The 44,397-nt window shown below is 71.6% G+C and carries 36 protein-coding genes and 1 tRNA gene (1 of these 37 only partly in view); 19 read left to right on the forward strand and 18 right to left on the reverse strand.

Features of this window, described 5'->3' with window-relative positions:
- The 3 genes from J2S22_RS09870 to J2S22_RS09880 all read right to left on the reverse strand — a co-directional run.
- A protein-coding gene (locus tag J2S22_RS09870; protein WP_307155820.1) for a carboxylesterase/lipase family protein crosses the window boundary here: on the reverse strand, positions 1-242 show its beginning. 1,417 nt of this gene lie to the left of the window's left edge; the window shows 242 of its 1,659 coding nt (coding positions 1-242); its start codon is at positions 240-242; the stop codon falls past the left edge of the window.
- Entirely contained in the window at positions 239-1,546 is a 1,308-nt protein-coding gene (locus J2S22_RS09875; protein WP_272777113.1) for an alpha/beta hydrolase family protein, read from the reverse strand. The genes J2S22_RS09870 and J2S22_RS09875 overlap by 4 nt, the downstream gene beginning before the upstream one ends.
- A 708-nt stretch (positions 1,547-2,254) precedes the next feature.
- Positions 2,255-2,331 (reverse strand) — tRNA-Met (locus tag J2S22_RS09880).
- Positions 2,332-2,520: 189 nt separating this feature from the next.
- On the opposite strand from J2S22_RS09880, the gene J2S22_RS09885 reads away from it, so the two are divergent.
- From J2S22_RS09885 to J2S22_RS09900, 4 genes are all read left to right on the forward strand, one after another.
- On the forward strand, positions 2,521-3,375 hold the full coding sequence (locus J2S22_RS09885) for a CHAD domain-containing protein (RefSeq protein WP_272777151.1): 855 nt from the start codon (positions 2,521-2,523) through the stop codon (positions 3,373-3,375).
- 59 nt (positions 3,376-3,434) lie between these two features.
- Positions 3,435-3,959, forward strand: a complete 525-nt coding sequence (locus J2S22_RS09890) for an MgtC/SapB family protein (RefSeq protein WP_272777114.1) — start codon at positions 3,435-3,437, stop codon at positions 3,957-3,959.
- Positions 3,960-4,047: 88 nt separating this feature from the next.
- Positions 4,048-5,655 carry a C1 family peptidase gene (locus tag J2S22_RS09895; RefSeq protein ID WP_272777115.1) on the forward strand — a complete coding sequence of 536 codons (1,608 nt, stop codon included), beginning with the start codon at positions 4,048-4,050 and terminating at the stop codon, positions 5,653-5,655.
- A 111-nt stretch (positions 5,656-5,766) separates the two neighbouring features.
- Positions 5,767-8,709 carry an autotransporter family protein gene (locus tag J2S22_RS09900; RefSeq protein ID WP_272777116.1) on the forward strand — a complete coding sequence of 981 codons (2,943 nt, stop codon included), beginning with the start codon at positions 5,767-5,769 and terminating at the stop codon, positions 8,707-8,709.
- Positions 8,710-8,751: 42 nt separating this feature from the next.
- Here J2S22_RS09900 and J2S22_RS09905 read toward each other — a convergent pair whose 3' ends face one another.
- From J2S22_RS09905 to kce, 3 genes are all read right to left on the reverse strand, one after another.
- A complete protein-coding gene (locus tag J2S22_RS09905; RefSeq protein ID WP_272777117.1) occupies positions 8,752-9,168 on the reverse strand; it encodes a GlsB/YeaQ/YmgE family stress response membrane protein in 417 nt (138 codons plus the stop codon).
- 250 nt (positions 9,169-9,418) lie between these two features.
- Positions 9,419-11,215 (reverse strand): potassium/proton antiporter, encoded by a 1,797-nt coding sequence (locus J2S22_RS09910; RefSeq protein WP_272777152.1) that lies wholly within the window; start codon positions 11,213-11,215, stop codon positions 9,419-9,421.
- A 261-nt stretch (positions 11,216-11,476) separates the two neighbouring features.
- Complete coding sequence (gene kce, locus J2S22_RS09915; protein ID WP_272777118.1) at positions 11,477-12,463, reverse strand: 3,5-dioxohexanoate:acetyl-CoA acetone transferase; 987 nt, start codon at positions 12,461-12,463, stop codon at positions 11,477-11,479.
- A gap of 257 nt (positions 12,464-12,720) precedes the next feature.
- Here kce and J2S22_RS09920 point away from each other — a divergent pair, with 257 nt between their 5' ends.
- Positions 12,721-13,002 (forward strand): hypothetical protein, encoded by a 282-nt coding sequence (locus J2S22_RS09920; protein ID WP_272777119.1) that lies wholly within the window; start codon positions 12,721-12,723, stop codon positions 13,000-13,002.
- Between the two features lie 155 nt (positions 13,003-13,157).
- Here the strand turns inward: J2S22_RS09920 and J2S22_RS09925 are convergent, their stop codons facing one another.
- Positions 13,158-13,481: a hypothetical protein gene (locus J2S22_RS09925; RefSeq protein ID WP_272777120.1), complete on the reverse strand. Its 324-nt coding sequence runs from the start codon at positions 13,479-13,481 to the stop codon at positions 13,158-13,160.
- 324 nt (positions 13,482-13,805) lie between these two features.
- Here J2S22_RS09925 and J2S22_RS09930 point away from each other — a divergent pair, with 324 nt between their 5' ends.
- Positions 13,806-15,467: a bifunctional diguanylate cyclase/phosphodiesterase gene (locus J2S22_RS09930; protein WP_284700999.1), complete on the forward strand. Its 1,662-nt coding sequence runs from the start codon at positions 13,806-13,808 to the stop codon at positions 15,465-15,467.
- A 102-nt stretch (positions 15,468-15,569) separates the two neighbouring features.
- On the opposite strand, the gene phaR is transcribed toward J2S22_RS09930, so the two are convergent.
- The gene (gene phaR, locus J2S22_RS09935) at positions 15,570-16,181 is read right to left on the reverse strand and encodes a polyhydroxyalkanoate synthesis repressor PhaR (protein WP_272777122.1); all 612 of its coding nucleotides are present in this window, start codon (positions 16,179-16,181) and stop codon (positions 15,570-15,572) included.
- Positions 16,182-16,692: 511 nt separating this feature from the next.
- On the opposite strand from phaR, the gene J2S22_RS09940 reads away from it, so the two are divergent.
- Positions 16,693-17,868: an acetyl-CoA C-acetyltransferase gene (locus J2S22_RS09940; RefSeq protein ID WP_272777123.1), complete on the forward strand. Its 1,176-nt coding sequence runs from the start codon at positions 16,693-16,695 to the stop codon at positions 17,866-17,868.
- A 321-nt stretch (positions 17,869-18,189) separates the two neighbouring features.
- A complete protein-coding gene (locus J2S22_RS09945; RefSeq protein WP_272777124.1) occupies positions 18,190-18,975 on the forward strand; it encodes a class I SAM-dependent methyltransferase in 786 nt (261 codons plus the stop codon).
- Positions 18,976-19,038: 63 nt separating this feature from the next.
- Here the strand turns inward: J2S22_RS09945 and J2S22_RS09950 are convergent, their stop codons facing one another.
- Positions 19,039-19,758, reverse strand: coding sequence for a glutathione S-transferase (locus J2S22_RS09950; RefSeq protein WP_272777125.1), 720 nt, complete (start codon positions 19,756-19,758; stop codon positions 19,039-19,041).
- A 349-nt stretch (positions 19,759-20,107) separates the two neighbouring features.
- Here J2S22_RS09950 and J2S22_RS09955 point away from each other — a divergent pair, with 349 nt between their 5' ends.
- Genes J2S22_RS09955 through J2S22_RS09970 form a run of 4 tightly spaced genes read left to right on the forward strand, consistent with a single transcriptional unit; the run spans position 20,108 to position 24,260 of the window.
- Positions 20,108-21,193, forward strand: a complete 1,086-nt coding sequence (locus J2S22_RS09955; RefSeq protein ID WP_272777126.1) for an efflux RND transporter periplasmic adaptor subunit — start codon at positions 20,108-20,110, stop codon at positions 21,191-21,193.
- Positions 21,194-21,227: 34 nt separating this feature from the next.
- Complete coding sequence (locus J2S22_RS09960) at positions 21,228-21,923, forward strand: ABC transporter ATP-binding protein (protein WP_272777127.1); 696 nt, start codon at positions 21,228-21,230, stop codon at positions 21,921-21,923.
- Entirely contained in the window at positions 21,920-23,080 is a 1,161-nt protein-coding gene (locus J2S22_RS09965; RefSeq protein WP_272777128.1) for an ABC transporter permease, read from the forward strand. Before J2S22_RS09960 ends, J2S22_RS09965 begins: the two co-directional genes overlap by 4 nt.
- A gap of 1 nt (position 23,081) precedes the next feature.
- Positions 23,082-24,260: an ABC transporter permease gene (locus J2S22_RS09970; protein WP_272777129.1), complete on the forward strand. Its 1,179-nt coding sequence runs from the start codon at positions 23,082-23,084 to the stop codon at positions 24,258-24,260.
- A gap of 128 nt (positions 24,261-24,388) precedes the next feature.
- Here J2S22_RS09970 and J2S22_RS09975 read toward each other — a convergent pair whose 3' ends face one another.
- The 4 genes from J2S22_RS09975 to J2S22_RS09990 all read right to left on the reverse strand — a co-directional run bounded on the left by J2S22_RS09975 (position 24,389) and on the right by J2S22_RS09990 (position 28,659).
- On the reverse strand, positions 24,389-25,819 hold the full coding sequence (locus J2S22_RS09975) for a homospermidine synthase (RefSeq protein ID WP_272777130.1): 1,431 nt from the start codon (positions 25,817-25,819) through the stop codon (positions 24,389-24,391).
- 128 nt (positions 25,820-25,947) lie between these two features.
- Positions 25,948-26,520 (reverse strand): GNAT family N-acetyltransferase, encoded by a 573-nt coding sequence (locus J2S22_RS09980; protein ID WP_272777131.1) that lies wholly within the window; start codon positions 26,518-26,520, stop codon positions 25,948-25,950.
- A 172-nt stretch (positions 26,521-26,692) separates the two neighbouring features.
- Positions 26,693-27,823, reverse strand: a complete 1,131-nt coding sequence (locus J2S22_RS09985) for a type III PLP-dependent enzyme (protein ID WP_272777132.1) — start codon at positions 27,821-27,823, stop codon at positions 26,693-26,695.
- A gap of 575 nt (positions 27,824-28,398) precedes the next feature.
- The gene (locus J2S22_RS09990) at positions 28,399-28,659 is read right to left on the reverse strand and encodes a hypothetical protein (RefSeq protein ID WP_272777133.1); all 261 of its coding nucleotides are present in this window, start codon (positions 28,657-28,659) and stop codon (positions 28,399-28,401) included.
- A gap of 168 nt (positions 28,660-28,827) precedes the next feature.
- Between J2S22_RS09990 and J2S22_RS09995 the strand changes: the two genes are divergently transcribed.
- The 5 genes from J2S22_RS09995 (at position 28,828) to J2S22_RS10015 (ending at position 36,464) form a co-directional block, all read left to right on the forward strand.
- On the forward strand, positions 28,828-30,915 hold the full coding sequence (locus J2S22_RS09995) for a M3 family metallopeptidase (RefSeq protein WP_272777134.1): 2,088 nt from the start codon (positions 28,828-28,830) through the stop codon (positions 30,913-30,915).
- A gap of 248 nt (positions 30,916-31,163) precedes the next feature.
- Positions 31,164-32,753 (forward strand): gamma-glutamyltransferase family protein, encoded by a 1,590-nt coding sequence (locus tag J2S22_RS10000; protein WP_272777135.1) that lies wholly within the window; start codon positions 31,164-31,166, stop codon positions 32,751-32,753.
- 310 nt (positions 32,754-33,063) lie between these two features.
- Positions 33,064-33,726, forward strand: a complete 663-nt coding sequence (locus J2S22_RS10005; RefSeq protein WP_272777136.1) for a DUF1007 family protein — start codon at positions 33,064-33,066, stop codon at positions 33,724-33,726.
- A gap of 17 nt (positions 33,727-33,743) precedes the next feature.
- Positions 33,744-35,135, forward strand: a complete 1,392-nt coding sequence (locus J2S22_RS10010; RefSeq protein WP_272777137.1) for a nickel/cobalt transporter — start codon at positions 33,744-33,746, stop codon at positions 35,133-35,135.
- Between the two features lie 75 nt (positions 35,136-35,210).
- On the forward strand, positions 35,211-36,464 hold the full coding sequence (locus J2S22_RS10015; protein ID WP_272777138.1) for an FAD-dependent oxidoreductase: 1,254 nt from the start codon (positions 35,211-35,213) through the stop codon (positions 36,462-36,464).
- Positions 36,465-36,676: 212 nt separating this feature from the next.
- Here the strand turns inward: J2S22_RS10015 and J2S22_RS30905 are convergent, their stop codons facing one another.
- From J2S22_RS30905 to J2S22_RS10040, 5 genes are all read right to left on the reverse strand, one after another.
- The gene (locus tag J2S22_RS30905) at positions 36,677-37,240 is read right to left on the reverse strand and encodes a nitrile hydratase accessory protein (RefSeq protein WP_370878194.1); all 564 of its coding nucleotides are present in this window, start codon (positions 37,238-37,240) and stop codon (positions 36,677-36,679) included.
- Positions 37,241-37,336: 96 nt separating this feature from the next.
- Positions 37,337-38,203 carry a metal ABC transporter permease gene (locus J2S22_RS10025; RefSeq protein WP_272777139.1) on the reverse strand — a complete coding sequence of 289 codons (867 nt, stop codon included), beginning with the start codon at positions 38,201-38,203 and terminating at the stop codon, positions 37,337-37,339.
- Between the two features lie 154 nt (positions 38,204-38,357).
- Positions 38,358-39,101: a zinc ABC transporter ATP-binding protein AztA gene (gene aztA, locus J2S22_RS10030; protein ID WP_272777140.1), complete on the reverse strand. Its 744-nt coding sequence runs from the start codon at positions 39,099-39,101 to the stop codon at positions 38,358-38,360.
- A gap of 18 nt (positions 39,102-39,119) precedes the next feature.
- Positions 39,120-39,269 carry a hypothetical protein gene (locus tag J2S22_RS10035; RefSeq protein WP_272777141.1) on the reverse strand — a complete coding sequence of 50 codons (150 nt, stop codon included), beginning with the start codon at positions 39,267-39,269 and terminating at the stop codon, positions 39,120-39,122.
- 82 nt (positions 39,270-39,351) lie between these two features.
- On the reverse strand, positions 39,352-41,679 hold the full coding sequence (locus J2S22_RS10040) for a heavy metal translocating P-type ATPase (protein ID WP_272777142.1): 2,328 nt from the start codon (positions 41,677-41,679) through the stop codon (positions 39,352-39,354).
- Between the two features lie 277 nt (positions 41,680-41,956).
- Here J2S22_RS10040 and J2S22_RS10045 point away from each other — a divergent pair, with 277 nt between their 5' ends.
- Both J2S22_RS10045 and J2S22_RS10050 read left to right on the forward strand, forming a co-directional pair.
- On the forward strand, positions 41,957-42,397 hold the full coding sequence (locus J2S22_RS10045; protein WP_272777143.1) for a GNAT family N-acetyltransferase: 441 nt from the start codon (positions 41,957-41,959) through the stop codon (positions 42,395-42,397).
- A gap of 219 nt (positions 42,398-42,616) precedes the next feature.
- Positions 42,617-44,080 carry a RimK family ATP-grasp domain-containing protein gene (locus tag J2S22_RS10050; RefSeq protein ID WP_272777144.1) on the forward strand — a complete coding sequence of 488 codons (1,464 nt, stop codon included), beginning with the start codon at positions 42,617-42,619 and terminating at the stop codon, positions 44,078-44,080.
- Positions 44,081-44,397 lie beyond the last annotated feature (317 nt).

A 44,397-nucleotide genomic window follows, 5' to 3' on the forward strand; every position in this document is an offset into this window, starting at 1 on the left:
GCATAGGGGATACCGAGAAACACACCGATGCCGTCCGCGATCCGGCCGGACACGCTGCCGCTGTCGAGCGCAACGACCCTGGCCGGCTCCGACGCCGCGGCTGCCGGCCCGGCGGGGGCGAACCCGGCGACGGTGAGCCCGACGACGAGGCAGGCCGCCATGAGGCAGCGCCGCGCCGTCGCCGCGCGGTCCGCCATCCGCCCTTGCATTGTCACGGCGCGCACCGGTCGGTCCGCGGTCATTTCTTGAAGATGTCGTCGAGCCAATCGAACACCACCTGGGCCATCAGGGCGCGGTTTTCCATGATGACGTGGTTGGAGGCGCCTTCGTCGAGCGGCGTGACCACCAGCTTCTTGTTGGGATGAGCCAGCTTCTCGAGGCACACCGCCTGTTGCCGCTTCGTCTCGGCGTTCTGGTACTCGCCCTCCCCCACCAGCGACAGGGCCGGCACCGTCACCTTGGCGGGATCGAAGGTGAACCCCTTGTTGGCCGCCACCAGGCCCGGCACGTTGTCCATCGGCACGCCCCAGCGCCAGGCGACGAGCTTGGCCGTGTTGCCGTGGAAGGACGAGAAGGTCGCGATCTTCTCCGGAGTCGCGGTGACCACCGGGGTCATGCTGGCGAAGAGCGGCTCGGCGTCGACGACGCACGAGCTCATCACCACCGCCTTGATGCGCCGATCGTGCTCCGCCGCCTGGGGAGCGAAGCCGCCGCCGCCGGAGATGCCGAACACCGCGAGCTTCGCCTTGTCGACGTCCTCGCGGGCCGCGAGGAAATCGACCGCCTTGCGGATCGAATGCTGCATCTGCGGCCGGAACACCTTGCCTTCCAGCGGCAACAAGCCCTGGCCAGGCAGGTCGAGCGTCATGAAGTTGTAACCGCGCGCGATCGCCTGCGGCATGATGTAGAAGACGAGATCCTCGGCGAAGGTCTCGCCGCCGCCCAGCATCAGCAGCGTCTTGCGCGGCTCGCCGTCCGCTGCCGCCTTGCGGAAATAGCCGGGCAGCATCGTGCCTTCGAAGGGAAGCTCGACGTATTCGAGCGGTGGATCGAAGAGCTTGCCGGCGTCCTTCATGGCGTCGCGCGATTTCGCCGCGGTGGGACGCAGCCGCGGATCGTCCGTCATCATCGCCAGCAGACCGAACCGATAATAGTTGGAGGCCCGCAGAAGCTGCTGGCGGGCGCTGACGGCATGGCCCTCGGCCAGCGACTTGCGGCCTCGCGCCTCGGCCCGCTCCGCCGTCCGAATCCACTGCTCCTGCCAGCTGGCGGCGCAGCCGTCCTTGATCTTGGAGACCGTGTAGAAGACTTCGCCGGTCTCGGCGCCTCCGTTGCCGATCGCGCCGAGGACCATCGACCCGAGTGTGAAATCCATGTCGGTGTCGTCGAAGTGATAACGCACATAGGGCGCGTGCATGTCGAACTCTTCGGCGACGCTCTGCGCCGGGGGCCTCGCGTCCTCGGCCAGAGCCGCGCCGGCGAGACAGGAGGCGAGCGCGCAGACCGACAGGACAGCGCGCCCTGCCGACGAGCCACGGATTTTCATGATGTCGATCCTTCGGGAGGGGCGGAGTGGATCGAAGCTCCGAGGACGGACGTGATTCGAGCCCGCAATCGGAACGGTGGGTGATGTCTCATGCTCAAATGCTTCGTATCTGAAATATCGATACACGGCCGAAGGATGTCGCACGGAAGTTCTAATCTTTCGTGTCGGCGTGGCATGGCGATATCGGCGACATAAAGGAAAAGGCCCAGGATCCGGGATCCGATCGTGTCCCGTTAAGTACTGTTTCCGATCCGATCGACAGCAGAAACAATGAATGGCGTGACGTGACCTGCTCCGGATCCTTCCCCGCGCACGATCGGCCAGCAACAACCTGTCACATGCGTCGTCATGAGCGGTCGTTCGGTCACTCCGGGAGCTCGGGTCGGCGGCGGGACGCAGGGGCACGATCCGCCGGTCGGCCGATCGGGGAGAGGAGCGTGCCGGATCGACCGGAATTCGGGGCTCGCCGGCTTCCCGTTCGTGCACGGTCCATTACGGCAAGTCGAAATGGCGCGGGCCGTCACCGGCCGGCGGCCCCCGGTCGCTCGCGCCCCGGAAAACTGTCGCAAAACCCGATTAGGCTGCAACCGTCGGCGCCGCCGGCCGCGCGCCGCAGGCTTGGCATGGCGCCGCAGGCCGTGCATGGCGCGGCCAATAAAAAAACCCGCCGACTCTCGCGAGGGGCGGGGGTAAGATCGATTCGGTGATTGGTTGCGGGGGTAGGATTTGAACCTACGACCTTCAGGTTATGAGCCTGACGAGCTACCGGGCTGCTCCACCCCGCGCCAATCTCTGTCCGGCGGGCGACTAGTCGGTCGCTGCCGGCGCGCGGCTTATGTAGCACAGCTTCGGCGAATGGGAAGCCCATCGTGGGACAGAATTTGACGGTTTCGGGCATGGCTCGGCTGCCGGCCGGAACCGACGGAAAAGTAAAGGAAAATCCGGGCGTTCATGTTCCGGATGTGTTGCGTGAGGTGGCCCGCGCGGCGTTGACCGAGGCGCGCGGCGCGATCACGTCGCCGGATATCGCCGAAGCCGAGGCGATCCACGACTTCCGCAAGGGGATGAAGCGCTGGCGGGCGCATCTGCGCCTGGTCGAGCCGTTCCTGGGCGACGAGGGCCGGCGGCTGCGAATCGAGGCGCGCGATCTCGCCCGCCTGCTCGCCGGCGCCCGCGACGCCCGCACGGCCCGCGACGCCCTCGAGGACCTCGGCAAGCTCGACGAGGAGGTCGACGGCGGGCCGCCGCTCTCGGCGCGCAGCATCGCCACCGTGACGGCGCGGCTCGACGCGATCCGGGCGGAGGCTGAGGGCGTCTCGCTGACCCCGGAGACCCGCCAGCAGATCGACGAGACCCTCCTGGCCGCCACCGAAGGCGTGAAGTACTGGCCGATCGGCCACGTCTCGTTCCGCGACATGGCGAGCGAGCTCGCCCGCCACTACGCGCGGGCCCGCCGGGCGATCCCGGAGGACTGGCACACCGCCGATCCCGAGACCCTGCACGGGCTCCGCCAGCGGGTGGTGATTCATCGCTACCAGATGGAGATCGTCGCGCCGCTGTGGCCGCGCTTCGGCGAGTTCTGGGTGGGCGAGGCGCAGCGCCTGCGCGACCGGCTGGGCCATCACCAGGACCTGATCATCCTGGCCGGCTTCACCGACCCGCACGGGCCGCTGGCGCCGTGGCGCTCGCGCCTGGCGCCGCTGATCGCGGCGCGCCGGGCCGAGCACGTCACGGTCGCGGCCCGGCTGGCCGGCCGGCTGTTCGCCGATTCGCCGAAGAGCTTCCGGCGCCGCCTGCTCGCCCTGTGGGAGCACCGGGTGCCGAACTGAGGCGGGCCGGGCCGGCGGAACGGCCGCCCGGCGCCCTCGTTACCTCCGAAAGAGCCGCCGTGACCGCGGCCGCACCGGAGGACCGTTCCCTGCACGACATGCTCGACATCGCCGAGGTGCTGCTGCGGCTCGGCGCCGCCACGCTGGCCGGGCTGGTGCTCGGGCTCAACCGCGGCATCCGCAACAAGCCGGTGGGCATGCGGACCCTGGCGCTGGTCTCGCTCGGAGCCGCGACGGTCGCGGTCGGCGCCATGCAGGTCGAGGGCATGACGGGCCACCCGGACGCGACCAGCCGTGTCGTCCAGGGGGTGATCCAGGGCATCATGACCGGCATCAGCTTCATCGGGGCCGGCGTCATCCTGCACGACTCCGACGCCGGCAAGGTGCAGGGCCTCACCACCGCCGCCACGGTGTGGATGAGCGCGGCGCTCGGCATCGCCTGCGGCCTCGGCGGCTGGCAGACCGCCGTCGTGGCCATCGCCATCGCCCTGTTCGTCCTGGTGGTGATCCACTGGATCGAGCGGCTGACCGGTCGCGAGGAGGCCGATCCCGACGCCCGCGTCGACGCGCCGGACGGCGGCTGAACCGCCGGGCGCTTCCGCCACACCTTACCGTCGGGATACACTGGGCCGGCCGGGACCCCTCCGGCGGCGCAGAGCCTGGGCTGTCCGCATGCACGACCCACATCGCCGGCGTCTTGCCGCCATCAGGGCGGCCGCGATCGCGGCCGCCGCCCTCGCGCCGGCGGTCGCCGCCGCGCAGCCGGTGCCGCCGCCCGATCCGCCCGACACCGTCTACGCCACCGGCGACGCGCCGATCGACGAGGCGACGAAGCGCAGCCTCGCGAGCACCGAGGCGTTCCGCGCCTTCCTGCCGGTCTCGGTCGACCTCTCCGCCGGCATGCCGCCGCCCGGCCGCCAGGGCAAGCTGCCGTCCTGCACGGCCTGGGCCGTCGCCTATGCGGCGCGCAGCTACTACGTCGCCACCGGAGAAGGCCGCGACGTGCGCCAGGCGACCAACATCGCGAGCCCGGCCTATGTCTACCATCTGGCCCGCGCCACCCCGGACTGCGGCGGCACCAACTTCGTCCGCAACATCGAGGTGCTGAAGCGCGGCGCCCCGTCCATGGCGTCCTACCCTTACGCCGACCAGTGCACGCCGCCGCCGGGCCCCGACGTGGCGGCCCGGGCCGGCGACTTCCGGGTGCGCGGCTATCGCCGCATCGACCTCGCCCGGCTCGACGACATCAAGGGCCAGCTCGCCCTGTCGAACCCGGTGCTGATCTCGTTCGCCGACAGCCTGGCGTTCCAGAAGCACCGCGGCGACGGCGTGTTCACCGAGCCGGGCTTCGCCGGCCCGCGCGGCTGGCACGCCATGACGCTGACCGGCTACGACGACCGCCGCCAGGCGTTCCGGCTGATCAACTCCTGGGGCCAGGGCTGGGGCGACCGCGGCTATGCCTGGGTGAGCTACGACACCATCCGCCAGCGGGTGCGCGAGGCCGGCATCCTGGACGTGCTGCGGACCCAGCGCCCGCCGCCTCCGCCGCCGGTCGGGCCGGCATCGATCCCGGCGCCGCCGGTCGAGCCGCGGCCGCCCTCGCCCCTCGTCGCCGGCGTCGACCTGCCCGAGCTGAAGCGGCTGCCCTGCGCCAAGGTGACGGCGCGGGCCGAGGCCGGCCGGTCCGTGCTGAGCGGCTTCGTCGCATCGGCCGAGGATCTCGACGCCGTGCGGCGCGCCGCCGCGGCGCGCCCCGGCACCGTGGTCGGCGACGTGCTGGTGGCACCGTGGCCGCAATGCGAGGCGATGCAGACGCTCGACGACGCCCTGGCGGCCGGCGACCGGCCGACCGTGGCGATCGGCGGCAGCGGCGTGCTGCGGGACGGCGACCCTGTGCGCATCGCCGTGCGCACGCCGAGACGGCCGCGTTATCTCTACGTGTCCTATGTGCAGGTGGACGGCTCGCTGGTGCACCTCGTGCAGCCGCGCGGCGACAGTCCGGAGCCGGCCGCGGCGGGCCGCACGCTGGTCTTCGGCGACGGCTCGGACGGCCGCCCCCGGGCGACGGTGAGCGCTCCGTTCGGCCGCGAGATGATCATCGCGATCGCGTCGACGACGCCGCTGTTTCCGCGCGCGCTGCCGACCCGGCAGACCGAGCGCGAGTATCTGTCGGCGCTGCGCCGCGCGCTGCTGTCGCAGCCCTCCGCCTCAGCGGCAGGCGCCACGCCCGGCCGCGACGTCGCCGCCACGGTGCTGAGCCTGGAGACGCGCGGCCGCTGACGACTTCCGCGCGAACACGGCGCGCGGCTCGCGCGAGCGCGCCATGTCATCTCTCTGTCATTTCCCCGACGCTACTTGATTAACCAGGGGTTAATCGGAACGGGGGTTGTGATGGCGCGTCTTCTCGCCGGGGTGAGTCGTCTGTCGTTGATGGCCGCGATCGCGGCCCTGGCGACTCCCGCACCGGCCCTCGCCGCCGACGTCGTCGTCCCGGCCGGCACCACCGACACCACGGCCAAGACACTGGCGGACGGGACCCGCCTGATCGTCGAGGAGACCGGTGCTCTGTCGGTGAGCGGCAGCACCGCGGTGACGTGGACGGTCGCCACCCCGACCGGCATCACCATCGAGAACGCCGGCACGATCGAGTCGACCAACAGCAGCGGCCGCGCCATCCGGTTCAATGCCGCCAGCGGCAGCCTGCTGATCGTGTCCATCACCAACACCACGACCGGCATCATCAGGTCGACGAGCGACGCCATCCAGGCCAACAGAGACGTGGCGAGCGGGAGCGTCATCACGATCGACAATGCCGGCCTGATCACGTCGACGAGCAGCGGCCAGGCGATCGACCTCGACGCGGTCTCCGCGGCGACCGTCACAATCGTCAACCAGTCGACCGGCACCATCTACGCCGCCGACAACGACGCCATCCGCCCGGGCAACAACTTCGTCATCACCAATTACGGCCAGATCATCGCCGAAGCGGTGGCGGTGCCAACCGACCGGCCGAGCGCCGACGGCATCGACCTGCAGGACGACCACACCGGCACGATCTACAATTACGGCCTGATCTCCGGCGCGAAGAGCGGCGTCAACGCCGGCGAGAACAGCAGCCCCACCGTTTACAACTATGCGGGCGGGGTCATCGTCGGCCAGGACGGCTCCGGCATCGGCTCCGACTACACCGCGACCGTGTACAACTGGGGCACGATCACCGGAACCATCGACACCACCTCGGCCCGGGGCGACGGCGACGGCATCGACGTCGACTACACGGCGACGATCGTCAATTACGGCCTGATCCAGGGCCTCGGCGCGAAAGGCTACGACGAGGACGGCCGCCTCAACCGCAGCGAGGGCATCACGATCGGCGGCGGCACGATCGACAACTACGGCACCATCTCGGGCGCCGACTACGGCATCACGGTCGGCAACGACCACAACACCGACGGTTCCCGCAGCGGCTACACCTCGACCACGATCGTCAACTACGCCGGCGCCACCATCGTCGGGCTGAGCGGCTACGCGATCCGCCTCGAGAACAAGACCGGCACCACGGCCGACAACGACTCCATCGTCAACTACGGCACCATCATCGGCAACGGCACCATCCCGGACGCCAGCGGGACCGTCTATCTCCAGGACGGCTCGGTCGACACCAGCTCGGTCGGGACGCTCGACGGCGTCACCTATACGGGCACGGGCTCGGCGCGCTTCATCCTCGGCGACGGCTCGGCGATCCAGATGGGCGAGGGCGCCGACGTGCTGGCCAATTACGGGACCATCATCGGCAACACCGGGCGCGCCATCAACATGGAGGGCGGCGCCGACACGGTGACGATCGGGGCGGGCTCGAAGATCGTCGGCCTGGTGAACGGCGGCGCCGGCACCGACACGCTCGACTACCTGAAGGTCGGCCTCAGCGACGCCAAGAAGGCCGCGCTGCTGGCCGGCGAGACCGTCAATATCGGCGGCACGCTGTACACGAGCTTCGAGGCGTTCACCGGGATCTCGCGATCCTTCTCGTCCTACGCGACCAGCGGCCTGACGAGCGGCATCGCCTGGGCGCTCGACAACGGCTCCACCACGACGGGCGCGAGTCTCGCCACGCAGACCGTCGTCGACCGGGTGGCGAGCGCGACCGACGTCGCCGGGGCGATGGCGCAGCTGACGCCGCGCGCCTTCCAGACTTTCACGACGATCGGCATCGACACCGCGCTGCAGACCACCGAGACGATCGGCCGGCGCCTCACCCAGGCGCGGCAGGGCGGGGCGGCGTTCGAGATGCGTGGCGTCGACGCGATCGCCGCGCTGGTCGATCGCCACCGCACCGTCGCCGGCATCGCCGGCGGGCCGGACGACGGGCTCGATCCGCGCCTCGCCGCCGTCTCGACGGCGTTCGCCTCGGCCGCGCCGGCGACGCGGTCCCATCCGGCCTTCGGAGCGCTCGATCCCGCCGCGGCCGCGGCGGCCGGCATGCCCCTGAAGGCCGCCCCGATCGTCCCTGACTCGCCCTGGGGCGGCTTCCTGCAGGGCAGCGCCTCCACGGCACGGCAGAGCGCCGGCGCCACCAGCCCGGCCATGCGCTACCGGACCGCGGGCGTGACGGCCGGCCTGGACTACCGTCTCGCTCCCGATCTGCTGCTCGGTGTCTTCGGCGGCTACGGCCGCACCGACACGGATCTCGACGACGTCGGGAGCACCGGCACGGTGACGACGTGGCTCGGCGGCCTCTACGGCGGCTGGCGCGCCGGCAGCTGGTTCGTCCAGGGCGCGGCCCTGTACGGCCGCAGCGACTACGACAGCGTCCGGGCGGTCCTAGGGACGGCGAACACCGGCAGCACGACCGGCGACCAGGTCGCCGTCCAGGGCGCGGTCGGCACCGATCTGCGCTTCGGGCGGGTGATGCTCACCCCCGAGCTCGGGCTGCAATACACGAAGGTGACGATCGACGCCTTCACGGAGACCGGCGATGCCGCCCTGGCGGTGGGCGACAACACGGCGGATTCGCTGCGCAGCAATCTGGGCGTCCGCGGCCGGACCGAGTGGCGGACCGGCTTCGGGCTGGTGACGCCGGAGTGGCGAGCGTTCTGGCAGCACGAGTACCTGGACCAGGAGCGGGCCCTGACGGCGACGTTCGTCGACCAGGCGTTCCCGCTGCCCTTCGCCACCACGGTCGGTGGCACCGGACGCGACTTCGGCGTCCTCGGCATCGGCCTGACCGCCTTCGCGGCCGACCGCATCCAGGCCTCGATCGGCTACGACTTCAAGTTCGGCGCCGACGACTACCAGGCGCATGTCGTCGGCGGCCGGCTGCGGGCGGCGTTCTGAGCGGGCGCCCACCGCGCGGCGGGGCCCACTTCATCCGGTCGATCAGGACTCGCGCATCCACAGGCGGGAGCGTTCCGCCTCGCTGACCCGCACCGGACGCGCCGGACGCGGCCGAGGCGCGCGCGGGGCACCGGCCTCGTCCCCGTCGGCCGGGAGCGGCCGGCCGTCGGGGACGGCCCGCGGGCTCATCTGCGACGCCCAGGTGTCGGCGAGATAGCGGGCGCCGGCGACCACGATCGCGGCGCCGACCAGCGCCGTGGCGACGACCGCGAAGGTCGAGGCGTCGGGGCCGACGCCCAGCTTCGGCGCGGCGAAGGCCCCTGCGAAGGCGCCGACCAGCCCGGCGACGATGTCGCCGATCAGGCCGAAGCCCTCCTCCTGCGAGACGAACCGGGCGCACCATCCGGTCGCGGCGCCGACCAGGGCCACCAGCACCAGGGTTTCGAAGGGCAACTCCATCGGGGGTCTCCGTGACTTGCGACTGAACCGACTGCGACCGAGCGGCCGTGACTGTCCCACACGGGCGGCGCGGCCGCCACGGCCGTGGCCGGGAGAAGCGGCGGCGGCTCGCGCGGGGCGACGACCGGGCTCCGGGGCACCCCGGCTCCGGGGCACCCCGGCTCCGGGGCACCAACGTCGCGGCGAAACCGCCGTTCCGCAACATGCCGCCCGGTCCCGCGACGGCATGACGCGCCGCGCGCAGCCTGCGTCAGGCCTCCAGAAACGCCCGGACCAACCCGCGGACGCGGGCCACCAGTCGAACGAGCTTCCGGTTGCGGTCGCGCGGCTCCGGGTCGGGATCGGCGAGGCGCAGACCCACCCGGGTGACGCGCCCGCCCGTCTCGGCGCTGACGACCAGCGCGATGGCGCCGAGCGGCACGACGTCGCCCGGATGCGGCGGATGGCCGAGCCGGCTGGCGAAATGATCGGCGAGCGTGATGTCGCGATCGTCCGGCGCGATCTCCAGGCCGTAGATCTCGGCCAGTGCCCCGAGCGGCACGTCGGCGCCGACGAAGAAATCGCCGAGCAGGCGCGGATCCGGCGCCGGCGGCGGCGGCATGTCGACGAAGAAGCGGTCGAGCGCCTGCGCCTTTTCGGGCGGCGCCAGGAGATAGACATGGTCGCCGGGCCGGATGGCGCCGGCCTCTGCGGCCGACAGGACGCGCTGCTCGCGCACCACCAGCACGGGCTTGGCCCAGGACGGCACGATCCGGCGCCGCAGATAGGGATTGCTGGCACCGACGTGATAGCCGACCAGCTCCTGCTCGAGCTGGCCCGGGAGATCGAGCTCGACCCGGCGCGGCGCCGGCTCGGCGCGCGGCAGCGCGATGCGCAGCAGCTTCGCGGCGGGGGCGAGCGTCCAGCCCTGCACCAGCAGCGAGACCAGCACCACCACGAAGCCGATGTTGAAGTAGAGCTCGGCCCGCGGCAGCCCGACCAGCAGCGGGATCGACGCGAGGAAGATGCCGACCGCGCCGCGCAGCCCGACCCAGGAGATGAAGGCGCGCTCGCGCCACGAGAAGCGGAACGGCGCGAGGCACAGGAACACGGCGACGGGCCGCGCCACGAACATCAGCGTGGCGGCGATCGCCAGGGCCTGCAGGCCGTGGGACATCAGCCGTTCCGGCCAGGCGAGCAGGCCGAGCAGGACGAACATGGCGATCTGGGCGAGCCACGTCGCCGCGTCCAGGAAGGCGATGACGGTGTTGTGGGCGCGGGTCGGCCGGTTGCCGACGATCAGGCCGGCCAGATAGACGGCGAGGAAGCCGGAGGCGTGCACGGACTGGGCGACGCCGAACACCGTGAGGGCCGCCGTCGCCACGAAGGGCGCGTGCAGGCCCTGCGGCAGGGCGAGGCGGTTGAGCGCCAGCACGGTGGCGCGTCCGCCGATCAGGCCGATCGCGGTGCCGCCGATCCCCTGGGCCAGCAGGCTCCCGACCACGGCAGGCCACGGCCGGTCGCCCATCACCAGGAGCTCGACCAGCAGCACGGTGAGGAAGATCGCCAGCGGATCGTTGGTGCCCGACTCGATCTCGATGGTGGCGGCGACGCGCGGGCGCAGGCGAAGCCCGCGTCCGTGCAGCAGGAAGAACACGGCGGCCGCGTCCGTCGAGGCGACCACCGCGCCGACCAGCAGCGCCTCCAGCCAGTTCAGCCCGAGCACCCAGACCACCACGGGCGCGGTCAGCGCGGCGGTGAGGAACACGCCGATCGAGGCGAGCGTGATCGACGGCGCCAGCACGCTGCGGAAGGTGGAGAAGCGGGTACGCAGGCCGCCGTCGAACAGGATCAGGGCGAGCGCCACCGAGCCGACCGTGTAGGCGAGCTGCACGTCGTCGAAGCGCATGCCGCCCGGGCCGGCCTCGCCGGCCAGCATGCCGACCACGAGGAACACGAGCAGCAGCGGCGCGCCGAAACGGAGGGCGACGAGGCTCGACAGGATGCCGGCGAGAACCAGGAGCGCGCCGAGCAGGATGGAGAGACTGACCGTGTCGAGCGAATCCATCTTGCGTGCGGGCACGTCCTGGGTGGTGGGAGACCTGCGCACGATACGGGGGATCCCGCCGGGGGGCCAGCGGGAGATGGCCGCGCTCCGGTCGTCCCGCCCGGTCATTCGGGGGCGGCGCACTCGGGTCGGCGCTTCGCACCACCGCCCGAGCACAGGCTCCGCGCCTAACCCGGACTCCAACCGCGCGCTCCGAACCCATCGCTGGAGTCCGGATTCGAGCGCCTTTCGGCGCACCGCCCGCGGACCGACCAGGGGCTGTCAGAACCCGACCTTGTCGGCCCCCTTGAGCGCGAGAATCTGCCGCGCCTCGTCCGGCGTCGCGACCGCGAGGCCGAGGCCCTCGATGATCTGGCGCACCTTGGTCACCTGCTGGGCGTTGCTCTCGGCGAGCTGCCCGGGACCGATCCACAGCGAGTCCTCGAGCCCGACCCGGACATTTCCGCCGATCGCCGCGGCCGTCGCGGCGATCGGCATCTGGGCGCGGCCGGCCCCCAGAACGGACCACCGGTAGGTGTCGGGGCCGAGCAGCCGGTCGGCGGTCCGCCGCATCATCATGACGTCCTCGGGATGGGTGCCGATGCCGCCCAGGATGCCGAACACCGACTGCACGAACAGCGGCGGCTCGACAAGGCCGCGGTCGAGGCAGTGGGCCAGATTGTAGAGATGGCCGATGTCGTAGCACTCGAACTCGAACCGTGTGCCGGCGTCGCGGCAGGTCGCCAGCACGAACTCGATGTCCTTGAAGGTGTTGCGGAAGATCAGGTCGCGCGTGCCCTCCAGATAGGCCGCCTCCCAGTCGTGCCTGAAGGTCTTGAAGCGGTTCAGCATGGGGAACAGCGCGAAGTTGATCGAGCCCATGTTGAGGCTGGCGAGCTCCGGCTTGTGCACGGCCGCCGGCCGCACCCGCTCGGCCACCAGCATGGTGGGCGAGCCGCCCGTGGTGATGTTCACGATCGCGCCGCAGCCCGCCTTGATGGCGGGGAGGAACCGGGCGAACGCCTCCGGCGACTGATCCGGCCGGCCGGTCTCGGGATTGCGCGCGTGGAGATGGACGATGGCGGCGCCTGCCTGCGCCGCGCCGATCGCCGACTGCGCGATCTCCTCCGGCGTCACCGGCAGGTGGGGCGACATCGACGGCGTGTGGATGGCGCCCGTGATGGCGCAGGAGATGATGACCTTGCCCTTCGGTGCGGAGGTCTTCGGTGCGGTCCTGGTCGTGTCGCTGGCCGCGGTGCTGGCCGACATGCTGCGTGCCCCGTTTCCTTGGTTGCCGATGCGGGACCTCGAGATCCCGCCTCCCCGGTGTCGCGCGGCATCGTGCTGGTGGTCTTGTCGTGTGGGCCGCACGTCCAGGCTGCGAGCTTACATGGTTCGGCCGACCTGACCAGAGGCTGTGTGAGACGCGTCACACAAGCCCTCCCGCGACCTGAACCCGGCTTTTCGGGGTCGCGACACATGGACAATCGCGGCGGCCGCCGCGCCACCTCCGAAGGAGAGACACCATGTCGATCAAGACCAAGCTCGCCGCCGTCGCGCTCGCCGCCGTCACCGTCGCGGGCGGCATCGCCGCCGGCACCGGCGAAGCCGCCGCCAAGCCGAAGTTCGGCCCGGCGGTCGGGTTCGGCCTCGTCGCCGGCACCGCCATCGGCCTCGCCGCCGCCTCGTCCGCCTACGGCCATCCCTACGGCTACTACGGCTACGGCCCCGGCCCGGGCTGCCGCTGGGTGCCCGTCCACAACGCCTTCGGCCAGTACATCGGCTCCAAGAAGTATTGCGGCTGGTGATCCGCCGCGCCGCCTAGTGGGATCGGTCCGGCCGCTTCCCCATGGCCCCCTGACGCCGGCCCGATCCCCGAGGCCCGCCCGGCTCCCCGCCGGGCGGGCCGTTCGGGAGGCCGCATCCGGACGCACGGCCGCCGCGCGGAGAGGTGGGACGACGATCAGGCGGAGACGACCAGGCGACGCTGCGGCGGGGTGGCGCCGGCGGTCCGCTGGGTGGCGCCGTAGGCGGCCTGCGCCTCGTCGGGCGCGGCGCGGCGGAGCTCGCGGGTCTGCGGCAGGCCGCGATTGGTGGCGATGAGCTGGGCGACGAAGCCGGCGATGCCGCGGCCGGCCGGCCGCGGCGGCTCGGTGCGGGTCACCGGGACGAGGGCGCGCCCCGGCAGATCGGGCGCCGTCGCCGGACGGTCGGCCTCGACGTCGCCGCGGTCGCGGGCGTCCCGCAGCGCGGACTGGAAACGGGAGACGCTGTCGATCGGCCTCATCGTCGTGGTCCTGTTCCGAAACGAGACAGGGGTCTGTCACTCCCTTCGCCACGGCAACGCGCGTGCCGCCGCCCCGTGTCCTCGTCCCGGCGGCGGTCCGGCCAGGACGCCCGATCCGCCGCTCGCCGCGCATGTTAGCACTTGTTTAACCATTTCCCGATAGGCTGTCGCCCCACGCCGATCGTCCGTCCATCACCGAGAATCGATCCCGACGTGACCCGAATCGAGACGAACGCCTGCCCGCCGTCGGGATCCCGGGGTGCGGCCGCCGGTCCGGCGGCGTCCGAAATCTGTCCGCGCGCCCTCAACGCCTGCGACATCCTGATGTCGATCGGCGACGTCCCCTATGTGTGGGACATCGGCTCCGACCGGCTGAGCTGGGGCGCCAACGCCGCGGACGTGCTGGGCGTGACCAACCTCGCGGCGATCGCCACCGGTCGCGGCTTCGCCGGCCTGCTCGCTCCCGACAACGCCGAGACGCGGTTCGACGCGGTGATGCGGTCGGGCGCCAGCGACGGCGGCGCCGGCGTGCCGTTCTCGGTGCAGTACGCGCTCGCGACGCCCGGCCGGCCCGACGAGCCCCTGTGGATCGAGGACGTCGGCCGCTGGTTCGCCGGCAGCCGCGGCGAGCCGTCGCGGGTGCACGGCATCGTCCGCGTCATCACCGAGCGGCGCGCCCGCGAGGAGCGGCTCGCCTATCTGTCCCGCTTCGACGACCTCACCGGCGAGATGAACCGCTGGCACATGACCGAGGTGCTCGCCACGACCGTCGAGGAGACGGTGCGGTACCGCAGCTCCTGCGGCTTCCTGCTGCTCGCCATCGACAATGTCGGCCGCATCAACGAGGCCTACGGCTACGAGGTCGCCGACGACGTGATCGCGGCGGTGGCGCGGCGCATCCGCGCCCGCCTGCGGGCCGGCGACCACCTGGGCCGCTTCTCCGGCAACAAGTTCGGCATCATCCTCAAGCAGTGCACGCCCGACGACATCAAGGTGGCGGCCGAGCGGCTGCTCGCCGGCGTGCGCGACGGCGTGGTGGAGACCAACGCCGGCCCGGTCGCCGTGACGGCGTCGGTCGGCGGCGTCACGGTGCCGCGTCACGCCCGCTCGGTGCACGACGTTCTGGCGCGCTCCAAGGAGGCGCTGGACATCGCCCAGTCGAAGCGCAGCGGCTCGTTCCACGGCTACCAGCCGAACGTCGAGCGCGACGCGCTGCGCCGCGCCAGCGTGCGCACCTCGGACGAGATCATCACGGCGCTCAACGACCGCCGCATCCGCATCGCCTTCGAGCCGGTGGTGCGAACCGGCACGCGCGCGCCCGCCTTTCACGAGTGCCTGATGCGCATCCACCGGGCCGACGGCGGCACTGTCGCGGCCGGCGAGGTGGTGCCGATCGCCGAGCGGCTCGGCCTGATCCGGCTCCTCGACCATCGCATGCTCGAGCTGGTGCTCGACGCGCTGCGGCGAACCCCGCAGCTCGTCGCCAGCGTCAACGTTTCGCCCGCCTCGACCAGCGATCCGGACTGGTGGGAGGCGCTCGCCGCCGGCCTGCGCGGCCGGCCGGAGCTCGCCCGGCGCCTCGTCGTCGAAATCACCGAGACGGCGGCGATCCAGGACATCGACGAGACGCGCGGCTTCGTGGCCCGCGCCAAGGATCTCGGCTGCCGCGTCGCCATCGACGACTTCGGCGCCGGCTACACGTCGTTCCGCAACCTGCGCAAGCTCGGCGTCGACATCGTCAAGATCGACGGCGCCTTCGTGCAGAACATCACCCGCTCGGAGGACGACCGCGCCTTCGTGCAGACCTTCCTGGATCTGGCGCACCGCCTGCGTCTGGAGACGGTCGCCGAATGGGTGCAGGACGAGGAGGGCGCGGCGCTGCTCGCCGCCTGGGGCTGCGACTACCTGCAGGGCCGCCTGATCGGCCTCGCCCGCCCCGAGCCGCCGTGGCCGCAGACGGCGCCGTGCGGCGCGGCGGCGGGGTGACGCGGCGACGGTTCAGTCACCACGTCTCTGATCGGGAGTTCCGCAGACGCGTTCGGTGGCGCGGAGCGGCGTGACAGCGCCGCTCACGGACCACGGTCGGGATCAGCTCCCGCTGCCGCCGGCGGCCTTGTCCTTGTCGGCCTCGCTGAGCCGCTCGAGGCGCTTCTGCATGTCTTCGAGCTGACGCCGCAGCGCGTCGATCTCGCCCGGCTGCGCCTCGGTCTTCTCGGCGGGCTTCTCGCCCTCGCCGTTCTCGTCGCGACGGGCGAACGGCGTGAACATGGTGAAGGCGCGCTGGAACATCTCCATGTTCCGTCGCACCTGATCCTCCATGGTGCCGAAGCCGCCGACGCCCCACGCCTGGGTCATCTGCTCGCGGAACTTCGACTGCTCGCGCGAGAACAGGTCGAGCGAGCTCTCCAGATAACGCGGCACCAGCATCTGCATGCTGTCGCCGTAGAACCGGATGAGCTGACGCAGGAACGTGATCGGCAGGAGGTTCTGGCCCTGCTTGCCTTCCTGCTCGAAGATGATCTGGGTGAGCACCGAGCGCGTGATGTCCTCGCCCGTCTTGGCGTCGTAGACGACGAAGTCTTCGCCGGACTTGAGCATGCCGGCGAGGTCCTCGAGCGTGACGTACGTGCTCGTACCGGTGTTGTAGAGGCGCCGATTGGCGTATTTTTTGATGATAACCGGGGCTTCGGGCTTTGCCATGACGCTTTCGCTCTGCAACTGGGATGTCCGATGAGGATCTCGGTGCGAACGTGTTCGTGCGCGGACGCTGTTTGCGCTTGCCCCAAAATGAACTCGGGGTCCAAAAAATAGGCGAAATCTTCGGCGTCGGCTACCGTTTTGTGTGAGCACCCGCAAAATCGGCGGAGGCCGGCTTCGCCCGTCTGCACGGCGTGCGCCGTCTGGTCGGGTCGGCGGCCGAGGCCGGCTGCCGGCAACGGGCGCCGCGGGATCACGCCGCGGAACCATGCCGGGCCGGTGCCGCGGGCTCCTGCGTCCGGATCGACCCGAGGCGGTCGGTCGTCTTGAACGATTGTCGAGGTGAGAGCCGCTGTGCCAAGCTCGTCGCCGACCGGTCGCCGGAGTGGTCCGGAGACCGTCGCAGATAACCGATAATCGAGGTCACGAGAGAACGGGGCCCGCGACACCACGCGGCGCGCAGGGCGAGGTCGTCCCCGCGGCCGTCCAAACGGAAACCAGGGAGCTTTCGAACATGGCAGAGGACATCGTCATCGTCGGCGCGGCGCGCACGGCGGTCGGCAACTTCAACGGTGCGTTCAGCACGCTCTCGGCGCACGATCTGGGCAAGATCGCCATCCAGGCGGCGCTGGAGCGCGCCAAGGTCGATCCGAAGGACGTGTCCGAGGTCATCATCGGCCAGATCCTGGTCGCCGGGCAGGGCCAGAACCCGGCCCGCCAGGCCTCGATCAACGCCGGCATTCCGGTCGAGGCGCCGGCCTGGGGCATCAACCAGCTGTGCGGCTCGGGCCTTCGCTCGGTCGCGCTCGGCGCCCAGCAGCTGCTCGACGGCAGCGCCGGGATCGTCGTGGCGGGCGGCCAGGAGTCGATGACGCAGGCCCCGCATTTCGCCTATCTGCGCAACGGCGTGAAGATGGGCAGCCTCGAGCTCGTCGACACCATGCTGCGCGACGGGCTCACCGACGCCTTCCACGGCTACCACATGGGCGTCACGGCCGAGAACGTCGCCAAGCGGTGGCAGATCACCAAGCAGGAGCAGGACGAGTTCGCGGTCGGCTCGCAGAACAAGGCCGAGGCGGCCCAGAAGGCCGGCCGCTTCAAGGACGAGATCGTGCCGGTCACGATCAAGTCCCGGAAGGGCGACACCGTCGTCGACACCGACGAGTTCCCGCGCCACGGTGCCACCATCGAGCAGATGGCCAAGGTGCGGCCGGCCTTCGACAAGGAGGGCAGCGTCACCGCGGCCAACGCCTCGGGCATCAACGACGGCGCCGCCATGGTGGTGCTGATGCGCCGCAGCGACGCCGAGAAGGGCGGCCACCCGATCCTCGCCCGCATCGTCTCCTGGGCGCATGCCGGCGTCGACCCGGCCGTGATGGGCACGGGCCCGATCCCGGCCACCCGCAAGGCGCTGGAGAAGGCCGGCTGGCGGCACGAGGACCTCGACCTCGTCGAGGCCAACGAGGCGTTCGCGGCGCAGGCGCTGGCGGTCAACAAGGACCTCGGCTGGGACACCTCCAAGGTCAACGTCAACGGCGGCGCCATCGCGCTCGGCCATCCGATCGGCGCCTCGGGCACGCGCGTCCTGGTGACGCTGCTGCACGAGATGGCCAAGCGCGACGCCAAGAAGGGCCTCGCCACGCTGTGCATCGGCGGCGGCATGGGCATCGCCATGTGCGTCGAGCGCTGAGGCGCGACGCCCGACCTCTGCGCGGGGGCGGCGAACCCGCCCCCGCCCACCCGACACCGGCCGCCCGGGGACGACACCGGCCGGCCCGGCAAAGAACGACCGGGCGGGCCCGAACGCGACCGGGCGGGCCCGAACGCAAATCGTCACCGTCCGGGTGATCTCGATTTGCGTTCGGGCCCGCTCTGACGTTTGATCGCCGCGTCGCCTCGGCGGCCGGCGACCGGCCGGACGCCGGACGGCGTCCGCGGACGGGGCGCGCGCCGTCGCCCCGACGGCCGACCCGCCGGCCTGCCGGTCCGCACGCCTCGGCCGGGTCGCCCGATGCACGAAGTCCAAGTCGCCAAGTCCATGTCGCTCGACGTCGTCGATCTGCGCAATTTCTACGGCCAGCACCTCGGGACGGTGGCGCGACGCTTCATCAGCCGGGGCATCCGGGTCCGCTGGGCCGACACCCACGGGCAGCGGGTGCTCGGCATCGGCTATCCGACCCCGTATCTCGGCCTGTTCCGCGAGCACGCGGAACGCTGCCTCGCCTTCATGCCGGCCCAGCAGGGCGTGATCCGCTGGCCGACCGCCCGGCCCACGCTCGCCGCGCTGGTGGACGAGTACGACCTGCCGCTCACCGACGCCGCCGTCGACCGCGTGCTGCTCGTCCACGCCCTGGAGATGGCCGAGGACGGGCTGTCGCTGCTGCGCGAGGTGTGGCGCGTGCTGGCGCCGAGCGGCCGCATCCTGGTCGTGATCCCCAACCGGCGCGGCCTGTGGGCCCGCATGGACACGACGCCGTTCGGCTACGGCCGGCCCTACTCGCGCTCCCAGATCGTCCATTTGTTGCGTGAATCCTCGTTCACCCCGACCTCCTGGGGCGAGGCGCTGTACATGCCGCCGATCGGCCGGCGCTGGTTCATGCGCTCGGCGGTCGCCTGGGAGCGCACCGGCGCGACGCTCTCGGCGCCGTTCGCCGGCGTCCACATCGTCGAGGCGACCAAGCAGGTCTACCGGGCCGCCCCGGCGCGGCGCGAGAAGCGCCGCCTGGTGCCGAGCCTCGAGCCGGCGCTCGAGCCGGTCCCGGGCGCGGTGGCGCGCTGGGCCGTAGGACGCCGGTGAACGCCGCGAATTGCGCCGCTCCGACCGTGAGATGGCGGCGCAATTCGTTTCACCCGTTGCGCCCTAAGGGTCGAGCTCCGGGTAGCGCCGGAAGATGCCCATCTGGTTGAACGGGATCCGACGCTCCGAGGCGAGATAGGCCGCGATCGCGGGGCGGTCGGCGACGCGGTCCCGCAGGGCGACGACGCGCGGCACCTTGCGCTCCAGCCGCTTCGTCGCCTTCGGGAAGGCGAAGCGCAGGCCTTCCAGCACCTGGAACAGCGACAGGTCCGCATAGGTGAGGCTGCGGCCGGCGAGCCACGGCCCGCCGCCGCGCTCCAGGATCGTCTCGAACCAGCCCAGATACTTCTGCATCCGTTCGGCGCGGAAGCTCTCGGCGCGGCGCGCCGCCGCCTCCCTCTGGTCCTCGTAATAGAGGCTCGACGCGATCGGGTGATGGGTGTCGTGCGCCTCGGTCACCAGATCCGCGATGGTGAGCTGGATCTGATGCACCCACAGGCGGCCCGACTCGGTCTTCGGCGACAGGCCGTGGCGCTCCCCCAGGAAGACCAGGATCGCCGCCGTCTGGCCGATCAGCAGCCGGCCGCTCTTCAGGAAGGGCGGGGCGAAGGGCGGGTGCGGCACGCTGTCGCCGTCGAGGAGCGCCATCATGGCCGGCACTCCGCCGTCCGGCTCCGGAGCGCGGGCGACGTCGACATAGGGCACGCCCGCCTCCTCGAGCGCCAGGCGGACGAACTCGCCGCGCCCCTGGATCGTCGGCCAGTAATACAGCTCGTAGCTCATCGATCCTCCCGCGGCCCGAACAGGGCTGCCGCTCCGCGTCAACGCCGCCGCGACGCGAGCGTTCGGCGGCGGCCGCCGGCCCCGAACCGGCCGGGCAGCGCCGTTCAGGATGTCGCCGAAAAGTCGACCATCCGCCGGTCACGATGTTGCGCTACTGCGGTTGCGGCCGTATCTCAGGGCCATCAGGGCCAATCGTCCCGATCGGACAGGTCCGGCGCCGCGTTCCGGCCGTATCCCGACGACGAGACGCCAGACGACGAAACGCGAGACTTGCAGGGTGGCGCGAGACGCGACGTCATCCGCGGCGCGCATGCCGCGGGTCGCGGAGCGAACGATGGACGACCGGAGGATGGACGACCGCACGAAGCTGCTGCATTCGCTGGCGATCGACCGGAGCGCGGCTCCGGCCGTGCCGCGCCGGCGCGTGTGGCCCGTGCTGGTCGGCGGCGTCGTGGTCGGACTCGCGGCCGCGGCCGCCGTGTACGCCGTCCTGCCGCGCGACACCGGCACGCCGCGCCCGCCGGAGGCCGTGGCCGACGCGACGGTGCCGAGCCCCCCTGCCCCGGCGACGGTCGGCCAGTCTGCGGCGCCGGCCCCGGCCGCCCGCCCGGCCTCCGGCCTCGCCGCCTCCGGTTACGTGGTGGCGCGCCGCAAGGCGACGGTCGCGGCCGAGATCACCGGCAAGGTGACCGAGGTTCTGGTCGAGGAGGGCATGGTGGTCGAGGCCGGCCAGCCGGTCGCCAAGATCGACTCGACGCTCGCCGAAACCGACCTCGCGCTCGCCCGCTCCAGGGTCGAGGCCGCCGAGGCCGCGGTCGGCGCGGTCAGCGCCGACCTGCGCGACGCCGAGCGCATCTTCGGCCGCGTCCAGAGCCTGTCGAAGCGCGACTTCGCCACCGAGGCCGACCTCACCCGCACCGAGGCGCGCGTCAACGTGCTGCGCGCCCAACTCACCCAGTCCAAGGCGCAGCTCGACGCGGCGCGGCTGGAGGCGCGGCGCTACGGCGAGGTGCTCGACAAGCACAGCGTCAAGGCGCCATTCGGCGGCGTCGTCGTCGACCGCAGCGCCCAGCCGGGCGAGATGATCTCGCCGATGTCGGCGGGCGGCAGCTTCACCCGCACCGGCATCTGCACCATCGTCGACATGGATTCGATCGAGGTGGAGGTCGACGTCAACGAGGCCTTCATCGGCCGCGTCCAGAAGGGTGGCGCCGTGCGGGCCGTGCTCGACGCCTATCCGGACTGGACGATTCCGGCCTATGTGATCGCCATCGTGCCGACCGCCAACCGCGAGAAGGCGACCGTCAAGGTGCGCATCGGGCTCGCCGGCAAGGATCCGCGCGTCCTGCCCGACATGGCCGTCAAGGTGACGTTCGTCGAGGCCGAGACGGCGGCCGCCGCCACGCCCGAGCGCGCCTCGGCCGCGGCCCGATAAGAACCGTCCGAAGCACAGCGGAGCGAATTCGTCGATGTCCGACATGCCCCTCGTCCGTCTCGCCGGCGTCAGCAAAGGCTTCGTCAAGGGCAGGGACGCCATCGCCATCTTCGAGCGGCTCGACCTCGCGATTCCGGAGGGCGACTTCGTCGCCGTGATGGGGCCGTCGGGGTCCGGCAAGTCGACGCTCCTGAACCTGCTCGGCGGCATCGACCGGCCCGACGCCGGCGAGGTGCACGTCGCCGGCTCGCGCATCGACACGCTGTCGGAAGGCCAGCTGTCGCAGTGGCGCGCCGCCAACATCGGCTTCGTGTTCCAGTTCTACAATCTGATGCCAATGCTCAGCGCCGCCCAGAACGTCGAGCTGCCGCTGCTGCTGACCCGGCTCGGCAAGGCCGAGCGCCGCAGGCACGTCGAGACGGCGCTGGCGATCGTCAACCTGGCCGACCGGGCCAAGCACTATCCGCGCGAGATGTCGGGCGGCCAGCAGCAGCGCGTCGCCATCGCCCGCGCCATCGTCTCGGATCCAAAGCTGCTGCTCTGCGACGAGCCGACCGGCGACCTCGACCGCACCTCGGCCGACGAGATCCTCGGCATGCTGAAGGTCCTCAACCGCGACCTCGGCAAGACCATCGTGATGGTGACGCACGATCCGGCCGCCGCGCGCTTCGCCAGGCGCACCCTCCACCTCGACAAAGGACATTTCGAGGAGAAGGAGCTGGCGGCGTGAACGATTTCCTGCTGATCCGCAAGAACCTGTTCCGCAAGAAGCTGCGGGCGATCCTGATGATCGTCTCGATCCTGATCGCCTTCGCGATCTTCGGCGTGCTGGCGGCGTTCGAGCGGGCCTTCAACGCCGGCGAGGACGTCTCCGAGGCCGATCGTCTTGTGGTCGTCAACAAGATCAACTTCACCCAGCCGCTGCCGATCGCCTACTTCAACCGCATCGCCGCCGTGGAGGGCGTCAGGCAGGTCACCTTCGCCAACTGGTTCGGCGGCTACTATCAGGATCCGAAGAACTTCGTGATCGTGATGGCGGTCGAGCCCGAGACCTATCTGAAGATCAGCTCGACCGACTTCGCCTTCACGCCCGAGATGTCGCAGGCCTTCGTGCGCAACCGCACCGGTGCGCTGGTCGGCCGGGCGCTGGCCGAGCGGTGGGGCTGGAAGCTCGGCGACCGCGTCCCGATCTCGTCGAGCATCTTCTCGCAGAAGAACGGCTCGCACACCTGGGACGTCACCGTGGTCGGCATCTTCGACAAGGCGAAGCCGCAGGGCGACACCAACCTGATGTTCATCCAGTACCCGTATTTCGACGAGACCCGCTCGTTCGGCAAGGACACGATCGGCTGGCTGCTGCTGAAGACCGAATCGCCGGCCGTCAACGACCGCGTCATCAAGACCATCGACGCGATGTTCGCCAACTCGTCCTGGGAGACCGCGACCGACACCGAGAAGGCCTTCAACAAGGCGTTCGTGGCGCAGCTCGGCAACGTGGCGCTGATCGTCACCCTGGTGGTCGGCGCCGCCTTCGTCACCATCCTGATGATCGTCGGCAACACCATGGTGATGGCGGTGCGCGAGCGCACCCGCGAGATCGCCGTGCTCAAGACGCTCGGCTTCTCGGGAGGGCGGGTGCTGCGGATGGTGCTCGGCGAGACGCTGCTGCTCGCCGTGATCGGCGGCACGCTGGGCCTCGCCCTGGCGACGCTGTTCACCTTCGCGATGCGCAACACGCTCGCCATGTTCGTGCCGGGCCTGCAGATGAGCCCCGGCATCGTGCTGACGGCGTTCGGCTTCATGATCCTGCTCGGGCTGGCGACCGGCCTCGTTCCGGCCCTGAACGCCTTCCGGCTGCGGATCGCCGAGGCGATGGGGCGCGGCTGACATGCTCAAGCAGATCACCGCCGTCACGCTCATCAACCTGAAGAGCATCCCGCAGCGCTTCTGGCTGTCGCTGTCGACCGTGGTCGCCGTCGCGCTGGTCGTGATGGTGCTGCTGTCGTTCCTCGCCATGTCGGCCGGCTTCCGCCGGACGCTGGCGAGCTCGGGGGCCGACGACGTCGCCATCGCGCTGCGCGCCGGCGCCCGGGCCGAGCTCAACAGCGTCATCGCGCGCGACCAGGTGCGCCTGCTGGAGGACGCGCCGGGCGTCGCCCGCGACGCCCAGGGCAGGCCGCTCGCCTCGGCCGAGCTCTACCTGGTGGTCGACGGCATCAAGCGCACCACCGGCACCAAGGCGAACCTGCCGCTGCGCGGCATCGGCGAGGCCGGCGCCGCGATCCGCAAGGGCATCCGGCTGGTCGAGGGCCGCATGTTCGCGCCGGGCAGCAACGAGGTGGTGGTCGGCAAGAGCCTGCTGCGCGAGTTCCAGGGCTTCGAGCTCGGCCAGACGGTGAAGTTCGGCACCGGCCGGTGGACCGTGGTCGGCGTCTTCGAGGCGGACGGCAGCGTGTTCGAGTCGGAGATCTGGGCCGATCTTCCGGTCGTGCAGAGCCTGTTCAACCGCCCCAACACGTTCCAGATTCTGCGCGCCCGGCTCACCGGGCCGGAGGCGCTGGCGCAGCTGAAGGCCTACAACGATGGCGATCCGCGGCTGAAGCTCGACGTCAAGTCGGAGCAGGAATACTTCTCCGAGCAGTCGTCGCAGACCTCCGACCTGATCCAGAAGCTCGGCTGGCCGCTCGCCATCGCGATGGCGTTCGGGGCGCTCGCCGGCGCGCTCAACACCATGTACTCGTCGGTGGCCTCCCGCTCGGTCGAGATCGCCACGCTGCGCGCCATCGGCTTCGGCGGCTTTCCGGCCTTCGTCGGCACGCTGGTCGAGTCGCTGCTGCTCGCCGGCGTCGGCGGCGTCATCGGTGCGGTCGCGACCTGGCTGATCTTCGACGGCTTCTCGGCGGCGACGCTGGGCGCGAGCTTCACCCAGATCGTGTTCAGCTTCCGGCTCACCCCGGCCCTGATCGGCCAGGGCGTCGCGCTGGCCCTGATCGTCGGCCTGATCGGCGGCCTCCTGCCGGCGATCCGGGCCGCCCGCATGCCGATCGTCCAGGGGCTGCAGGGCTAATTCTCTCCGTCGTTCCGGGGCGCGGGCTGCAAGCCCGGGAACCCGGAATCCAACCCCGCCCGCGGAGTTCGCCGCTGGATTCCGGGTTCGAGTGCCTTCGGCACTCGCCCCGGAATGACCAGCTTCGCTCACCCCACCAGCACGTTCCTGAACTGCCAGGGATCGGTCTCGTCGATGTCCTCGGGGAAGAAGCCCGGGCGGCCGGTGAGCGGGGTCCAGTCCGTGTAGGTGCCGATCACCGGGCCGAGATAGGGGCGCTGCACCTCGAGACAGCGGCGGAAGTCCATGTCGTCGGCCTCGACGATGCCGGCCTCCGGATTCTCCAGCGCCCACACCATGCCGGCCAGCACCGCCGAGGTGACCTGCAGGCCGGTGGCGTTCTGGTACGGCGCCAGCTCGCGGGTCTCGTCGATGGAGAGCTGCGAGCCGTACCAATAGGCGTTCCTGGCGTGCCCGTAGAGCAGCACGCCGAGCTCGTCGATGCCGTCGACGATCTCGTTCTCGTCGAGAATGTGGATCTTGTCCTGCCGCTTGCCGGCGGCGCCGAACATCTCGTGCAGCGACAGCACGGCGTCGTTGGCCGGGTGATAGGCGTAGTGGCAGGTCGGCCGGTAGACGACCTCGGCGCCGTCCCGCACCGTCAGATAGTCGGCGATCGAGATCGACTCGTTGTGCGTCACCAGGAAGCCGTACTGGGCCTGCGCGGTCGGCGTCCACGAGCGCACCCGCGTGTTGGCGCCCGGCTGCAGCAGATAGATGGCGGCGCCGCAGCCGGTGTCGTGGGTGCGGCCGTTCTGCGGCATCCAGGTCTCGTGCGTGCCCCAGCCGAGCTCGGCCGGCTGCATGCCCTCCGACACGAAGCCTTCGACCGACCAGGTGTTGACGAAGACGTTCTGCGGCTTGGGGTGCTTGGCCCGCTGGGTGTCGCGCTCGGCGATGTGGATGCCCTTCACGCCCAGCCGCTGGGCCAGGCGGCCCCAGCCGTCGCGGGTGGTCGGCACCATCGTCTCGACGCCGGTGTCGCGGGCGATGTCGAGCAGCGCCTGCTTGACGAACCACGACACCATGCCGGGATTGGCGCCGCAGCACGACACCGCCGTGATGCCACCGGGACTGCGACGGCGCGCCTCCAGCACGCGCTCGCGCAGCATGTAGTTCGAACGCGCGGCCGGGCTCGCCGACTTGTCGAAATAGAGGCCCGGCCACGGCTCGGCGACGGTGTCGATGTAGAAGCAGCCGAGCTCGCGGCAGAGCTCCATGATGGCGACCGACGAGGTGTCGACCGAGAGGTTCACGCAGAAGCCGCGGCCGCCGCCCTTGGTCAGCAGCGGCGGCAGCAGCTCACGATAGTTGTCGCGCGTCACCGCCTCGTGGACGAAGCGGATGCCGCGCTCGTCGAGCAGGCGGCGGTCGGCGTCGCTCGGGTCGATCACGACCATGCGCGACTTGTCGAACTGAAAATGCCGCTCGATCAGCGGCAGGGTTCCCTTCCCGATCGAGCCGAACCCGATCATGACGATCGGTCCGTCGATTCGGGCGTGCACGGGCCAGGTGGTCATCGCGGGTGCTCCGAAACAGAAGTGGATGGAAGACGGGACGGCGCGGCGTGCTCACCGGCCCCTGGAAGCAAGGCGAGGAGCACGCCGCAAAATGGCGCGCCCCCGTGAACGACAAACGACGGCAAAGATCAAGCCGCCCGCGGCAGCGGCAGACCGGTCACGCCGGCGGGGCGGCGAACCGCCCTCCTCGCGGCCCCGGCCGGGAGCCGCTGCGTCACCGTCCCGGCGGCGCCGGCCAGGGCGCCCGGCACGAGCTCGCGGGCGAGCAGCCGCGGCTCGGGACCGTTCGGCATCCCCAGGCCCGCCGTGACCGCGGCCGAAAAACCGAAGCGCGCGTAGTAGGGCGCGTCGCCGACCAGCAGCACGGCGGCGTGGCCGCGCCGCGTGGCCTCGGCGAGCGCATGCCGCATCAGCGCGGCGCCGATGCCTTCGCCCTGGCGGTCCGGGTCGACGGCGAGCGGCCCGAGCAGCAGCCCGTCGCGGCCGCCGGCGGACACCGGCCACAGCCGCACCGTGCCGACGAGACGCTCGCGTCCGTCCGGACCGGACGCGACCGCGACCAGCGCCAGGCCGGCCGCCGGCAGGTTGCCGGCACGCAGGCGCTCGGAGCCCTTGGTGAAGCGGCACGGACCCATGGCCCGGTCGAGCAGAGCCTCGCGGGCCGGCACGTCGGCCGGCCGCTCGGGACGAATCGTGATCATGGCAGCATCCCCCGCCACTGAAAGCGTGCCCGGCCAAGGTTCCGGGCAGGGACCGGCAAAACGCAGGCCGTCATGGCCGGGCTTGTCCCGGCCATCCACGTTTTCGGGTGAGACGGACGTTGCGCGTGGGTGCCCGGGACCAGCCCGGGCATGACGAGTCAGAGACGCTGACTCAGATGTGGTACGTCTTCAGCGGCGCGAAGCCGTTGAACGCCACGGCCGAGTAGGTCGACGTGTACGCCCCGGTCCCCTCGATCAGCAGCTTGTCGCCGATCTCCAGGCTGACCGGGAGCGGGTACGGGTTCTTCTCGTACATCACGTCGGCCGAATCGCAGGTCGGGCCGGCGAGGACGCAGTCGCTCACCGCGTCGCCGTCCCGCGGGGTGCGGATCGGGTAGCGGATCGCCTCGTCCATGGTCTCGGCGAGGCCGCCGAACTTGCCGATGTCCAGATAGACCCAGCGCAGCTCGTCCTTCTCGCTCTTGGTCGAGACCAGCACGACCTCGGCCTCGATCACGCCGGCATTGCCGACCATGCCGCGGCCCGGCTCGATGATGGTCTCCGGGATGGCGTTGCCGAAGTGCTTGCACAGCGCCCGGAAGATCGCCCGGCCGTAGCTCTCCACCATGGGCACCTTCTTCAGGTACTTGGTGGGGAAGCCGCCGCCCATGTTGACCATCGACAGCGTGATGCCGCGCTCGGCGCACTCGCGGAAGATCCGCCCGGCCGACTTCAGGGCACGGTCCCACGAGCGCACGTTGCGCTGCTGCGAGCCGACATGGAACGACACGCCGTAAGGCTCCAGCCCGAGCCGGTGGGCGTGCTCGAGCACGTCCACGGCCATCTCCGGATCGCAGCCGAACTTCCGCGACAGCGGCCACTCGGCGCCGGCGCAGTCGTACAGGAAGCGGCAGAACACGCGCGAGCCCGGCGCGGCGCGCGCGACCTTCTCGACCTCGGCCTTGCAGTCGACCGCGAACATGCGAATGCCGAGCGCATGGGCGCGCGCGATGTCGCGCTCCTTCTTGATCGTGTTGCCGAAGGAGACGCGCTCCGGCGCGGCGCCGGCCGCGAGCGCCATCTCGATCTCGGCGACCGAGGCGGTGTCGAAGCAGGAGCCCAGCGAGGCGAGCAGCGACAGCACCTCCGGGGCCGGGTTCGCCTTCACGGCGTAGAACACCCGGGTGTCCGGCAGGGCATGGGCGAAGGCGAGATAGTTCTCGCGCACGACGTCGAGATCGACGACGAGGCACGGACCGTCCTCGCGGCGACGGCGCAGAAACTCGCGGATGCGCTCGGTCATGGCGCTCTCCCCAACAGGCTAGGTGGAGGCCGGCGAACGGCCTCGCGGTGAGTGCGGCCGGAGACGCCTCCACGACCACGCGCGATGGGGACGCGTGCGTCGTGAACGGCTCTTCGACCGTCCGTGCTGCCTTGGATTGGAAAGGGGAGGCCCCGATCCGCACGCCCGGCAATGATGAACAAGCCTCTTCGGCGCCCTGGCCGGCGGTGGAATGCCGGCAGGACCAAAAAAGCCCGCTCCGTCGTTGCTTTAAGCCGCGTCCCCCGCTGAGGACGGGGTGCGCCGGTTTCGCCTCCGGCTGTCGATCAAGTGTTTCGGAGCTCAGGCAATCGGCGATCTCGCGATCGTTCCGATCTCGCTCCGGGCGGCTGTCCGGCCTCTTGTCCGGATGCCCACCGATCGACACACGGCCACAGGCACGTGCGAAATTGGGCAAGGGTCACTTAAGCGATTTGATCCGGGGGTGCAAGACGTTTGAGTCCCGACGGGACCGTCTCGACCGATAAAAATTTCCGGAAACGTTGGCGACCTTTTAACGCCGACTCACAGGGCCGGCACGGCGGTCGCTGTGCCGCTCAGCCGCGCGTCGTGAACGGCTCGACCTTCCGGCTCATGCGTACGAACTGCACCATCACGGCGACGCCGGCCAGCATCAGGATCCCCTGCAGGCCCCAGGCGCCGTACTCGCCGAGGCCGAGCAGATTGGCGACCGCCCAGCCGCCCGCGAAGGCGGCGCCGAACACCTCGGCCCCGATCAGCAGCGCGGCGCCGAGCACGGTGGAGACGTTCGACCAGGCGATGCGGCGGGAGGCGGGCTTGGAGACGGTGTCGAGCACGGACGGATCCTCGTTCTTCGGCGCGGACTCTCCACGAAAGCCCGCCCGGGTCAAGTCGGCGGGGCGACGCGGCGGCGCTGGCACGCCCCGCGGCCGACCCTATATTGCCCTGGACACGCCGCGGCGCCCGGCTCCGGCGGCAACGCGAAACCCTCGGTCCGGTTCACCATGACAGCTCCGACGCTCCCCACGCCCGCGACCACCCCGGCCGGCGGTGCCGACAACCCGCTGCTCGCCGCCTGGACGACCCCGTTCGAGGCGCCGCCCTTCGCGGCGATCCGGCCGGAGCATTTCGAGCCGGCCTTCGACGCGGCACTGGCCGAGCACCGCGCCGAGATCGACCGGATCGCCACCGACCCGGCCGAGCCGACCTTCGAGAACACCATCGCGGCGATGGAGCGCAGCGGGCGGACCCTGAGCAGGGTCTCGGCCGTGTTCCACGTGCTGGCCGGCGCCCACACCAACGACGCCCTGCTGGCGCTGGAGCGCTCGCTGTCGCCGACGCTCGCCGCCCATGCCAACGCCATCCGCACGGACGGCCGGCTGTGGGCGCGAATCACCGCGCTCGGCGACGGCCACGGCCTGCCGCCCGAGGACGCGCGGGTGCTGGAGCGCTACCGGCTGACCTTCCGCCGCTCCGGCGCCGGCCTCGACGCGGCCGCCAAGGCGCGGCTCGCCGAGATCACGACGCGGCTCGCGACCCTCGGCACCACCTTCAGCCAGAACGTGCTGGCCGACGAGCAGTCCTGGGTTCTGCTGCTGGACGAGGCGGATCTGGCCGGCCTCTCCGCCTCCGCCCGCGAGGAGGCCAAGGCCGCGGCGGCCGAGCGCGGCCACGCGGGCAAGTACGCCGTCACGCTGGCCCGTTCGAGCGTCGAGGGGTTCCTGCGCGCCGCCGAGCGGCGCGATCTGCGCGAGCAGGCCTTCAGGGCCTGGGCGGCGCGCGGCGAATCGGGCGGGCCGACCGACAACATCGCCGTGATCGCCGAGACGGTGCGGCTGCGGGCCGAGCGGGCGCGGCTGCTCGGCTACGACAGCTTCGCCGCCTTCCGGCTGGAGGACGCGATGGCGAAGACCCCGGAGGCGGTGCGAACCCTGCTCGACCGGGTGTGGACGCCGGCGCGGGCCCGGGCGCTCGCCGACCGCGACGCCATGCAGGAGATGATCCGCCAGGAGGGCGGCAACTTCCCGCTCGCCGCCTGGGACTGGCGCTTCTACGCCGAGAAGCTGCGCAAGGCGCGCTACGGCATCGACGAGGACGAGGTGCGCCCCTATCTGCCGCTGGAGCGGATGATCGCCGCCGCCTTCGACACCGCGACGCGGCTGTTCGGGCTCGGCTTCGCCGAGCGGACGGACGTTCCGGTCTGGCATCCCGACGTGCGGGCGTGGGAGGTGACGGGCCCGGCCGGGCAGAAGGTCGGCCTGTTCTTCGGCGACTACTTCGCCCGCAGTTCCAAGCGCTCGGGGGCGTGGATGACGTCGCTGCGCAAGCAGGAGAAGCTCGACGGCGCGGTGCTGCCGCTCATCGTCAACGTGATGAACTTCGCCAAGCCCGCCCCCGGCGAGCCGGCGCTGCTCTCCTTCGACGACGCCCGCACCCTGTTCCACGAGTTCGGCCACGCCCTGCACGGCCTGCTCTCCGACGTCACCTGGCCGACCATCTCGGGGACGAGCGTCGCCACCGACTTCGTCGAGCTGCCGTCGCAGCTCTACGAGCACTGGATGGAGCATCCCTCCGTGCTGAAGGGCTTCGCCCGCCACGCCGCGACGGGCGAGCCGATGCCGGACGACCTGATCGCCCGCCTCGCCCGCGCCCGCACGTTCGGCCAGGGATTCGCCACGGTCGAGTACGTCGCCTCGGCCCTGGTCGACCTCGACCTGCACGTGCTGTCGCCCGAGCAGGCGGAGGCCGTCGACCCCAAGGCGTTCGAGCGCGCCTCGCTCGGGCGCATCGGCATGCCCGACGAGATCGTGATGCGGCACCGCACCCCGCACTTCACCCATGTGTTCTCGGGCGGCGGCTACGCGGCGGCCTATTACAGCTACATGTGGTCGGAGGTGCTGGACGCCGACGCCTTCGCGGCCTTCGAGGAGACCGGCGACGTGTTCGATCCGGGCGTCGCGAAGAGGCTGAAGGACTTCGTCTACGCCGCCGGCGGCGCCCGCGACCCCGCCGACGCCTACGTCGCCTTCCGGGGCCGCCTTCCCGAGGTGGACGCGCTGCTGAAGAAGCGCGGACTCGTCGAGGCGGCGTGAGGGGGCGGACGTGGACCGGCAGCCCGGATTCTGAATCGTCGTGCCCGGCCTTGTGCCGGGCATCCACGATTGAAAAGCTCTCGGCATCGAGCACGTGGATGGCCAACGGTGCCGGCCCGACGACCGCCGGTTTATGACCGGGCATTTCGCATTCCGAAATCCCGGGGCGCGCCGCGACCGTCCGCGGGCTCGCACCGGGATCGCGAGGCTGATAAAACCCCGCCTCCCGTCATCGCGTCACGAGCCTCATGCCCCTCCACACCGCCGGACATCGCCGCGGCGTCGCCGCCGCTCCCCACCATGCCGCCGCCGAGGCGGGACGCGCCGTGCTGGCCGACGGCGGCAACGCCCTGGAGGCGATGGTCGCGATGGCGGCCATGATCGTTTCCGTCTACCCGCACATGACCCATGTGGGCGGCGACGGGTTCTGGCTGGTGCACGAGCCGTCCGGAAAGGTCCGGGCCCTGATGGCGCCGGGACCGGCCGGCAGCCGCGCCCGGATCGAGCTCTATCGCGAGCACGAGGCGATCCCGACCCGCGGGCCGCTCGCCGCCCTGACCGTGCCGGGGGCCGTGTCGGGCTGGGCGCTGGCCCTGGAGGCGGCAAAGGCGCTCGGCGGCCGGGCGCCGCTCGACGTGCTGCTCGCACCGGCCATCAAGGCCGCCCGCGAGGGCTACGTGGTCAGCCCCAGCCAGGCGGCCCTGACCGCCACCCATGTCGACGACCTGACGAAGGCCCCCGGCTTCGCCGAGGTGTTCCTCGCCGGCGACAAGCCGCCGGAAGCCGGCGCGACGATGCGCCAGGCCGCGCTGGCGCAGACGCTCGACCACCTCGCCCACGCCGGCCTCGACGACTTCTATCGCGGCGACGTCGGCCGCGAGATCGCCGCCGATCTCGACCGCATCGGCAGCCCGGTGACCCGGGCGGACCTCGCGGCGCAGCGCGCCTATGTCGCCGCCCCCTTGTCGACGCCCTTGTCGGTCGGCACCGCCTACAACGCCCCGCCGCCGACGCAAGGCTTAGCATCGCTGATGATTCTCGCGCTGTTCGATCGCCTGCGGGTCACCGAGGCCGAGAGCTTCGAGCACGTGCACGGGATCGTCGAGGCGACCAAGCGCGCCTTCATCGCCCGCGACCGGGTCGTCACCGACCCCGACCGGCTGCCGGTGCCGGCCGAATCGCTTCTCGATCCGAAGCGCCTCGACGCCGAGGCGGCCAGGGTCGATCCACGCCGCGCGGCGCCGTGGCCGCACCGGGGCGACAAGGGCGACACCATCTGGATGGGCGCGGCGGATTCGAGCGGCCTCGTCGTCTCCTACATCCAGTCGATCTACTGGGAGTTCGGCTCCGGCTGCGTGCTGCCGAAGACCGGCGTGCTGATGCAGAACCGCGGCGCCAGCTTCTCGCTCGACCCGAAGGCGCTGCGGGCGCTCGCCCCCGGCCGGCGGCCGTTCCACACCCTCAATCCGGCGCTGGCCGTGCTGAAGGACGGGCGGGTGATGGCCTACGGCACCATGGGAGGCGACGGCCAGCCGCAGACCCAGGCGGCCGTCTTCACCCGCCACGTGATGTTCCGCCAGGACCTCGCCCGGGCGCTCGACGCCCCGCGCTGGCTGCTCGGCCGCACCTGGGGAGCGGCCCGCGACAATCTCCGGCTCGAGCCGCGCTTCCCCGACCGCCTGGTCGACCGGCTCCTCTCGGCCGGCCACGAGGTCGAACTGGTTCCGGAGCCCTACTCGGTCACGATGGGCCATGCCGGCGCCGTCGTGATGCACCCGGGCGGCAGCATCGAAGGCGGTCACGACCCGCGCGCGGACGGCGGCGCGGCGGGAGCCTGAGGCGGCGCGCCGATCCCCGGCCTGCCCGGAATCGGTTTCTCGGAGTGCCGAAGTCGACTGAAGCCGACCTCGGTGCGCCGAGCCGGGGACCCACGCCCTGTCCGTCGTGAGTCACCCCGACCGGGGGTAGGATTCCGGGCCCACGCACGCGCCCCGGAACGACCGGGCATCAGAAGACCCCGCCCCCGGCGAAATAAAACCGACGTAATGGGCCAGTAAGCTCCAGCCTTCCTTCCGCCCCAGTCCCCGCTATGGTCTGATGGCTTCACAACGCGTACTGCCGTCGAATCAGGACGCCGAGGGCTCCCGCATGACGAACCGTTCGACCGCGAGGCTGCGCGGCCTCGCCGTGCTGCTCGCCCTCGCGGCGTGCCTGCTGCTGCCCCGCGGCGCGCTCGCGCATCCCCATGTCTGGGTGGTGATGAAGAGCGAGCTGGTCTACGGCCCGGACGGCTCCGTCACCGGCGTCCGGCACGCCTGGACCTTCGACGACATGTTCTCGACCTACGCGACCCAGGGCCTCGAGTCGAAGCAGAAGGGCGTCTTCACCCGCGAGGAGCTGAAGGACCTCGCCGAGGTGAACGTCACGTCGCTGAAGGAGTACGACTTCTTCACCTACGCCAAGCTCGACGGCAGGACCTCGCCGTTCAAGGACCCGACCGACTACTGGCTGGAGTTCAAGGACTCCATGCTGACCCTGCACTTCACCCTGCCGCTGAAGACGCCGGCCAAGGCCAAGGGCATCGATCTCGAAGTGTACGACCCGAGCTATTTCGTCGACTTCTCGTTCGCCGACGGCGCCGACCCGGTCGCCCTGAAGAACCCGCCCGGCGCCTGCAAGGTGGCGGTGAGCAAGCCGACCGACGGCGACGCGACCGCCAAGCTGCAGTCGCTCGGCGAGGCGGCGTTCGGGCAGGACAACGCACGATTCGGCCAGCTCTTCGCCAACAAGGTCTCGGTTCGCTGCCCATGAACACGTCGAGGTCGACGATGCGCCCGCGCCCCCTCCGGACCGCGGGGCTCGTCCTCGCGGGTCTGTCGGTCCTGATCCTCGCCGTGGCGGCCGGGATCGACGTCGCCCTGGCGCAGGGAACGCCGTTCGGCGTGCCGCGCCCGCCCTCGCCGCCGCCGGCCCCCGCCGCCGACGGCTTCGTCGGCTGGATCCTCGCCGAGCAGGCGCGCTTCTACCGCTCGCTCTCCGGCCTCGTGCGGGCCGCCCGGCAGGACGGCACCGCCGTGTGGAGCCTTCTCGGCGTGTCGTTCCTCTACGGCATCTTCCACGCCGCCGGCCCCGGCCACGGCAAGGCGGTGATCTCGTCCTACATGATCGCGAACGAGGAGACCTGGAAGCGCGGCGTCGTGCTCTCCTTCGCCTCGGCACTGCTGCAGGCGCTGGTCGCCGTCGCCGTGGTGGCGGTCGCGGCCGTCGCCCTCAACGCCACCGCCAAGACCATGAACGAGGCGGTGCGCTGGATCGAGATCGTCAGCTACGCCCTGATCGCCCTGGTCGGCGCCCGGCTGGTGTGGGTCAAGGGCCGCGGCTTTCTCCGCGCGCTGACCGATCTCCGCGCCGCCCGCACCGGGACGGCCGTGGCGAGCCCGGCACTGGCGCCGGCGGCTCCGGTGGCGGCTGCGGCGGTGCCCCCGACCACCGTGGCGGCCGCACGCGAGCCGGCCCTCGCCGGCCTCGTCCATGCCGGCCGTGCGCACGGGCACGATCATCATGCTCACCAGGCCGGTCATGCTCACCACGAGCACGCGCACGGCGCCTGCGGCTGCGGCCACGATCATCACGATCATCACGATCATCACGAGCATCACGAGCATCCTGATCATCACCACGATCACGGGAGCGCGGCGGCGGCGCATCGGCACGACGCCGTGGTGACGGCCCCGGCCGGCGGCGGCCACGCCCATCACGACCACGCCCATGATCACGACCACGGCCATGGTCACGGTCATGATCACCACGGCCACGCCCACGACCATGTCCACGGGCCCGACTGCGGCTGCGCCCATGGCCCGGACCCGAAGGATCTGGCCGGTCCCGGCGGCTGGTCGCGCGGCCTCGCCGCCATCGTGGCGGTCGGCCTGCGGCCCTGCTCGGGCGCCATCCTGGTGCTGGTCTTCGCTCTCGCCCAGGGCCTGTTCTGGGCCGGCGTCGGCGCCGCCTTCGCCATGGGGCTCGGCACCGCCATCACGGTCGCCGCCATCGCCACCGTCGCGGTGGGCGCCAGGGCGGCGGCGGCCCGCCTCGTCCAGCACCGCAGCGGCGGCGGCGCCGTCCTCCTGCGCGGCCTGGAGGTGGTGGCGGCCTGCGGCGTGCTCCTGTTCGGCGTCGCACTGCTGGCCGGCTACATGGTGACCGAGCGGATGATCTGAGCGGCCGGCGCAGCCGCGCCGGCCCGTCGCGTATCCCTGCGTGCTGCCTGCGGTCGGACCCCGGGAGGAGCGCGGATGGCGAACGATCCGGCCGAGACGGCGATCGAGGCGACCTGCTGCGTGGTCGGCGGCGGACCGGCCGGGATGATGCTCGGCGTGCTGCTGGCGCGTGCCGGCCTCGACGTGATGGTGCTGGAGAAGCACGCCGACTTCCTGCGCGATTTCCGCGGCGACACCATCCACCCCTCGACGCTCGAGCTGATGCACGAGCTCGGCATCCTCGACGACCTCCTGAAGCAGCCCTACGTCCCGGCGCCGACCATCGGGGGCGACATCGCCGGCACCACCGTGACGGTGGCGGACTTCCGCCATCTGCCGGTGCGGTGCGGATTCGTCGCCTTCATGCCGCAATGGGACTTCCTGAACTTCATGGCCGCCTACGGGGCGCGCTTCCCGGGCTTCCGGCTGAAGATGCGGCACGAGGCGACCGATCTGGTCGAGGAGGCCGGCCGCGTCGCCGGGGTGCGGGCATCGTCGCCCGACGGGCCGGTGACGATCCGGGCCGATCTCGTCGTCGCCTGCGACGGCCGGCACTCGACGCTGCGGGCGCGGGCCGGCTTCGCCGTCACCGACATCGGCGCCCCCATGGATGTGATGTGGTTCCGGCTGCCGCGCCGGCCGGACGACGTCGCCGAGAGCCTCGGCGTGTTCGTCCCCGGCGGGATGCTGGTCACCATCGACCGGGGCGACTACTGGCAATGCGCCTATGTGATCCCCAAGGGCTCGGCCGACACGCTGCGGGCCGCCGGCCTGCCGGCCTTCCGGGCCGGCGTGGCGCGGATCAAGCCGGCCTTCGCCAACCGGGTCGAGGCGATCGCCGACTGGGACGCCGTCAAGCTGCTCACCGTCACGGTCGACCGGCTGCCGCGCTGGCACCGGCCGGGGCTGCTGTGCATCGGCGACGCCGCCCACGCGATGTCGCCGATCGGCGGCGTCGGCATCAATCTCGCCGTCCAGGACGCGGTCGCCGCCGCCAACATCCTGGCCGCACCGCTCGCCGAGCGGCGAGCCGACGACGCCGTGCTGGCGCGCGTGCAGGCGCGGCGCGAATGGCCGACCGTGGTGACGCAGCGGCTGCAGGTGCTGATCCAGAACCGGGTGGTCGCCCGCGTGCTCGGCGCCACCGAGGCGCTGTCGGTGCCGCTGCCGCTGCGCCTGCTGCAATGGTTTCCGCCGCTGCGCCGGCTGCCGGCCCGGCTCATCGGCATGGGCGTCCGGCCCGAGCACATCGCGACGCCGGAGGCGCCGCGGCCCGCGCCGGCGCGGTGACGGCCCGGCGTCCGCCCGGCCCGCGCGCGATCCGCGCGACACTGTTTCCGGGTGATCCGCTCGGCGTCATTCCGGGGCGCGGCGAAGCCGCGAACCCGGAATCCAGCGGCAACCTCCGGGGTCTCGGCTGGATTCCGGGTTCGGCGCTGCGCGCCGCCCCGGAATGACCACCGGATTGATCACTCGGATGCCGTATGACACCGATGATCGGATCACGCGAAATCGTCGGGGCGCAACGCGATCTCGTCGCCCGGCATCGTGCGCGCGGCGGCCTGGTCCCAGGCGTGCCGGTAGCGCATCAGGGTGGCGCGGTCGGCGATGCCCTTCTCGCCGACGAGGCGCTCGAGCGCCGACAGCCAGGTCTCGTAATAGGTGTCGCCCGTCCCGGCGGCGCGGGCCCGGCGGATCTCGGTGCCGAACGCCTCCGCCCATTCGGTCCAGGTGAAGACGCCGCGCTGCTCCAGCATCATGGCGACCACGAAGGCGAGCGCCTCCCAGCGGTCCCGGAACAGCGGCCCCTCGCCGTCGCGCGGGATCGCCATCATGGCCTTGGCGCCGAGCGCCGCCGGCGTGACCGAGGCGTCGTCGGGCAGCGGCCCGGCCGCCGCGTCCTGCTGCGGAGCGACGCGGGCCACGTAGACGTCGATGAAGCTGTCGAGCACGGACGCCTCGACGCCGCCGCGCTCGGTCGCGAGCGTCGCCACCGCGCGCACCCGCAGATCCTGGTCGGACAGATCGGCGCCGGCCGCACCGGCATGGTCGGAGTGATCAGCCATCCCCGCACGGTATAGGAGTGGAGGCGAGTTGGCCATGCCCGATGCGCGTCCCCGCACCGGCCCGTGTGTCGCGGCGCGGCTGCCGGCGGGGCCGGGTCAGGCCTCAAGGTGGCGCCGCGGCAGCAGCCGGGGCAGCACCCCGCCGACCGGGCCGAACAGCACCGAGACGATGTAGACGACCGCCGCCACCAGGATGATGGCGGGGCCGGACGGCGCGCCGGTGTGGAACGACACCAGCAGTCCGACATAGCCCGACACCGCGCCGGTGCCGACCGCGACCGCGATCATGCCGGTGATGTCGCGCGCCCAGAAGCGCCCGACCGTCGCCGGCACGATGACGATGCCGACCGACAGCAGCGTGCCGAGCGCATGGAAGCCGCCGACCAGGTTGAGCACCAGCAGGGTCAGGAAGACGATGTAGGCGGGCGTGCCGACCCGGCTGACCGAGCGCAGGAAGCCGGGATCGACGCAGTCGAGCACCAGCGGCCGCCAGATCACGGCGAGCACCACGAGCGACACCGTGGCGATCGACGCCATCAGGATCAGGGTCGGATCGTCGAGCGCCAGCACGCTGCCGAACAGGAAGTTCAGGAGGTCGACGTTGCTGCCGCGCATCGACACGATGGTCACGCCGAGCGCGAGCGACATCAGGAAGAAGGCGGCGAGCGAGGCGTCCTCCTTCAGGTCGGTCGCCCGCGCCACCGCGCCGGCGAGCAGCGCCACGGTGAGGCCGGCGGCGAGGCCGCCCAGCGTCATGGCGACCAGGTCGAGCCCGGCCACCAGGAAGCCGAGCGCCGCGCCGGGCAGGATCGCGTGAGCCATCGTGTCGCCGACGAGACTCATCCGCCGCAGCATGAGAATCACGCCGACCGGCCCCGCCCCGAACGCCAGCGCCACCGTCCCGGCCAGCGCCCGGCGCATGAACTCGAACTCCTGGAACGGGCCGATCAGCAGGTCGTACATGTGCGCGGCCTCGGCCCACTCGATTTCACCTGGTATCCATTCGTCGTCATGGCCGGGCTCGTCCCGGCCATCCACGCCTGTCCCACCGCGACGCCGCAAGGTCGTGTATGCCCGGCACGAGGCCGGGCATGACGAGCCCGAGGGTGGGGCGGCCTCACTCCGCGGCGACGCGGCATTCGGAGGCGTCCTCGTCGAAGGCCTCGCACATGCGGCGCGCCTTCTGCAGGTTGGCGGGCGTCAGCACGTCCTCGGCCGGCCCCCAGGCGACCTTCTCGCGGGCGAGCAGCAGCACCTCGGGGAAGCTCGTGCGCACCATCTCGAGGTCGTGCAGGGCGGCCAGGATGGTGCGGCCCTCGCCGTGCCAGCGCCGCACCAGGGCGAAGAGATCCGCGGCCGTCTTGGCGTCGATGGCGTTGAACGGCTCGTCGAGCACGATCACCCGCGCGTCCTGCAGCAGCAGGCGGGCGAACAGCACGCGCTGGAGCTGGCCGCCCGAGAGATTGCCGATCGGCCGCCGCTCGAAGCCGGTGAGGCCGACCGCCTCGAGCGCGTGGTGGATGCGATGGCGCTCCTGCGCGCCGAGCCCGGCGAACAACCCGATGCTGCGCCACAGGCCCATGGCGACGAGATCGTAGACGCTGACCGGGAAGCTGCGGTCGATGTCGGCGACCTGCGGCAGGTAGGCGACCTCGCGGCGATCGAGGCCGCACAGGTCGACCCTGCCGGAGAGCGGCCGCAGCAGCCCGACGATGCCCTTGAACAGGGTCGACTTTCCGGCGCCGTTCGGCCCCACCACGGCGAGCAGCGCGCCGCGCTCCACTGTGCCGTCCAGATGGTGGATGGCCGGATGGCGGTCGTAGCCGAGGGTGAGGTCGCGGAAGGCGAGTTGCGGGATCATCCTGGTCTCTCGGCCGCCTCAGGCGATCGCCCACAGCACCAGGGCCCAGACGACCGCCGCCACGGCGGCGACGATGCCGAGCCGGGCCGGCAGCGAGAATCGCAGCAGCGACGGCGGCAGCCGCGGCGACGGATGGGCGTGTCCGGGATCGTGGTGGTGATGCGTCATGGCGGCTCGGCGATGCGACACCGTTACAGTATCACAGGTGCGGTGCCAACCGGTGCCTCTTCGTCTCCCGCCGGCGCGCGCCTCAGTCCCGGAGGAAGTCCGGCCGCCAGCGCTTCAGCCACAGCGAGTTGGTCACCACCGAGACCGACGACATCGCCATCGCGGCGCCGGCCAGCGCCGGGGTGAGGAAGCCGGCCGCCGCGAGCGGGATGCCGATCACGTTGTAGACGAAGGCCCAGAACAGGTTCTGCCGGATCTTGCGGACCGTCCGGCGCGAGATGTCGAGCGCCGCCGGCACGAGCCGCGGGTCCGGCCGCATCAGCGTGACGGGCGCGGCCTCCACGGCGACGTCCGTGCCGGTGCCGAGCGCGATGCCGACCTCGGCGGCGGCGAGCGCCGGCGCGTCGTTGATGCCGTCGCCGACCATGGCGGGCCGGCGTCCGGCGCCCTTCAGCGCCTCCAGGGCGGCCGACTTGTCGGCCGGCTTCACGCCGGCCCTGTAGGCGGCGAGGTTGAGGGCGCCCGCGACCTTGCGGGCGACGGCGTCCGAATCTCCGGTCAGCATCTCGGCGCGCACGCCGCGCGCCGCGAGCAGCGCCACCGCCTCGGCCGCCTCGCCGCGCACCGGATCGGCGATGCCGAGCACGCCGACGGCGCGGCCGTCCACCGCCACCACGACGGCGGTGCGGGCCCCGCCCTCGACCTCGCCCAGCGCCGCCTCGGCGGGCGCGACGTCGACCCCGAGCTCCGTCATCAGGTCGCGGTTGCCGATCGCCACGGTACGGCCCTCGACCGTACCGGTGACGCCGCGGCCGACCAGCGCCTTGAACCCCTGCACGGGCGGCAGCGCCGCATCCGGCACGGCCGCCATCACGGCCCTGGCCAGCGGATGCTCGCTGCCGGCCTGCACGGCGGCGGCGAGCCGCAGCAGCGCGTCGCGGTCGAGTCCCGGTCCCGCGCCGGCTTCGCCGGCCCCCGAGAGCGGAATCACGTCGGTCAGGGCCGGACGGCCCTCGGTCAGCGTGCCGGTCTTGTCGAACACGACCGTGTCCACGACGGCGGCGCGCTCCAGCGCCTCGATGTCCTTCACCAGGATCCCGGCCCGCGCCGCGGCGCCGGTGCCTGCGACCAGCGCGGCCGGCGTGGCGAGGCCCAGCGCGCAGGGGCAGGCGATCACCAGCACCGAGACGGCGGCGACCAGCGCCTCCTCGAGCCCGTGGCCGGCGATCAGCCAGCCCGCGAAGGCCAGGATCGCGATGACGATCACGGTGGGCACGAACACGGCCGACACCTGGTCGACGAGGCGCTGCACCGGCGCCTTGCCGGACTGGGCGTTCTCGACCAGGCGGATGATGCGGGCGAGCGTCGTGTCCTCGCCGACCGCGACCGCCGACACCACCAGCCGGCCGACGCCGTTGAGCGCCCCCGCCGTCACCTTGTCGCCCATGCGCTTCACCACCGGGACGCTCTCGCCGGTGATCAGCGATTCGTCGGCCTCGCTCTCGCCTTCGACGATGGTGCCGTCGACCGGGATGCGCTCGCCCGGCCGCACCACGACGTGCTCGCCGGGCCGCAGGTCGTCGACGCCGATGTCGGTCTCGCGGCCGTCGCGCAGCACATGGGCGCGTTCCGGCCGCAGCGTCATCAGGGCCCGGATGGCGGCCGTGGTGCCGCGCTTGGCGCGCGCCTCCAGCCACTTGCCGAACACGACGAGCGTGATCACGGCGGCGGCGCCCTCGAAATAGAGGTGGCCGGTGGCGGCCTCGCCGCGGTCGAGAACCATGTACAGGCTGAACGCATAGGCCGCCGAGGTGCCGAGCGCGACCAGCAGATCCATGTTGCCCGAGAAGGCCCGCACGGCCTTCCAGGCGGCCCGGTAGAAGCGCGCGCCGACCAGCACCTGCACGGGCGTGGCGAGCGCCAGCTCGATCCACGGATCGAGATGGAGATGCCAGCCGAACGGCGCCGCCACCATCGGCAGCACCAGCGGCAGGGTGAGGACGGCGGAGAAGACGAGCAGCATCAGCTGCCGGCGCTCGGCCGCGGCGCGCTCGGCCTCGCGGGCCTCCTCCTCGCGGCGGCGCTCGGCCGCCGAGGGCGGGCGCGGATGCGCGCCGAAGCCGGTGCGCTCGACCGCGGCGGCGAGCTGCGCCGGCGTGATGCCGGCGGCGGCGTCGACGTCGGCCCGCTCCAGCGCCAGGTTGACGGTCGCCTGGGCGACGCCCGGCACCCGCTTCAGCGCGTTCTCGACCCGGCCGGCACACGCCGCGCAGGTCATGCCCGTGATGTCGAGCACCACATGGCTGGAACCGGCTCCGGGTGCGCCGCCGCGAGCGGCCGGACGGGGTTCGCCTTGCGAGGTCTTTTCGCCCTGCGAGGTCTTGCCTTCGAGCGCCAGCGACATCAGCATGCCTTCCTGTTCACGCCCAAGATGGCGACGGCCGGCGGTTCCGGCAACGCCGGCGGGCGAGCGAGGCAGGTCTGCGGCACGGGTCGCGTGCTTGTCGCGGCCCTGCGGCAGGTGTACCCCCCGCGATCCGGCCACGGCCGGCGCCCCCGAGACCCGCACCGCGACCACCATGGCGACACATTCCGGTTCCCGCAATCGTGCGGCTCCCTCCTGCATGGCGCCCATGCCGCCCGCGGAGACGTCAGCCGCAGAGACGTCAACCGCGGATGCGGCGCGGGTGCGGCGCGCCGTGGCGGCCGACCTCGACGCGCTGAACGCGCTGGAACAGGCCGTGTTCGCGACCGACTGCATGTCGCGCCGGAGCATCCGCCGGCTGCTCGCCTCGCCGAGCGCCGCCGTGCTGGTCGCCGAGCACCAGGGCCGCGTCGCGGGGGCGGCCGTGGTGCTGACCCGGGCGGGCTGCGCGGTGGCGCGGCTCTACTCGATCGCGGTCGACCCGGCCTCCGCCGGGCACGGCCTCGGTCCGGCCCTGCTCGCCGCCGCCGAGGCGGAAGCGGCCGCGCGCGGCTGCCGGGCGATCCGGCTGGAGGTGCACGAGACCAACGCCCGCGCCATCGCACGGTATCGACGGGCCGGCTTCAGGGAGTTCGGCCGCCACGTCGCGTATTACGAGGACAAGGGCGACGCGCTGCGCTTCGAGAAGGCGCTGGTGTCCTGACCGGCCGGACCGGGGTGCCGGCACGACCGATCCTCTGACATCTTCGTGATCGCACGCCGGCGGGCTTTCGCGACACCCTGATTCGCGACGACAAGCGGCGTCGCGTCATCCGGCTGACACGAAGCGGATCGACACGACTCGCTCGGACGATCCGCGAGCGTCGCGCCGCGTGCGCCGCGCCGCCGTCCGGACGGCACTCGCTCGGAAAGGGCCTCTCTCATGACCGGCTGGGTCATCCTGGTCGACCAGCCCCGCGACTTCCCCAACGCCGACACGCCGCACAAGGTGATCACCACGAGCGAGTACCTGGCTCGCCCGCGGCTGTTCGAGACGGCGCGGCCGAAGCTGATCAACCTGTCGCGCTCCTACGCCTACCAGTCGAAGGGCTATTACGCCTCGCTGCTCGCCGAGGCGCGCGGCCACCGCGTGGTGCCCACCGTCGAGACCATGCTGGAGCTGCGCGAGGCGAAGCTCTACGAGCACGCGCTGCCGGAGCTCGAGGACTCGCTCAACCGTTGCGCCCGCAAGGCCGACCTCCAGCCCGAGGGCGAGCTGAAGCTGTTCGTCTGCTTCGGCATCCCGCGCGACACCCGGTTCGAGGCGTTCGGCCGGCTGCTGTTCGACTGGTTCCGCTGCCCGGCCCTCGAGGTGACGGTCGACACCGGCGGAACCTGGCTCTCGATCGACCGCATCCGCATGCGCACCGTGACGCGGCTCGCCAACGGCGAGGCGACGTTCTTCCGCGAATCGCTGCACCAGCACACGAGGCGCGACTGGCGCGACCCGAAGGCCCGTACCACGTCGAAATACGATCTCGCGGTGCTGTACGACCCGAACGAGAAGATGCCGCCCTCCTCGGCGTCGACGATCCGCCACTTCGCCCGCATCGCCGAGCGCCACTCGGTCGACGTCGAGCCGATCACCCGGCGCCAGCTCGCCGAGCTCGCCGAGTACGACGGACTGTTCATCCGCGAGACCACCTCGATCGACAATCACACCTACCGGTTCGCCCGCCGCGCCGCCCAGGAGGGCATGCCGGTCATCGACGACCCGATCTCGATGATCCGCTGCACCAACAAGGTATTCCTCATGGAGCTGCTGCGCCAGAACCGGGTGGCGACGCCGCCGACCGTGATGGTGGCCGACCAGCCCGACCTGACCCGCGCCGTGGACGAGCTCGGCCTGCCGCTGGTGGTGAAGATCCCCGACGGCTCGTTCTCGCGCGGCATCCACAAGGTGTCGACCGCGCAGGACCTCGAGCGCGTCGCCGGCGAGCTCTTCGAGGAGACCGACCTGCTGCTGGCCCAGAAGTTCATGCCGACCGAGTTCGACTGGCGGGTCGGCGTGCTGGCCGGCGAGCCGCTGTTCGTCTGCCAGTACCGCATGGCCCGCGGCCACTGGCAGATCGTCAAGCACCGGCCCGACGGCACCGCCCGCGAGGGCGGCTTCAAGACCTTCGGGCTCGACCAGGCGCCCGACGTCGTCATCGACACCGCGGTGCGCGCCGCCCGCCCGATCGGCGACGGCTTCTACGGCGTCGACCTCAAGGAGACGCCGGACGGCGTCTTCGTCATGGAGGTCAACGACAACCCCAATCTCGAGCACGGCATCGAGGACGCCGTCGGCAAGGACGAGATCTGGATCAAGCTGCTGAAGTGGTTCATCGCCCGGATGGAGGGGTAGCGTCGTACACGGCCGTCGTCGTCCCGGGGCGGACCGCAGGGCCGAGCCCTGGCCCATACGCCCTGTCTTTCGTGAGCCACCGATACCGGGAGTATGGATTCCGGGCTCGCGGGCTGCGCCCGCGCCCCGGAATGACCAAAACCGTTGGGTGGGCAAAGGCGCGGAACGCGCCGTGCCCACGCGGTCGCGACCCTCGGGGGCCGGACGGCGTGGGCACGCTTCGAGGCAGGGCAAGAACTCGACTTCATGCCGCGAGGCGGATTTGCGCGCGGGTGACGGCGGAATTTCGGGCGAATCCGATCCCGGAGCGAGTCAGG

This window comes from Rhodoplanes tepidamans (genome assembly GCF_030813915.1).
In the GTDB taxonomy this organism is placed as follows: Bacteria; Pseudomonadota; Alphaproteobacteria; order Rhizobiales; family Xanthobacteraceae; genus Rhodoplanes; species Rhodoplanes tepidamans.

What these genes read in the sequence shown, in the direction of transcription:
- J2S22_RS09875 (WP_272777113.1), bottom strand. Translation starts at nt 1,546, where the DNA reads ATGAAAATCCGTGGCTCGTCGGCAGGGCGCGCTGTCCTGTCGGTCTGC.
- J2S22_RS09895 (WP_272777115.1), top strand. Translation starts at nt 4,048, where the DNA reads ATGCACGACCCACATCGCCGGCGTCTTGCCGCCATCAGGGCGGCCGCG.
- J2S22_RS09900 (WP_272777116.1), top strand. Translation starts at nt 5,767, where the DNA reads ATGGCGCGTCTTCTCGCCGGGGTGAGTCGTCTGTCGTTGATGGCCGCG.
- J2S22_RS09905 (WP_272777117.1), bottom strand. Translation starts at nt 9,168, where the DNA reads ATGGAGTTGCCCTTCGAAACCCTGGTGCTGGTGGCCCTGGTCGGCGCC.
- J2S22_RS09910 (WP_272777152.1), bottom strand. Translation starts at nt 11,215, where the DNA reads ATGGATTCGCTCGACACGGTCAGTCTCTCCATCCTGCTCGGCGCGCTC.
- kce (WP_272777118.1), bottom strand. Translation starts at nt 12,463, where the DNA reads ATGTCGGCCAGCACCGCGGCCAGCGACACGACCAGGACCGCACCGAAG.
- J2S22_RS09920 (WP_272777119.1), top strand. Translation starts at nt 12,721, where the DNA reads ATGTCGATCAAGACCAAGCTCGCCGCCGTCGCGCTCGCCGCCGTCACC.
- J2S22_RS09925 (WP_272777120.1), bottom strand. Translation starts at nt 13,481, where the DNA reads ATGAGGCCGATCGACAGCGTCTCCCGTTTCCAGTCCGCGCTGCGGGAC.
- J2S22_RS09930 (WP_284700999.1), top strand. Translation starts at nt 13,806, where the DNA reads ATGTCGATCGGCGACGTCCCCTATGTGTGGGACATCGGCTCCGACCGG.
- phaR (WP_272777122.1), bottom strand. Translation starts at nt 16,181, where the DNA reads ATGGCAAAGCCCGAAGCCCCGGTTATCATCAAAAAATACGCCAATCGG.
- J2S22_RS09940 (WP_272777123.1), top strand. Translation starts at nt 16,693, where the DNA reads ATGGCAGAGGACATCGTCATCGTCGGCGCGGCGCGCACGGCGGTCGGC.
- J2S22_RS09945 (WP_272777124.1), top strand. Translation starts at nt 18,190, where the DNA reads ATGCACGAAGTCCAAGTCGCCAAGTCCATGTCGCTCGACGTCGTCGAT.
- J2S22_RS09950 (WP_272777125.1), bottom strand. Translation starts at nt 19,758, where the DNA reads ATGAGCTACGAGCTGTATTACTGGCCGACGATCCAGGGGCGCGGCGAG.
- J2S22_RS09955 (WP_272777126.1), top strand. Translation starts at nt 20,108, where the DNA reads ATGGACGACCGCACGAAGCTGCTGCATTCGCTGGCGATCGACCGGAGC.
- J2S22_RS09960 (WP_272777127.1), top strand. Translation starts at nt 21,228, where the DNA reads ATGTCCGACATGCCCCTCGTCCGTCTCGCCGGCGTCAGCAAAGGCTTC.
- J2S22_RS09970 (WP_272777129.1), top strand. Translation starts at nt 23,082, where the DNA reads ATGCTCAAGCAGATCACCGCCGTCACGCTCATCAACCTGAAGAGCATC.
- J2S22_RS09975 (WP_272777130.1), bottom strand. Translation starts at nt 25,819, where the DNA reads ATGACCACCTGGCCCGTGCACGCCCGAATCGACGGACCGATCGTCATG.
- J2S22_RS09980 (WP_272777131.1), bottom strand. Translation starts at nt 26,520, where the DNA reads ATGATCACGATTCGTCCCGAGCGGCCGGCCGACGTGCCGGCCCGCGAG.
- J2S22_RS09985 (WP_272777132.1), bottom strand. Translation starts at nt 27,823, where the DNA reads ATGACCGAGCGCATCCGCGAGTTTCTGCGCCGTCGCCGCGAGGACGGT.
- J2S22_RS09995 (WP_272777134.1), top strand. Translation starts at nt 28,828, where the DNA reads ATGACAGCTCCGACGCTCCCCACGCCCGCGACCACCCCGGCCGGCGGT.
- J2S22_RS10000 (WP_272777135.1), top strand. Translation starts at nt 31,164, where the DNA reads ATGCCCCTCCACACCGCCGGACATCGCCGCGGCGTCGCCGCCGCTCCC.
- J2S22_RS10005 (WP_272777136.1), top strand. Translation starts at nt 33,064, where the DNA reads ATGACGAACCGTTCGACCGCGAGGCTGCGCGGCCTCGCCGTGCTGCTC.
- J2S22_RS10010 (WP_272777137.1), top strand. Translation starts at nt 33,744, where the DNA reads ATGCGCCCGCGCCCCCTCCGGACCGCGGGGCTCGTCCTCGCGGGTCTG.
- J2S22_RS10015 (WP_272777138.1), top strand. Translation starts at nt 35,211, where the DNA reads ATGGCGAACGATCCGGCCGAGACGGCGATCGAGGCGACCTGCTGCGTG.
- J2S22_RS30905 (WP_370878194.1), bottom strand. Translation starts at nt 37,240, where the DNA reads ATGGCTGATCACTCCGACCATGCCGGTGCGGCCGGCGCCGATCTGTCC.
- J2S22_RS10025 (WP_272777139.1), bottom strand. Translation starts at nt 38,203, where the DNA reads ATGTACGACCTGCTGATCGGCCCGTTCCAGGAGTTCGAGTTCATGCGC.
- aztA (WP_272777140.1), bottom strand. Translation starts at nt 39,101, where the DNA reads ATGATCCCGCAACTCGCCTTCCGCGACCTCACCCTCGGCTACGACCGC.
- J2S22_RS10035 (WP_272777141.1), bottom strand. Translation starts at nt 39,269, where the DNA reads ATGACGCATCACCACCACGATCCCGGACACGCCCATCCGTCGCCGCGG.
- J2S22_RS10040 (WP_272777142.1), bottom strand. Translation starts at nt 41,679, where the DNA reads ATGCTGATGTCGCTGGCGCTCGAAGGCAAGACCTCGCAGGGCGAAAAG.
- J2S22_RS10050 (WP_272777144.1), top strand. Translation starts at nt 42,617, where the DNA reads ATGACCGGCTGGGTCATCCTGGTCGACCAGCCCCGCGACTTCCCCAAC.